This is a genomic window from Pseudomonas sp. EB271-G4-1, assembly GCF_058791355.1.
In genome coordinates this window covers 1-57,671 of record NZ_JBYTEO010000033.1, presented here as the reverse complement: position 1 = coordinate 57,671, position 57,671 = coordinate 1, and the positions used below count along the sequence as shown (strand labels likewise).

The following is a 57,671-nucleotide window of genomic DNA, read 5'->3' as shown; positions in this document are numbered from 1 at the left end:
GGCTGGGCAAGACGCTGTTGGTCAGGGCGCTGGCACGTTGTTTCGGCGGCGAATTCGCGCGTATCCAGTTCACGCCGGACCTGATGCCAAGCGATGTCACCGGGCATGCGGTGTACGACATGCAGACCGAGCAATTCAAGCTGCGCAAGGGACCGTTGTTCACCAACCTGTTGCTCGCCGACGAGATCAACCGGGCCCCGGCAAAAACCCAGGCCGCACTGCTCGAAGCCATGCAGGAACGCCAAGTGACCCTCGAAGGCCGCGCCCTGCCCATCGCGCAGCCATTCATGGTGCTCGCCACGCAAAACCCCATCGAACAGGAAGGCACTTACCCGTTGCCGGAAGCCGAACTCGATCGCTTCATGCTCAAGGTGCGCATGGACTACCCTGACGTGGAGCAGGAGTTGGACATGGTGCGCCAGGTCAGCCGCTCGACCCGGGCCGACATGCTCGATGTCCAACCGCTGCGCACGGTGCTGCAAGCCAGGGAGGTCCTGGCCTTGCAGCGCATTGCCAGCGATTTGCCGCTGGACGACCAGGTCCTCGACTACGCCGTACGCCTGGCTCGCACCACCCGCAGTTGGCCCGGCCTGACCCTCGGTGCCGGGCCTCGTGCATCCATTGCGCTGGTGCGCTGCGCAAGGGCGCGGGCGTTGTTGCGCGGTGGCGAGTTTGTGATCCCTGACGACATAAAAGGCTGCGCCCTGGCCGTTCTGCGCCATCGTGTGCGCATAGCGCCGGAACTGGATATCGAAGGGCTGGACGTCGATCAGGTGTTGCGGCAACTGCTCGACCAAGTACCGGCGCCACGGCTGTGAAACCCTCGCGCCTGCTACTGGCCTGGCTTGCGACCTTGCTGGGCATCGGTCTCATTCTGGGCACATTGCACGCATTGGACATCGCGGTTCCATCAACGCTGTTCTCGATCAACTGGGGCTTGCTCCTGGCTCTCTTGGCCCTGGCAATAATCGACGCCATCCGTCTCAACCGCCTGCCGTCGCCCCGGGTACAACGTCAACTGCCCGGCAGCCTGGCCCTCGGCCGTTGGAGTGTCGTGCGACTGCAGGTCGAGCACGATTTTCCCCTGCTACTGAACATCCAGGTCTACGACCACGTACCCGACGGCCTGAGCTTCGAAAACCTGCCGCTGTCGGTGGAACTTCAACCCGGCCAGCACAGCGACGTCGACTATCGCCTGCGCCCGCTCAAACGCGGCCACTTCAGCTTCGAGAACTGCGAAATCAGCCTGCCCAGCCCATTGGGGCTATGGCACGGCAAACGCCTGCTGAGCGTGATTGACAGCACCCGCGTCTATCCCGACTTCGCCCGACTCTACGGCGGCCAACTGTTGGCGGTGGACAACTGGCTCAGCCAACTCGGTGTTCGCCAGCGCCAACGACGTGGCCTGGGCCTGGAGTTTCATCAGCTAAGGGAATTTCGCGAAGGCGACAGCCTGCGCCAGATCGACTGGAAAGCCACTGCCCGCCAACGCACACCCATTGCCCGGGAGTACCAGGACGAGCGTGACCAACAGATCATCTTCATGCTCGATTGCGGTCGACGCATGCGCAGCCAGGACGGCGAGCTGGCGCATTTCGATCATGCGCTCAATGCCTGCCTGTTGTTGAGCTACGTCGCGCTGCGCCAAGGGGATGCGGTAGGCCTCTGCACCTTTGCCAGTGATCATCCGCGCTTCCTCGCCCCGGTGAAAGGCGCTGGCCAGCTCAACGTGGTGCTCAACTCGGTCTACGATCTGAACAGCACTCAACGTAGCGCCGATTATCAAGCCGCTGCCAGCCAACTGCTGTCCCGGCAGAAACGGCGGGCGCTGGTGCTGCTGGTCACCAACCTGCGCGATGAAGACGATGATGAACTGCTGACTGCCGTCAAGCGCTTGAGCAAGCAGCACCAGGTGTTGGTCGCAAGCTTGCGTGAGAGCGTCCTGGATACGACGCGACTATTGCCGGTGCAAACTTTGTCAGAGGCGTTGGCCTATTGCGGGACGGTCGAATACCTGAATTCGCGCGCAGCACTCCGTGAGCGCTTGATCGCCCACGGAGTACCGGTAGTGGATGGGCAACCCGAGGCGTTGGGCCCCGAGTTGGTCACCCGGTACTTGAGCTGGAAAAAAGCAGGGACGATTTAACAACGCTCCAAGCGCAACCCATGCGGCATCAGGCAGACGCCGGCAACGGCTGAAAACTGAAGTACTGCCTCAATGCCTCCACCAGTTGCCCATACTCCGGGGGTGCCCGTTGCAGGCTGAACCCGGCGTCATAGTAGTGAGGAGTTGCGTCTTCATGACACCACAGGCAACACGCCCGCAGATCGATGACCTGCATGCACCCGCCGCTCGCGGGGATTTTCAGGCGCAAATCGAAATCCACGCCGATCATCATCGGCAACTGACTGATAAGCATCAGCCCGTCTTCGGAGACGTTGCCGAGATAGCCAATCGGCTTGTCGGTAATGCGGTTGAACACTTTCAGAAAATACGGCAGTTGATGCCGCTCGATCCGGCGGTCAGTGAACATGCTGAATTCGCTTTGCCAGGCCCTTAAGCAGGGCCGCACTAATGCTTCGGAACGGGCCGGCCTGATAGACAGGCGATGGGCGCGCTCTCCCCGATCCTGGTGCGACAGTCCATGAACCGCTGCCGCTTACTCCTGCCGATCACAGGTGTTACGTCGGTTTGCAGACAAGGCTCCAAACCGATCTATTCGACTATAGCTCACCGTCGCCGGCGAGCCAGCCACCAGATGAGAAACGTAATCAGAAGCGGGTTGGACGTACCGTCGCCGAACTTCGCAGCGGGTAGTGATTGAGTGCTTGCAAGGTTTCCAGGCGAGCCTGGGCGCGATACGCGTATTCGCTTTGCGGATACGAAGCAATGATGAACTGGTAGGTTTGCGCCGCATCGACAAACAGTTTTTGCCGTTCCAGGCACAAACCGCGCAACATTGACACTTCTGGCCACACATAAGGCCGCGCCCGGCTGGCGCGTTCAACTTTGGAAAGCTCGAGCGTCACTTGCTCGCAATTACCACGGTCATAGGCGCTATAGGCAAGGTTCAAATGGTGGTTCATCGACCAACGGGTGCAGCCCACGACACTGAGGGCAAGGACGGCTATGAGCACGAATCGCATGGGAGTTCTCCTGACTTGAGCTCTGTATCGACCCGTGGACGAAAATCTTCAGGTGGCAGGTCAGCAAAAGTGTTCATTCAAAGAATCAAACGAATAAGTAGTGCACATGAACAATGACTACACCCCAAGAGCATAGTAGCCTCACTCAGCGCTTGAACTCAGGAGTCTTTGCATGTCCGTCCGTCGTACCAAAATCGTCGCCACCCTTGGCCCGGCCAGTAACTCGCCGGAAGTTCTCGAACAGCTGATCCTGGCTGGCCTGGACGTAGCCCGCCTGAACTTCTCCCACGGCACCCCCGACGAGCACAAGGCTCGCGCGAAGCTGGTGCGTGACCTCGCTGCCAAGCACGGCCGCTTCGTTGCCCTGCTGGGTGACCTGCAAGGCCCGAAAATCCGTATCGCCAAATTCGCCAACAAGAAGATCGAGCTGAAGATCGGTGATCAATTCACCTTCTCCACCAGCCATCCCCTGACCGAAGGCAACCAGCAAGTGGTCGGCATCGACTACCCGGACCTGGTCAAGGACTGCGGTGTAGGTGACGAGCTGCTGCTCGACGACGGCCGCGTGGTGATGCGCGTCGACACCGCCACCGCTACCGAATTGAACTGCACCGTGACCATCGGCGGCCCGCTGTCAGACCATAAAGGCATCAACCGTCGCGGTGGTGGCCTGACGGCACCGGCCCTGACCGAGAAAGACAAGGCAGACATCAAGCTCGCTGCCGAAATGCAGGTCGACTACCTCGCCGTGTCCTTCCCGCGCGACGCCGCCGACATGGAATACGCCCGTCAACTGCGCGACGAAGCCGGCGGTACCGCCTGGCTGGTGGCGAAGATCGAACGTGCCGAAGCCGTAGCCGACGACGAAACCCTCGACGGCCTGATCAATGCCTCCGACGCCGTAATGGTGGCCCGTGGTGACCTGGGCGTGGAAATCGGCGACGCCGAACTGGTGGGCATCCAGAAGAAAATCATTCTGCACGCGCGCCGCCACAACAAGGCCGTGATCGTGGCGACCCAGATGATGGAGTCGATGATCCAGAACCCGATGCCGACCCGCGCCGAAGTGTCCGACGTAGCCAACGCCGTGCTCGACTACACCGACGCCGTGATGCTCTCGGCCGAAAGTGCCGCCGGCCTGTACCCGCTGGAAGCTGTGCAAGCAATGGCGCGAATCTGCGTTGGCGCTGAAAAGCACCCAACCAGCAAGACCTCCAGCCACCGCATTGGCAAGGAGTTCCAGCGCTGCGACGAGAGCATCGCCCTGGCCACCATGTACACCGCCAACCACTTCCCGGGCGTGAAGGCGATCATCGCCCTGACCGAAAGTGGCTACACCCCGCTGATCATGTCGCGCATCCGTTCCTCGGTGCCGATCTATGCGTTCACTCCACACCGTGAAGCCCAGGCGCGCGCGGCGCTGTTCCGTGGCGTGTACACCATTCCATTCGATCCGGCTTCGCTGGCACCGAACGAAGTCAGCCAGAAGGCGATCGACGAACTGGTCAAGCGCGGCGTCGTACAGAAAGGCGACTGGGTCATCCTGACCAAGGGCGACAGCTACCACACCACCGGTGGCACCAACGGCATGAAGATCCTGCACGTTGGCGATCCGATGGTCTGAGTGACCGCTCGCTGAAAAACGAAAGCCCTGCCATGTGAATGGCGGGGCTTTTTTGTTTTGAAGATTAAAAGATCGCAGCCTGCGGCAGCTCCTACAGGGAACGCATTCCATTGTAGGAGCTGCCGCAGGCTGCGATCTTTTTTGGGTTCAATGCCGCCATTGCCTTGAGCTGTATCATCTCAACCACGGGGCAGGAACACGTCGGCCAGCAGTTGATTACGCGGCAGTCCTGCCAGGTACAGGCGCCGGGCGAAGGCGTCAACGCTATCGGGGGCTCCACAGACCAAGGCGAGGGTTTGCCGAGAGACAAGGCGCATTTGCGCCAATGCCGCTGGCAACCCGGCTGGGGTCCAGAGCTCGATACTGAGGTTCGGACGACTGGCTGCCATGGCTTGCAGGGGTTTGGCCAGATAATGCTCATTGGCATCATGGGCCAGGTGAATCACACGGATGGCACCCTGATGATCCTGACGCAATGCTTCGCGCAACACGCCAAACAATGGTCCCAGGCCGGTGCCGGCGGCCATTAGCCACAACGGCCGGGCATGCCAGTCCGGGTCGTAATGCAATGCCCCGCCCCGCAACTCGCCGAGGCGGACTGGATCGCCAATGCTCAGCTGACGCGCCGCGTCACTGAATTCACCTGGCAGGCGGCAATCGAGGTGGAACTCCAGGAAGCGGTCTTCCTCCGGCAGGCTGGCGAGGGAATACGGCCGCGCCACATTACCGGCCCACAACACCAGATGCTGACCTGCGCTATAGCGCAATGGACGCTGCGGGGTGAGGCGCAAGCGCAATACGCTGGCGCTCAACCAATCGACGGCCGCGACTTCGGCCGGGCTGCCATCCTGCTGCGGGTCGAAGGTGTGCACTTGCAAATCCTCGACCACCTGGCACTGGCATGCCAGCCGCCAGCCTTGCTGGCGCTGCTGCGCACTCAAGGCATCGGGCCGGCTGTCGCTCGGCAGCCCTTGCACGCATTGCACCAGGCACGCATGGCAACTGCCGGCACGACAGCTGTAAGGCACCGACACGCCGTTCTGATTCAGGGCATCAAGCAGATTACTGCCAACTGGCACCGACCATTGGCGGTCACCGACGCGCAACTCAGGCATCGACGTTTTCCCATGCTGCAGCGCAACGGTTGCGGCCGTCACGTTTGGCCCGATAAAGCGCCTGGTCAGCCCGCTGCAAGGCCTCGTCAAGATCATCACCCGGTAACAGCAGGGTCATGCCGGCGGACAGGCTGAGACTGCCGACTTTCAAGCCGATCAGCTCGACATCGATAAAGGCGAGGCGCAGCCGCTCGCAACAAGCGGTCAATCGACCGGCATCGCAATCAGGCAGCAACACCACAAACTCTTCTCCGCCGTAGCGCGCCAGGACATCACCGTCGCGCAGGCAGGCCGACGCCACGCCGGCAAATGCCTGCAATACCTGATCGCCAGCCGCATGGCCGTGAATATCGTTGATGCGCTTGAAGTGATCGAGGTCGATCAGCGCCAGGCCATGCACGACGCTGGCGTCCATGGCCTTGAGTTCGCGTGAAGCCAGGCGCAGGAAATGCCGGCGATTGAACAGTCCGGTCAACTCGTCGGTAGCGACCAGGTCCTCGAGCTGGCGCATCATCCCGCGCAACGTGTCCTGGTGCGCCTGCAAGGCGAAGCGGCGTTGACGCATGCGCAGGCGGGAGGCCTGGACGTAACGGGCGTACAGTTCAAGCCAGACCAGCACGATGAACAGTACGCATACCTGCAATGCGGCCAGCGCCGGGTCGGCCAGCTGGAAGTGGTAGCCCTCCCACAGCATGATCGCGCTGAAACTGAAAAAGACCAGCAACGCACAGCGCGCAAATGCACGGCGCGACAGATGAAACAGCCCGAACAACAGAATCAGCACGTAGAACACCAGAAACGCGCCACGAGCCTCATCCAGATTGGCAATCAGCCAGGTTTGCCAACCCAGCCCCAGCAGCACCTGCGTCTCGGTCAGGCTGGGGTCGGAAAAACGCAGGTTGCAGCCGCTGTAAAACACTACGAACAACGCCGCCTGGCTGATGACCACCAGCCCACTGCCGACGGCGACGTTGGCCAGCGACTCATCGTAGTGGCCGGTAAAAAACGCCAGCCACAGCAGTAGCAGGGCCAGGGCGTAGGTGCCGGCTGCGAGGGAAAAACGTTTGAGCAACAGGCGCTGGATGGCGTTATGGGTCAATCGTTGACTCACCCTATGAAAGGAGACTGACAGAGCGTCCTACTCTACAGACCGAATGTCACTTTAGTGGTGCGGCCGATAAATAACCATTCAATTTTCGGGTGACACAATTTCACTGTGAGCTGCCGCAGGCTGCGATCTTTTGATCTTGATCTTAAAAACAAAATCAAAAGATCGCAGCCTTCGACAGCTCCTACGGGGATCGGGCACGACAATCAGACCAAGGTTTGACCGCCGGCGCGTGTACCTGCCTTTGATGCGCGGTATACTGCCGCGCCTTTTTAGCGTCGCGCCAGCATGCCCGGCGTGCCTTGAAAGGTGCTTGCAACCGACCGAAGTACCCAAGCTGCAAGCACCTTATTGAATGTTCCCGTCTTTTAGAGGAGCGCGACTCATGACCGTGATCAAGCAAGACGACCTGATTCAGAGCGTTGCCGACGCCCTGCAGTTCATTTCCTATTACCACCCCGTGGATTTCATCCAGGCGATGCACGAAGCCTACCTGCGCGAAGAATCGCCAGCGGCCCGTGACTCCATGGCGCAGATCCTGATCAACTCGCGGATGTGCGCCACCGGCCACCGCCCGATCTGCCAGGACACCGGCATCGTCACCGTTTTCGTTCGCGTAGGCATGGACGTACGTTGGGATGGCGCCACCATGGGCCTGGACGACATGATCAACGAAGGCGTGCGCCGGGCTTACAACCTGCCGGAAAACGTCCTGCGCGCCTCGATCCTCGCCGACCCGGCGGGCGCTCGTAAAAACACCAAGGACAACACCCCGGCCGTCATCCACTACTCCATCGTTCCGGGTAACACCGTGGAAGTGGACGTGGCAGCCAAGGGTGGCGGTTCCGAGAACAAGTCGAAAATGGCCATGCTCAACCCGTCCGACTCGATCGTCGACTGGGTGCTCAAGACCGTTCCGACCATGGGTGCCGGCTGGTGCCCACCGGGCATGCTCGGCATCGGCATCGGCGGCACCGCCGAGAAAGCCGCGGTGATGGCCAAGGAAGTGTTGATGGAGTCCATCGACATTCACGAGCTTAAGGCCCGCGGCCCGCAGAACCGCATCGAAGAAATGCGCCTGGAGCTGTTCGAGAAGGTCAACCAGCTGGGCATCGGCGCCCAGGGCCTCGGCGGCCTGACCACCGTGCTCGACGTGAAGATCATGGATTACCCGACCCACGCCGCCTCGTTGCCGGTGTGCATGATCCCGAACTGCGCCGCTACCCGTCACGCGCACTTCGTGCTCGACGGTTCTGGCCCGGCATCCCTGGAAGCACCACCTTTGGACGCCTACCCGGAAATCGTCTGGGAAGCGGGTCCGTCGGCCCGTCGCGTCAACCTCGACACCCTGACCCCGGAAGAAGTGCAGAGCTGGAAGCCGGGCGAAACCGTCCTGCTCAACGGCAAGATGCTTACCGGTCGCGACGCTGCGCACAAGCGCATGGTCGAGATGCTGAACAAGGGTGAAACCCTGCCGGTGGACCTGAAGGGTCGCTTCATCTATTACGTCGGCCCGGTCGATCCGGTGCGCGAAGAAGTGGTAGGCCCGGCTGGCCCGACCACCGCCACGCGCATGGACAAGTTCACCCGTCAGATCCTCGAGCAAACCGGCCTGCTGGGCATGATCGGCAAATCCGAGCGCGGCCCGACCGCAATCGACGCGATCAAGGACCACAAGGCCGTTTACCTGATGGCAGTGGGCGGCGCGGCTTACCTGGTGGCGCAAGCGATCAAGAAATCCCGCGTGGTGGCATTCGCCGAACTGGGCATGGAAGCGATCTACGAGTTCGACGTGAAAGACATGCCAGTGACTGTCGCAGTCGACAGCAAGGGCGAGTCGGTACACATCACCGGTCCTGCCATCTGGCAGCAAAAGATCAGTGAAAGCCTGGCGGTGGAAGTGCAGTAAGCTGCACTGAAACCCCAACAAACCGGCCGGTCGGCAACGACCCGCCGGTTTTTTTTGGCTGGTAACAAACTGAAACGCCTGGGATCGACCATCAAGGTAAAACCAGCGCCAGCGCATGGGTACCGGCGAGAGATGACTGCCCTCCACATGGTATTGTGCTCCCCCTCATTTTTTCCTGTTGTCCACTGCATGCCGCTGACTTCCCGATCCCTGCGCCTGGCGCTGTACACCGTGCTGATCATCGCCGGTGCCGCCATTGCTGCCACCCTGGCCATGCGCCACACCGTGCGCCAGTCCCTGGTTGAAGATGCGGCCCGTGCCAATCAGCAATTGGCGCTGTATGCCACATCCCTGCACACCCTGATCGAACGCTACCGCGCCCTGCCCTCGGTGCTGGCGCTGGACCCGCAGCTGCGTGACGCGCTCAAAGGCCCGGTCAACCCAGAGCAACAGGACGTGCTGAACCGCAAGCTGGAAAAGATCAATGGCGCCGCCGAGTCCTCGACCCTGGAACTGCTCGATCGCACCGGTCTCGCCGTGGCAGCAAGCAACTGGCGCTTGCCCAGCAGTTACGTCGGCCACAATTATGGCTTTCGCCCTTACTTCAACCAGACCCGCACCCAGGGCACCGGGCGTTTTTATGCCGTGGGGGTGACCAGCGGGATACCGGGCTACTTCTTGTCCAGTGCCGTGACCAACGACGACGGGCAGTTTCTCGGAGCCATGGTAGTGAAGCTCGAATTTCCCGAGCTGGAACGCGAATGGCGCCAGGGCAGCGACACGCTGCTGGTCAGCGATGCGCGCGGCATCATCTTCATCGCCAATCAGCCGGGTTGGCGCTATCGCCAATTGAAACCGTTGAGCGACAGCGACCTTGCCGAGCTCAAGGCCACCCGCCAATACGACAAGCAGCCGCTGACGCGGCTCGACTATCAATCGTTGCGCCGCTTCGACGACAACAGCGAACTGGCGCGGGTCGACGGTCCGGACGGCAAGACGGATTACCTGTGGGAATCCCTGCCGCTGGCCGCCGAGGGCTGGACGCTGCACCTGCTGCGTCGTCCGCAAGTAGCATTCGAAGACAGTCGCAACGCCGCCCTCGCCGCAGCCGGCCTGTGGCTGACACTGGTGTTTCTGCTGCTGTTCCTCAATCAGCGCTGGCGCCTGGCAAAAATGCGCCAGCGTAGTCGCGAAGAGCTTGAACAGCTGGTGGAAGAGCGCACCCGCGACCTGCGCACCGCCCAGGAGGGTCTGGTGCAATCGGCCAAACTCGCGGCCCTCGGCCAGATGTCGGCGGCGCTGGCCCATGAAATCAATCAACCACTGACCGCCCAGCGCATGCAGCTGGCCACGCTGCGACTGTTGCTTGACCACGGCCGGGTCGACGACGCCTACAAGGCTCTCAAGCCGGTGGATGACATGCTGACGCGCATGGCCGCCCTCACCGGCCACCTGAAAACCTTCGCCCGCAAAAGCCCCAGCGGTTTGCGCGAACGCCTGGACCTGGCAGCGGTGGTGGACCAATCGCTTGAGCTGCTCGACACTCGCCTGCGCGACGAACAGGTCAGCACCGTGCTGCACCTGGCGCGCCCGGCATGGGTGCGCGGCGACGCAATTCGCCTGGAGCAAGTGTTGATCAATCTGCTACGCAACGCTCTGGATGCGATGCAGGACAAACCCTGCAAACGCCTGGAAATCCGCCTGGAAGCCGACGAACAACTGTGGCGCCTGAGCGTCATCGACAACGGCGGCGGCATCGCCGAAGAAAACCTGTCGAAGGTCTTCGATCCCTTTTTCACCACCAAACCGGTGGGTGATGGCCTGGGCATCGGTCTGGCCGTATCCTTTGCCATCGTTCACGAATCGGGCGGACGCCTGAGCGCCGATAATCACGACAACGGCGCGGTGTTCACACTCACCTTGCCCATCGATCCGGAGGCTCCTGGCACATGCTCAATTCAGTGATGGTGGTCGACGACGAAAGCAGCATCCGCAGCGCCGTCGAGCAGTGGTTGGGCCTGTCGGGTTTCCAGGTGCAACTGTTCAGCCGCGCCGACGAATGCCTGGCGCAACTGCCCGCGCATTACCCCGGCGTGATCCTCAGCGACGTGCGCATGCCCGGCATGTCCGGGCTGGAACTGCTGGCTGAAGTCCAGCGCCGCGATGCCGACTTGCCGGTGATTCTGCTGACCGGCCATGGCGACGTGCCGATGGCTGTCGATGCGATGCGCGATGGCGCTTACGACTTCCTGGAAAAACCCTTCAGCCCGCAAACCCTGCTTGGCAGCCTGCACCGTGCGCTGGACAAGCGCCGGCTGGTGCTGGAAAACCGCGCCTTGCACGAGCAGGCCGACAACCGCGCCAAACTCGACGCGACGCTGCTGGGTGTGTCCCGTGGCTTGCAGACGCTACGTCGCCAGGTTCTGGATTTGGCGGCGTTGCCGGTCAACGTATTGATCCGCGGTGAAACCGGTAGCGGCAAAGAACTGGTTGCTCGCTGCCTGCACGATTTCGGGCCGCGCGCCGATAAACCCTTCGTCGCCTTGAATTGTGCGGCCATTCCCGAACAGCTGTTCGAGGCCGAGCTGTTCGGTCACGAAAGCGGCGCGTTCACCGGTGCCCAGGGCAAGCGCATCGGCAAACTCGAATACGCCGATGGCGGCACGTTGTTTCTCGATGAAATCGAAAGCATGCCCCTGGCCCAGCAAGTGAAATTGCTGCGGGTGCTACAGGAGCAGAAGCTTGAGCGCTTGGGCTCGAACCAGAGTATTCGAGTGGATTTGCGCATCATCGCCGCAACCAAGCCGGACTTGCTCGACGAAGCACGGGCCGGACGTTTCCGCGAGGACCTGGCTTACCGTTTGAACGTCGCCGAATTGCGCCTGCCACCGCTGCGTGACCGTCGCGAAGACATTCCGTTGTTGTACGAGGCCTTTGCCCAAAGTGCTGCAGAGCGACTGGGGCGAACCTTTGCGCCGTTGAGCGGGCCCCAGTTGAGCCATCTGTTGAGTCACGACTGGCCAGGCAATGTGCGCGAACTGGCAAACGTAGCCGAGCGCCAGGTGTTGGGGCTTGGCGAGCCTGTGCCGGCGGGCATCGAGCCGGGACAGTCACTGGCAGCGCAGCAGGAAGCGTTTGAAGCGCAGTGCCTGCGCGCAGCATTGACCCGGCACAAGGGTGATGTGAAGGCGGTGCTTGAAGAACTGCAGCTGCCGCGCCGGACGTTCAATGAAAAGATGCAGCGGCATGGGCTTAACCGAGAGATGTTTCTCGGTGAATGATCGTTCCCACGCTCTGCGTGGGAATGCCTCGACGGACGCTCCGCGTTCGGGTTTTGGGACGCAGAGCGTCCCTGGCTGCATTCCCACGCGGAGCATGGGAACGATCAAAGCGTTAAGCGGTTTTTCGCTCACACCCTCTCCAGAATAAGCGGATTTCCGCTCACTCAAACCTCAATCCCCCTCTAAACCGGCCCTCTCCCTCTTGGCACAGCTCCTGCTATAGCCCCCGCAGGCTGCGTTTATGCGCGCTCCACATAAAATAATTAAATGAAGGATCCTTCAATGGATAACTCCAATACCCTGCCCCGTGGGTCGGTTGCCGCGCCGGCAAAAGAACGAACCACTTCCAGCCGTATCAAATCGATCTTCAGCGGTTCTGTCGGCAACATGGTCGAGTGGTATGACTGGTACGTCTACGCCGCTTTCTCGCTCTATTTCGCCAAGACCTTTTTCCCCAAAGGCGACACCACCGCACAACTGCTGAATACCGCTGCGATTTTCGCCGTGGGTTTCCTGATGCGCCCGATCGGCGGGTGGCTGATGGGCCTGTACGCTGACAAAGTCGGACGCAAGAAAGCCCTGATGGCCTCGGTGTACCTGATGTGCTTCGGTTCGCTCCTGATCGCCCTGAGCCCGGGCTATGAAATCATCGGTATCGGTGCGCCGATCCTGCTGGTGTTCGCCCGCTTGCTGCAAGGCCTGTCGGTCGGTGGCGAATACGGCACCTCCGCTACTTACCTGAGCGAGATGGCGACCAAGGAACGTCGCGGTTTCTACTCCAGCTTCCAGTACGTGACCCTGATCTCCGGTCAACTCATAGCACTGGGTGTACTGATCGTCCTGCAGAACGTACTGACCACCGAAGAGCTATACGCCTGGGGCTGGCGCATCCCGTTCGCGATCGGCGCGCTGTGTGCCGTGGTCGCGCTGTACCTGCGCCGTGGCATGGAAGAAACCGAGTCGTTCACCAAGAAAGAAAAGGCCAAGGAAAGCGCGATGCGCACCCTGATGCGCCATCCGAAAGAGCTGATGACCGTGGTTGGCCTGACCATGGGCGGGACCCTGGCGTTCTACACCTACACCACCTACATGCAGAAATACCTGGTGAACACCGTCGGCATGAGCATTTCCGACTCCACCACCATCTCTGCCGCCACGCTGTTCCTGTTCATGTGCCTGCAGCCAATCATCGGTGGCCTGTCGGACAAGATCGGCCGACGTCCGATCCTGATCGCCTTTGGCGTACTGGGCACGATTTTCACCGTGCCGATCCTCACCACCTTGCACACCATCACGACCTGGTGGGGCGCGTTCTTCCTGATCATGGCGGCACTGATCATCGTCAGCGGCTACACCTCGATCAACGCGGTGGTCAAAGCCGAGCTGTTCCCGACCGAAATCCGCGCCTTGGGCGTAGGCCTGCCGTATGCCCTGACCGTGTCGATCTTCGGCGGCACCGCTGAATACATCGCGCTGTGGTTCAAGAGCATTGGCATGGAAACCGGTTACTACTGGTATGTCACGGCGTGCATCGCCGTGTCCCTGCTGGTGTACGTCACCATGAAAGACACCCGCAAGCATTCGCGGATCGTCACTGACTGACAGTCGCATCGAGGTCGGTCATACCGGCCTCTTCGCGATCAGGCTCGCTCCCACAAGGGCTGATTCACTCGGATCCATTGTGGGAGCGAGGCTTGCCCGCGAAGGGGACGCCTCGGTATCAAGTCAACTCGACTGCCGCCCGATTCCCGTACGTGTTCTGCGCGTACGAAGCCCCCGCAATCATCACCACCAGAATCCCCGCCAGCACCAGCGTCGAACCAATGGTGCCAAAGTCCAGCCCACCCTTTTCATGTGGCTTGGTCAGGAAATCACCCAATGTCGCGCCGAACGGCCGGGTGAGCACGAACGCCACCCAGAACAACAGCACCGACGAAATCTTCGTGAAGTATTTGAGCAGCACGACCAACGCAATGGTCGAGCCGATCAATAGCGCGCCACCGGCAAAGCCAAGCCCCGAGTCATCAGCCAGGTAATCGCCAAGCGCGGTGCCCAGGGTCTTGGAAAACAGAATCGCCATCCAATGGATTAATCACGAGTTAATGCCCGGCCGCCATCCTGAGTTTGCCTGATCGGTTAAATGCGATGCGTTCACTAGTCTCTGAAAGCAGTAAAGCCTCACGGCCTTAACATCTACTTAATCGATTGTTTTTAGCATTATTTTGCGCTTTTTAATCAGTTTAATTGGCGTAGCATGAAACCCATGCCCGAGAGACAAAACGCCAAAGAACCTGGAGAAATGAAATGAAAACCAAACTGTTCCTCGCCATCGCCCTGTCCGTACTGGCCGCCAACACCTTCGCTGCCGACGGTTACGACCGCACTGGTTCCGCTGTTGCAGCAGACGGCTATGACCGCACGGGTTCCGCTACCGTCGCCGCAGATGGCTACGACCGCACCGGCGGCGCCACTGTCGCTGAAGATGGTTACGACCGCACTGGCGGTGCTTCCGTCAGCTAATCCGCAAGATTGGCACCAAAGCCCGGCTTCGGCCGGGCTTAGTCATTTCTGGAGCACAGCAAAAACATGCGCACTGTCACAACACCTGTAGGAGCTGCCGCAGGCTGCGATCTTTTGATTTCCAACGGCAAGATCAAAAGATCGCAGCCTGCGGCAGCTCCTACGAGATGTTTATTGGCTGGAAAAATAGTGCCGGTCCCAGCACCATGACCGCCTATCGAAAGCCCCAGGATTTTCTCCATGCCCGATGACATCCACTACTACGAACCCGCCAATGGCCACGGCCTGCCCCACGACCCGTTCAACGCGATCGTCGGCCCGCGCCCCATCGGCTGGATTTCTTCACAGGATGGCGAAGGCCGCTTGAACCTGGCGCCCTACAGCTTTTTCAACGCCTTCAACTACATCCCGCCGATCATTGGATTTTCCAGCGTCGGGCGCAAAGACAGCCTGAACAACATTGAACAGACGGGTGAATTCGCCTGGAACCTCGCCACCCGGCCACTGGCCGAGCAGATGAACCAGAGCAGTGCCATGGTCGGACCGCAGGTCAACGAGTTCGAACTGGCAGGCCTGACCACCGTCCCCTCGAAAGTCATTCAGGTGCCACGGGTCGCCGAAAGCCCGGTGTCTTTCGAATGCAAGGTCACCCAGATTATTCAGCTGCAGCGGGCGGACGGAAATGTGGTGCCGAGCTGGCTGATTCTCGGCGAAGTCGTCGCCGTGCATATCGCCAAGTGGCTATTGAAGGATGGGGTGTACGACACCGCCGCGGCAGAACCGATTCTGCGCGGCGGCGGGCCGGCGGATTATTTCCAGCTGGGGCCTGAGGCATTGTTCAAGATGTATCGCCCGGGGGCGGTGAAGTGATTACCAGAGCAGGTCGGTGTTTTCCTTGACGTCCTTGAGGCGAGTCAGCTCCTTCGCGGCCGCATCATCGGCCTCGTGAGCGGTCTTGAAGGTCTGGCCTTCCAACACTTTGTGAAAACGCGGGGCGCCGGAACCACCCAATGCCTTGACTGCGATTGCGGCGTGGTAGCCACCCTCGCCCGGTACTACAGCTGAAACGGCTTCGAAGTGTTCAAAGGCTTTGCGTGCCATGTCGCGCATCCTGGCTAGTTGAGAATGCTGCCATTAAACCCTCAACCGGCCAGTTTGTGTACCGCTGCCCCGGACTGTCGCAACGCCTGCGTCGCCGACACGTCCTTGAAGGTGTGAAAATCCAGGCTGTCGACCACCAGTTCCTGCACCAGCTCGGCAAAAACCTCCATGGCCGGCGTGCTGAAGTACGCGTTCATGGCCTGCTGGTTGACCCAAAAACCGGACACCAGCCACAACTGCGGATCGCATTGCGACTGCTGCAAGGCGAAGCTCAGGCAGCCTGGTGCGGCCCGCGACGGCTCGATCAGCGCGCTCAGGCGCACTCCCAGTTCTTGAGAACGCCCCGGGCGTGCCCGGACAAAGGCCATATGACTGACGGGGATCTGCTTTGACATGTTCAACCCTCCCGGGGAGTCGCGAGGCAGCCAGCGGAACGGGCTGCGACAGGATCCAAGGTTAAAGGCCGATGTGCCTGTGTCGTTAGTCGATTCCTGCCGGCGCGTTGCACAATCCTGCGAACGTGCATGAACTGGCTGTAACAACATGGAAAATCCTGTCACGGTTCTGCCATGCGAGTTTCAAGCAAGTTTTCCCGTCTGCATCCCGCATTGCCCGTGCACGGAAACAACCCCGTGCAGAATCAGGCAAGCATCTGGCAGGATGTGTCTACCGCTGTTGCTTGCACAAACATATGCTCTGCCCCATCACCCATGCCTTGCCGAGGATGCCTTGCATGTCGTCTCTCGATCACTTTTCACACCCGCCGCAAACCCCGCTGGACACCGACATGGAAAAGCAGCGCACGGAACTGGCGGCGATCATCCGTCGCAACACTGCCGAAGATGGCAGTTATGCCACTGCCATCGGCTCACTGTTCATGTCGCGCCACAGCCAGTCCCACGAGTTCGCCCCGGTACTGGCGCAACCAGCGCTGTGCATCATGGCCCAGGGACGCAAAGAAGTTCAGCTGGCTAACGAGTATTTCAATTACGACCCGCTGAACTACCTGGTGGTCTCGGTCTCGATGCCGCTGAGCGGGCGGGTGGTCAATGTCTCGACCGAGGAACCGATCCTGGCCTTGCGGCTGGACATTGACCCCGCGGAGATCACCGCGCTGATCGCCGACGCCGGTCCCCTCGGCGTACCCACCCGGCCAACCGGACGCGGGTTGTATGTCGAACGTCTCGACAGCGCAATGCTCGACGCCGTGCTGCGCCTGGCGCGATTGCTCGACACGCCGAAAGACATCACCATGCTCGCGCCGCTGATTCGTCGGGAAATTCTCTACCGGTTATTACGCAGCAAGCAGGGGCATCGGCTGTATGAAATTGCCATTGCCAACAGTCAGAGTCATCGCATCAGCCAGGCGATCAAGTGGCTCAACAGCAACTATGAGCAGCCGCTGCGTATCGATGACCTGGCCAAAGAAGTGAACTTGAGCGTGTCGACGTTGCATCACCGCTTCAAAGCGATGACGGCAATGAGTCCGTTGCAGTATCAAAAGCAGCTACGCCTGCAGGAGGCGCGGCGCTTGATGCTGGCCGAAGGGCTGGAGGCTTCGGCGGCGGGGTATCGGGTAGGCTATGAAAGCCCTTCGCAATTCAGCCGGGAGTACAGCCGGTTGTTCGGCGCGCCGCCGTTGCGGGACCTGGCGCGGTTGCGCCTGAGTGTCTAGCTGAGATTTGTGTGGGGTGTGCCGGCCCTTTCGCGAGCAGGCTCGCTCCCACATTTGATCTTTGGTGTTAACAAATGCTGTGTTCACAGAAGATCCACTGTGGGAGCGAGCCTGCTCGCGAAGAGGCCAGTACAGTCAGGCGCCGAGTACGCGGCAAGCCTCTGCCGGCAATGTCACCGACACCGGATGCCCAACGCTCAAGCCAAACCCCTGGCACGGTGTACTCAGCGCGGTAAACGACACCCCGGAACACTCCACCGTAGTCTCGATGGTCGCGCCGATATCGCGCACGAAGGTCACCTTGCCCAGCAAGCGGTTACCCGCCGTGGCTTGCGGCGCCGACAGTTGCAGGTCTTCCGGGCGAATCAGCATCTTCACTTTTTCACCGACCACAATGCTGCTGCAGATTGGCACTTGCAACGCATCGCCGCCCGGCAGGCTGACCTTGCCGTCGCCCAGCGCCGTGGCTGGGAAGATGTTGCCCGAGCCGATGAAGTCCGCGACAAACTCGTTGGCCGGGTGGCGGTAGATTTCGATCGGCGTACCCACCTGCTGCACCTTGTGCTCGCCCAGCACGACAACGATATCAGCCATGGTCATGGCCTCGCGCTGGTCGTGGGTCACCATGATGGTGGTGATGTTCAGACGCTGTTGCAACTGACGGATTTCCACCTGCATCGACTCACGCAGCTTGGCGTCCAGCGCCGACAGCGGCTCGTCGAGCAACAGGATTTTCGGGTGGTTGGCAATCGCCCGGGCAATCGCCACGCGTTGCCGTTGGCCGCCGGAGAGTTTCGCTACCGGGCGATCGATCATCGCTTGCAGCTGAATCAACTCCAGCAACTCCACCACCCGCGCCTGCTGGTCAGCCTTGCTGACCCCGCGCAGTTTCAGTGGATAGGCGATGTTTTCCCCCACGGTCATGTGCGGGAACAACGCCAGGGACTGGAACACCATGCCGAAATTACGCAGGTGCGCCGGGGTATGGCCGATGTCCTCGCCGTCCAGGCGAATCTCGCCACCGCTCAGGGTTTCCAGGCCGGCGATCATGCGCAGCAAGGTGGTTTTGCCGCAACCGGACGGGCCCAGGAAACACACCAGCTTGCCCTCGGGCAAATGCAGGTTCACATCTTTTACCGCGCAGGCCGAGCCGTAATATTTCTCGACGTTTTCCAGAATCAGACCAGACATAAGAATCACCTCAAGAAATCAGAACGAAACGCCACCTTCACCGACCAGCTTCTCCAGCGCCCAGATCAGGACGAAGTCGATCAGCACGATCAGCACGGCAAACGAAAATACGGTTGGATCGAGCGACGACACGGTGCGGCTGTACATCCAGATCGGCACGGTCATCACATCGATGGTGTAGAGGAAATAGGTCACGGTGAACTCGTTGAACGAGACGATGAACGCCAGCAACATGCCTGCCAGGATCCCCGACTTCATCAACGGCACCACCACGTCGACAATCGCCCGCAGCGGCGAAGCACCTAGCATTTGCGCGGCTTCTTCGACTTCGCTGCCGATCGAGAGCATGGCCGCCGTGCAGTTCTTCACCACGAACGGCAGTGCCAGGATCACGTGGGCGATCACCAGCCGCGAAGTGGTCATCTGGAACGGCAGGCTGTCGAACACCAGCAGCAACGCCAGGCCCAGCACCACCATCGGGAACACCAGGGGCAGCGACATCAATTGCAGCGCCACGGCCTTGCCACGGAACTCGCAACGGGTCAGGGCATAGGCCGCCGGCACGGCGATGATGGTCGCGAAGACCATGGTCAGGCACGACACCATCAGGCTGGTGGTCATGGCCTTGCCCAGGCTCAGCACATCGCTGGCGTCCGGCGACACGAAGGTCTGCCAGGCTGCCTTGTACCATTGCAGGCTATAGCTGCTGGGCGGGAAGTCGAGGTTCGACGCGCCGCTGAACGACATCACGATCATGGTCAGGATCGGCAATACCGCCAGCAGCAGGATGAAGCCCGAAAGGATGCCGGCAAACTTGCCGGTCTCGCCGGGCAACAGCCCATATCGCTTCTTGGTCAGGGTGCTCATTGGGAAGCCTCCAGCATGCGCCGACGACGGCCAGTGATGAATTCGGACAAGGTCATGATCGCCAGGGTGGTGACGATCAGCACCACGCCGGCGGCGGACGCGGCGGGCCAGTTCATCAGCGGGGCGATCTGGTCATGCACCATCACCGCCAGCATCGGCACGCGTCGACCACCGAGCAGCAGCGGCACCACGAAGCTGCTGGCGTTGTAGGCAAACACCAGCGTCGCGCCGGTGATGATCCCCGGCAGGCTCATAGGCAAGACCACTTGGCGAAACACCTGGAAACGACTGGCGCCGAGGGTGGCGGCTGCTTCTTCGTAGCTGCGGGCGACGCCGCGCATGGCGCTGGCAATCGGCAGCACGGCCAGCGGGAAGGCGGTTTGCACCAGGCCCATCAACACGCCGTTCTGGTTGTACAACAGCATGATCGGGCGCTTGATCAGGCCCAGGCCCATCAGTGCCTGGTTGAGCATGCCGCCGGGACCGAGAATCACCAGCCAGCCGTAGCTTTGCAGCAGCAGGTTGACCAGCAACGGCAACAGCACTGCGGCGAGAAAGATCCGCCGCACAAACGGCGAAGTCAGGCGCGACATGGTGTAGGCCACCGGGATCGCCAGTATCACCGCGATCACCGCGCTGATCAGCGCCAGGCGCAGGGTCAGCATCAGCGATTTAAGGTAGTAGGGTTCGAGCAATTGGGCGTAGCTGGCCAGGCTGAACCCGGACCATTCCGCGCCTTTGGTGCCCACGCTCATGCGCAGCACCAGCAGGCTGGCGGCAATCAGTACGCCAAGAAACAGCATCGACGGCGTGAGGAAAAACCAGGCACGGGCCGTCGGCGAAACACCCCGGTTCGGGCGCGGCTCGGCGACACTGACCGAATGGGTCAAAGGTTGGTGTTCCATAGCAAAGGTCTCGTCAATGGAAAGCAGCTGAAACACAGATCTTCCAGACACATCATTCCCTTGTGGGAGCGAGCCTGCTCGCGAAAGCGATTTGTCAGTCGACATCAAGGGTGAATGTCAGACCGCATTCGCGAGCAGGCTCGCTCCCACAGGGGATCTTCAGTGGTCGAAGATCAGGAAGAAAAGATTTCCGTGTAACGACGAATCCATTGGTCATGCACGGTGGCCAGGAAGGCGTTGTCGTGCATGATCGCCTTCTCGGCAATCTGCTCCGGCGTGAGGATGTACGGGCTCTTGCGCGCTTCGGCGGAGATGATCGCCTTGGCATTGACCGGGCCGTTGTAGATGTCTTCAGCCATCTTGCCCTGCACCAGCGGGTCCAGGGAGTGGTTGATGAAGGCGTAGGTCAGGTCGGTATCGCCCGGACGATTCTTCGGCATCACCGAGAGCATCAGGTCGGTGTAGAAACCTTCCTTCATGCCGAAGGTGGCGCCCAGACCGTAGTTCGGATCGCGGATCTGTTTCGGGAAAAACGCCGGGGCGTACAGGCCGCCCATGTCCAGGGAGCCAGTGCGGAACAGTTCGGCAATCTGGTTCGGGTTCTCGCCCAGGGTCACCACACGATCCTTGAGCTCGGCGAGTTTCTTGAAGCCCGGCTCGATGTTGTGCTCGTCACCACCGGCCAGTTTGGCGGCGATGATGATCAGGTCCATGGCCTCGGTCCAGTTCGGCGGCGGCAGGAAGATGTTCGGCGACAGGTCGGCGTCCCACAGGGCGGCATAGCTGTCCGGTGCCTGCTTGATGGTGCGCGTGCTGTAGACCAGGCTGTTGCACCAGAGCAGGTAGCCGATACCGTGGCCATTGGCGCCGGTGCGGTATTTCTCCGGTACGTCGACCAGGTTAGGGATGCGGTTGAGGTCGGGCTTTTCCAGCAGGTTGGCGGCGGCCAGGCCTTCGGCGCCGACGCCGGCCAGGGTGATGATGTCGTACTGCGGACGATCACCGCCGGCCTTGAGTTTGGCGACCATTTCCGAGGTACTGCCGGTGCGGTCGGCGATGACCTTGCAGCCGTACTTGTCTTCGAAGGTCGCGGCGATGTTGCGCAGTGCGGCCAGGCCGGTATCGTCGGACCAGGTCAGCAGGCGCAGGGTCTTGCCTTGAAAGCGGGTGTCGCTGGCGTTGGCCTTGACGAACGGCAGGCTCATGGCCGCCGCGGCAACCGAGGCTACGCCCACGGTCTTGATGAATTGACGTCTGTTCAGATCATGCTCGCCCATTACGGACTCCCTTTGTTTTTGTAGGTATAAGGCAGGTCGAAACTGTTGCATCCGCGCAGCCGGTTCAGCGTTTACCCCTCGTATGTTCGGGGGCTTTACTGAGCCAGCGGGTTCATCCTGAGGTCGTGTAAAACACCTGACTATCGATAAAAATTCATTGAAGCCATGACGTCGGCGCATGCCTCACTGTAGGAGCGAGCATGCTCGCTCCTACGGGAGAGGCATCAGACAGCGCGAATCACGTGCTTGATTTCCTGGAAAGCCTGCAAGCCCCATGGCCCCAATTCGCGGCCGATACTGCTCTGCTTGTAGCCACCCCAGGCGGTCTGCGGGAAGATCACTTGCGGCGCATTGATCCACACGAGCCCCGCCTGCAAAGCGTTGGCGACGCGATCCGCCGTTTCTGCGTTACGCGTAACCACGCTGGCGACCAGACCAAACTGGCTGTCGTTGGCCAGGGCAATCGCTTCAGCCTCAGAGGCGAAACGACGCACGCAAATCACCGGGCCGAAAATCTCTTCGCACCACAGCGCACTGTCCAGGGGCACATCAGTGAAAACGGTCGGCTGCAAAAAATATCCACGCGGCAGGTCTGCAGGACGATTGCCGCCGCAAACCAGTTTGGCACCAGCGCTCAAACCGCGATCGATGTGGCCGAGCACGCGCTGGTACTGCGCCTGATTGACCAGCGTGCCCATCTCCACGTTCGGGTCGAACGGGTCGGCCACACGAATGGCTTCGGCGCGGACCTTCACACGACTGAGGAACTCATCGGCCAGCACATCGGCAACCAGCACGCGGCTGGTCGCGGAGCACATCTGCCCGGCATTGAAGAAACCGCCACCGCAGGCCACTTCCACCGCCAGGTCGAGATCGGCATCGGCCAGCACCAGCAAGGAAGATTTGCCGCCCAGTTCCAGGCTCACGCCCTTGACGGTTTCCGCTGCCCGCTGCATGACCTGCACACCGACCGCGTTGCTGCCGGTGAACGACACCTTGGCGATGCGCGGGTCTGCCGACAACGGTGCGCCAACGGCCAGGCCAGTGCCGCACACCAGGTTGAACACACCAGCAGGCAAGCCGGCCTGGGCAATGATCCTCGCCAGTTCCAGCTCCGGCAGCGGCGTCACTTCCGAGGGCTTGAGCACCACGCAGCAACCGGCGGCCAGGGCCGGGGCGAGTTTCCAAGCAGTGGTGACCATCGGGAAGTTCCACGGCACGATCAGGCCGACCACACCGCAAGGTTCACGGCGCAGGCGCGCACTGAAATCGTCGGTCGGCAGCTCTACCGGGCTGTCCTGTTTCGCGTCCAGACCTTCAGCCAGGCCGGCGTAATATTCGAACGTGGCGATCACGTCATCAACATCGATGGCTGCTTCGAACAATGGCTTGCCGTTGTTGCTCGACTGCAAGTGCATCAACTGGTCGCGACCGGCCTGCACACCCGCGGCGATTTTGCGCAGGATCGCGCCACGTTCGGCGCCGGTGGTCTTCGACCAGTCGGCAAAGGCTTTGCTCGCTGCGCTGACCGCCTGATCGACGGCGCGCTCATCGCCGCCATTCACCGTGGTCAACAACGCTTCGGTCGCCGGGTTGATCACGCGCAGGTGTTCCTTGCCCGCCGACCATTTACCGTCGATGAAAAGGCCATCCAAAGTCGTCGGAAAAGTCGTGGAAAAGCTCATTTCGACACCGCCTTCGTCCACGCGGCCTGATCGATTTCAATCAGGGTCGGGCCCTGGCGATCGGTGGCAACACGCAATGCCGTACGCAATTGTTCAACACCATTGACTGCCTCGGCTGCACAACCCAATGCCTTGGCTACACCGATGAAGTCCGGGGTGTAGATGTCCACCCCCACCGGCTCGATGGCACGGTTGACCATGTACTTCTTGATCTCTTCGTAACCCTGGTTATTCCACAGCAGCACGATCACCGGGGTGCGCGCTTCAACGGCGCTGGCCAGTTCCGGCAGGGTGAACTGCAGGCCGCCGTCGCCGATCAGGCACACCACTGGAGGACGTGCGCCGCCTTCGACGGTGCCGCCCAACCAGGCGCCAATCGCCGCTGGCAAGGCGTAACCGAGGGTGCCGTAACCGGTGGAGGAGTTGAACCAGCGACGCGGGCGTTCCGGGTTGAAGGTCAGGTTGCCGGTGTACACCGGTTGGGTCGAATCACCGACGAATACCGCGTTCGGCAGTTCGTGCAGAACGGTTTCCAGGAAGCGGCTCTGGTCCAGGGTCGGCGCGTCCCAGGTGGCGGCCAGTTCTTCGCGCAAACGGGCGGCGCGCACCTGGCCCCAATCGTTGCGGCGCTCGGCCAGTGGCTTGTGCGACAGCGCGCTGAGCAAGGCTTGGGCAGCGTTGCGCGAGTCGGCGACCAAGGCCACGTGTGGCGGGTAGTTGCGTACGGTCTGGTCCGGATCGATGTCGACGCGCAGCAGCTTGCCAGGAATCTCGAAACCACCGGCGAAGGTCACGTCGTAGTCGGTCTCGGCCAGCTCGGTACCGATGGCCAGCACCACATCGGCCTCGGCGACCAGTGCGCGCGTGGCAACCAGGCTCTGGGTCGAACCGATCAGCAACGGGTGAGCAGAGCGCAGCATGCCCTTGGCATTGATGGTCAGCGCTACGGGCGCGTCCAGCAATTCGGCCAGTTCGGTCAATTCGGCGGCGGCATCGATGGCGCCACCACCGGCGAGGATCAACGGACGCCTGGCACCGGCCAGCAGCTCGGTCATGCGGCTCACGGCGGACGGTGCGGCGCCGGCGCGATCGATGTTTACCGGGACGCTGGCGAGCAGGTCGTCGGCTTCTTCAACCAGTACGTCCAACGGAATTTCGATGTGCACCGGGCGCGGGCGACCGGCCTGGAACAGCGCGAAGGCACGGGCCAGCACGTCCGGCAATTCGGACGCCGACATCAGGGTATGGGAGAACGCCGCCACGCCACCGACCAGTGCGCTCTGGTTCGGCAGTTCGTGGAGCTTGCCGCGACCGCCGCCCAGTTGGTTGCGGGTCTGTACGCTGGAGATCACCAGCATCGGGATCGAGTCGGCATAGGCCTGGCCCATTGCCGTGGTGATGTTGGTCATGCCAGGGCCGGTGATGATGAAGCACACACCCGGCTTGCCGCTGGTGCGGGCATAGCCGTCAGCCATGAAGCCGGCGCCCTGTTCGTGACGCGGGGTGACGTGGTTGATGCTCGAACGGGCCAGCCCGCGATACAGCTCCACGGTATGAACCCCGGGAATGCCGAACACCTGCTCGACTCCATAACCTTCGAGTAACTTGACCAATACTTCGCCACACGTCGCCATGTCATTGCCCTTCTTGTTCGTTTGAGACGCCGGGCCTGCGCAGTGTTTATGATGGGTTCGCAGGTCCAGGGATGGCCTCATTGGAACGGGCGACACATAGCCGCAACAATGGATAAAAAGTCATACTAGCCATGTCCTCACGTCATACCTTGGATCCCGATGAAACGACTGCCTCCCCTGCCGGCGCTGCACACATTCCTGATTACCGCGCAGTGCTGCAATTTCACCCGTGCTGCTGAACAGCTATTTATCACCCAGGGCGCGGTGAGTCGGCAGATCGCCGGGCTGGAAGATTTCCTGGGTTACGAATTGTTTATCCGTCAGGCTCGAGGCCTGGACCTGACCGCCGAAGGACGGGAATGGCTGCCACGGGTCCAGCAGATTTTCGGCTTGATCGACGAAGCGGTCGAACAGATCGGCGAGAAGCGCGAAACCCTGCAGCTAAAGGCTCCGACCTGCGTCATGCGCTGGTTGCTGCCACGCCTGTTGCAATGGCAAAGGGAACGCCCGGACGTGCCGGTAGAGCTCACCACCACGGTCAAGCACGGCGTGGATTTTCATCGCGAGCAGTTCGATGCCGCGGTGATGTATGGCGCGCCGCCGGACAGCTCACTGCTGTCGCAAAAACTCTTCGATGAGCAACTGACGCCGGTGTGTTCCCAGCCATTGCTCGAAGGTTCGGTGCCGCTCCAATCGCCAAAGGACCTGGAGCAACACATGTTGCTCCACCCGACCCGGGATGAACGGGACTGGAAGGCCTGGCTGGCCACTGCGGATATTCGCTTGAGCAACGTGAGCAAGGGCCAGCATTTCGAAACGCTGGACCTGGCCATGTCGATGGCGTCCCAGGGCACGGGGGTGGCGATCGGTGACTGGTCGTTGATTGGCGATGACCTGAGTGCCGGGAGGCTGGTCATGCCCTTTGAATTGAAGGTGAAAACAGGGCTGGCGTATTACCTGGTTTTCCCGGAAAAACCCGCACCTTCTCCGAAGTTGCGCGAGTTGATGGGTTGGCTGGTGGAACAGGCGCAATCCCGGTAATCGAAACCTGCAGGGGTGTACTCGTATGATCGTTCACACGCTCTGCGTGGGAATGCAGCCCGGGACGCTCTGCGTCCCATTGGCAGATTTACCACTTCATCTCGCCCTTGGCGACCTTGGCGCTCAGCTCCAACGAGCTTTCCTCGCCCAGTGCTGGGTAGCGCTTTTTCATCGCCGCGATCAGTGCCGCCGAATCTTTGGCCTTGGCGGTTTCCTCATCGAAGGCCTTGATGTAATCGGCGGTGAATTTAACGGCGGCCAGGGATCGGGCGCTATCGCCGAGGTAATGGCCCGGCACGACGGTGTTCGGCTTCAGGGTTTCGATCGAATGCAGCGTCGCCAACCAATCGGCATGGGACTGGGGAGACTGGGTATCGGCCATCCAGACGTGGATGTTTTCTGCCACGACCACACCACCGACCACGGCCTTGATCGACGGAACCCACACGAAGCTGCGATCCGGTTGCTTGCCTTCAAGGCCGATCACTTGCAGCTTCTGCCCTTCGAGCATCAGGCTGTCGCCCTTGAGCACATCCGGCACAACCGTTTTGGCGGGCGCGTCAGCTCCCAATTTCGGCCCCCAGAACGCCAGTTTGCCGTCGACGGTTTGCTTGATGTGATCAACGGTCGGCTGCGAAGCGAGCACTTTTGCATTGGGGAATGCAGCCGTCAGGGTATCGAGGCCGAAGTAATAATCCGGGTCGCCGTGGCTGATGTAGATAGTGGTCAGTTGCTTGCCACTGGCGCGGATTTTTTCCACCACTTGCGCCGCCTGGGATTTGCCGAACTGGGCGTCCACCAGGATTGCCTCTTTCTCGCCGCTGACCAGTACCGAGGTCACCGGGAATATCGCTTTATCGCCGGGGTTATAGACATCCAGCGTCAATGTCGACGCGGCTGCGTGGGCGGCGAAGCCGAGGACAGCGGTCGCCAGCAAAACGCGTTTAAGTGTGGTGAAACCGATCATCTGTTGCTCCGTTGTTTGCAGGCCAGGGAAGGCCGGAATGGGAACAGAGCTTAGTTGCCTGCTTCAGTACAAAAAATGCGATGCTTGGACATAGTTTGTTTCTGAAACCGGGCAAATCATGGATCGTCTACAAGCAATGCGGGTGTTCGTCACGGTGATCGATCTTGGCAGCCAGTCGGCCGCCGCCGATCATCTGGAGCTGTCACGGCCGGTGGTTTCGCGTTATCTGGCGGAACTGGAAAACTGGGTTGGCGCACGCCTGATGCACCGCACCACGCGCAAATTGAGCCTGACCACCGCCGGTAGCGAAATATTGCCCCGCTGCCGGCAGATGCTCGACCTGTCCACGGACATGCAAGCTACCGTCAGCGTGCCGGACGATACACCTCGCGGCCTACTGCGAATCAGCGTCAGCACCTCGTTCGGCCAGGCGCAATTGGCCGATGCCATGGCGGCATTCGTCAAGCGCTACCCGACTGTCAGCATTGACCTGCAGATGCTTGACCGCACGGTGAACCTGGTGGACGAGCGCATCGACCTGGCCATTCGCACCAGCAATGACCTGGACCCGAACCTGATCGCCCGTCGGTTGACGGTGTGTCGCTCGGTGATCTGCGCCGCCCCCGCCTATTTGCGCGAACACCCTGCACCCCGGCGGATCGAGGATTTGAGCCTGCACAATTGCCTGACCCACTCGTACTTCGGCAAAAACCTGTGGCACTTTGAACTCGATGGCGAACAGGTGGCGGTGCCCGTGCAAGGCAACATCAGCGCCAACGAAGCCAGCACGCTACTTCGCGCCACCCTGGCCGGCGCAGGCGTGGCCATGCTCCCCACTTATCAGGCCGGCGTGTACATCCACAGCGGTGAGCTGGTGCGCCTGCTGCCCCGGGCCGAGCCAAGGCAGATGAACGTGTACGCGGTATACGCCTCACGCAAACACATGCCATCGGCGCTGCGTTGCTTGCTGGATTTTCTGGTGGTGAGGTTTCCCGAAAAACCGGCGTGGGATATCGGCCTGTAGGAGCTGCCGCAGGCTGCGATCTTTTGATATTGATCTTCTCAACGCCGCTAAAAATCAAGATCAAAAGATCGCAGCCTCCGGCAGCTCCTACGCATCTGACCTATGCTCAAGGTAATACCGAAGGGTATTCGTTCAGAGGTCTACGCCATGAACATCAAAACAAGAAGGTACCTCGCCATCTTCATCACCTGCGCGGTCACGCTCGGGTTGTATGGCGCTGCTGCGTGGCGTGTCGAGCAGCTACGCAACTTGCCCCGGGAGGCTGCCAGTTGCAACTTCGAGCGCTGCATTCCACACAACGCCACCCTTAACGCACTGCGCTAAGGAGCGGATCAGCCTTCTTTGTCCTGATCGGCCTTCAAGCGATCGCGGAACGCCTTTGGCGAGATGCCAACGCGGCGTCGGAACAGGCGCGTGAAGTTGGTCGGATCAGAGAACCCCAACACGTCGGACATTTCATAGATGGTCATGCTGGTGTAGGTCAGCAAGCGCTTGGCCTCCAACAACTGCCGTTCGTGCATGATCTGCAATGCCGGTTGCCCCGCCAACTCGCGGCAGGTGCCATTGAGGTGAGAGACCGAAATCCCCAGCCGATGGGCCAGGTCTTCAACCTTGACGTGCTGGCGGTAGGTTTCTTCCACCAACTGGATGTAGCCATTGAGGTATTCCCGCGCCCGCTGCGGTCGTTGACCCGCTGACCGGCGCTGGATCACCTGGCGGCTGACCCACACCATGATCACGCTGACCAGCGAATGCATGAGCATTTCCCGCGCCGGTTGGTGGCCGGTGTATTCGTTCTGCAACGCGCTGAACAGACTGTTGAGGTACGCGGCGTCCTGGCCTGCCGGGTAGCTCTCGGCCTGGGCCAGGGCATTCACCGAATGCCCCAATTGCGCCTGAAGATGCGCGATAAGCGGTGCCGCGAGGGTGACCACGAACCCCTCGACGTCTTCGCTGAACCGAAAACCATGCACCGACAACGGCGGCAGGATTTGGATCGCCGGTTCAGTCAGTTGCGAACGTTTGCCTTCGATTTCAAGCTCTGCCTGACCTTTGAACACGAAGAGCAACTGACATAAATCGGCGTGGCGGTGGGGTTTGATTTCCCATTGATGTTCGCGACTGCGTTTGGAAATGGTTTCACAGTGCAGCAAGTCCGGGGTCGGCCAATCCAGGCTTTCACCGTAGAGCTTGAACACCGGAATCGAAGGCAGGTCAGGCTTGTTCATCACTTCAATCCAGGTTTCGGAATGGACGACGGGCGATAATCGCACCGAATGGCAGAATGTACAGCTACCCGCTCAGTTTTCACCTTCAATTGACCGACCCGCAAGGGAAAATTGCAAGCACTCGATCCATAAAAATCCATCACCGCCCCCCGCCGCGTGGGATCTGCAAGGGCTGACCCGTTGCAAAACGGTGATGGTCTAAGGCCAGACAGGAGTCATCCGCGACCGCATGGCCGCTCGTCAGGTCGAAGGTTTGCAAAACGATGGGCCAGGCCTTCCCTATGAGGCTATCGAATAGCCTCCTATCGACTTACACTGGCGAGCATCCCGCTCGCCTTGACTGGCGGGTCATTCACTGCCGCAGGTTTATTCGTGACCACTTTCCACCAGCCTGAATTGCCCAAACCGGCCATCCGCAGCGTGCTGATCGCGCTGATGCTGGCTATTTTCCTCGGTGCGCTGGACCAAACCATCGTTGCTGTGTCGATGCCAGCCATTTCCGCACAGTTCAAGGACGTCAGTTTGCTGGCCTGGGTGATTTCCGGCTACATGGTGGCGATGACGGTGGCGGTGCCGATCTACGGCAAGCTGGGCGATCTGTACGGCAGGCGCAAATTGATGCTGTTTGGCATGGGGTTATTCACCCTGGCGTCGCTGTTCTGTGGCATGGCCCAGAGCATGGAGCAACTGGTGCTGGCGCGAATTTTCCAGGGGATCGGAGCCGGTGGAATGATCTCCGTCAGCCAGGCAATCATCGGCGACATCGTGCCCCCCCGTGAGCGCGGCCGTTATCAGGGCTATTTCAGCAGCATGTATGCGGTGGCCAGCGTCGCCGGCCCGGTGCTGGGCGGATACATGACCGAATACCTTTCCTGGCGTTGGGTCTTCCTGATCAATTTGCCGCTGGGCGTGGGAGCATGGCTGGTGGCCAATCGCACGCTGGTCGGCTTGCCGATTCCGCAACGCAAACCGGTGATCGATTACCTCGGTACATTGTTGATGATCATCGGACTGACGGCGTTGCTGCTGGGTATCACCCAATTCGGTCAGGGGCACTCCTGGCGCAGTACCGAAGTATTGGGGTTACTGGCTTGTGCGGCAGCGGTGCTGGGCCTGTTCGTGCTGCATGAACGACGCGCATCGGAGCCATTGCTGCCGATGCACCTGTTCACCAACCGCAATGCGATCCTGTGCTGGTGCACGATTTTCTTCACCAGTTTCCAGGCCATCTCGTTGATCGTACTGATGCCCCTGCGTTTCCAGAGTGTCACCGGTGCCGGTGCCGACAGCGCTGCCCTGCACCTGCTGCCGCTGGCCATGGGCTTGCCGATTGGCGCATATTTCGCCGGCCGCCGTACCTCCGTGACCGGACGCTACAAACCGATGATCCTGACCGGCGCCCTGCTCATGCCGTTGTCGATTCTCGGTATGGCGTTCAGCCGCCACAGTCCTTTTGGCTGAGCAGCCTGTTCATGCTGTTCTGCGGTATCGCCTCGGGCATGCAGTTTCCGACCTCCCTGGTCGGCACGCAGAACTCGGTGCAACAGCGAGACATCGGCGTTGCCACCAGCACCACCAACCTGTTCCGTTCATTGGGCGGAGCGGTGGGCGTGGCACTGATGTCGGCGCTGTTGCTGGCGTTGTTGCAGGATTCGAGCTTCGCCCACCTGGCTGGCTCTTCGCTGTTGGCCGAGGGTCACTCGGGGAATGTCTTGCTGGATGGCCTGAACGCCGCACAGGGTGACGCGCAGGATGCCCTGCGCGCTGAACTGTTGCTGACGTTCAGGCATCTGTTGATGGTAAGTGCGGCGGTGTCGCTGCTGGGGTTGGCGGCGGCGATCGCCATGCCGGACAGGGTGCTCCGCGGGCGCGAGGACAAGGTCCGGTAGAGAGACCGAGTCGCCCGCATTCGCGAGCAGGCTCGCTCCCACAATGATTTCCAGAGTACACAAAATGTGTGATCACTGGAGATTCAATGCGGGAGCGGCCTGCTCGCGAATGCGGTGTATCAGGCAATACCATTCAAGGGCTGTAATACCCCACCGCCACCAGGAAATGCCCGACCTTCTTCAGATAGGCATGCTTGTTCTCGACCTTACCGGTCACCGGGTTTTTCCAGCGGTATTCATACTCGCCGTAATCCTGTTTCGCGATCAGCGCCAGCATCGGCTCCCCCACCGGCTTGCCATCCGGATCATTGATCTTGCTGAAATCGGTGTTGATCAATCGCAAGTTGGTGCCATGGGCGACATAGCGCCGGGTATCGAGGTCGACGACGAAGACATACAGGTCATCCTGCAGGTAACCGCCCTTCAGAGAGTTGATGGCTTTCAGGGTGCCCTTCTCGTCCTTGGCCAGGTCGGCCGCCGCCTTGTTCAGCAAGGCCATGGCTTGCTCCGCTGAAGCCCGTGGCAGGTAGTAACCGACCGCGAGGATTCGCTGGCCGACTCGCTGATAGTAGACATGCTTGCGCTCGACCTTGCCGTCGGACCAGTTTTGCCAACGGTACTCCGCTTGCTGGATGCCATTGCCCTCGGGCACTTTGAGCGCATCCTTGAAGGCCTTCTGCAGATCCGGCCCGAGCACATCCGACACATCCCGGCCAATCAATGCAGCCGACGGCCCACCGCTGGCGAGCATCACGCCCTTGGTATCGACCACGAAGACATACCGGTCCTGGTCGACAAACTCGCCCTGACGGCTGAAGGCGGCGAAAGCCTTGTCGCCATTGTCGTGGTAGTAGGCCAGGGCTTTTTCCAGCAAAGCAATGGCCGCCTGGCTGTCGGCCTTTTCCGTTTCGGCAGCTTGAACCTGGCCCAGGCACATCAACAGCATGCCCCCCAAACAGGCCAACTTTTGCACAACTCCCATGGCACGTCCCCCCGTTCTCTTGATGTTTCAAGAGCGTAGACGGCAATGGCGCATGCAGGGACATTCAGCGAATCGAGGCGGGGATCATTCCCGGCGAACCGGGAATGAGGCAGGGCTTACTGGCGAGTGCGCAGCTGCTGTTGCAGGTTCTGGATCTGCGCTTGCAGGCTGTTGATGGTTCGGGTGACCTGGCTGCGGAAGGCATCGAACTCAGCAGTGCTTGCGCCTTGAGAGGTGCCTGGACGGTTGTCCTGCTGGCTTTTGAGAACCACGATGTCCTGCTCCAGGCGATCGATGGCAGCGTTCGGATTGCCCTGTTTCTTCAGCGCCGTGATGTCGGCGCCCAGGCTCTTCAGTTGCGCATCGAATTTCTCGGTATCCGCCGGGGTATTTTTCAGCGTGGCCAGTTCACTGCCCAAGGCTTTGACCTGCTCCTGCACTTGCGCATTGGCCTTTTGCTGCTCGGTGTCCTGGGCGGCCATCTCGGCGAGGCGCTTTTCCAGGTCGCTGGTCTGCGCGGTCATCTGCGCCAGGCGCTTGTCCAGGTCCGAGGCCTGGCCGGCGACGCCCTGTTGTTGCTTGCCCTGATCCTGCAGCTGATTTTGCAGCTGCCGGATTTGCAGCTTCAGCGCTTCGCTGTCGGTACTGACGTTAGTCTGGCTGGCGACCACCTTGCCGGAAATATCCTGCAGGCGCCCCGCCGCTTCTTCACTGATTCGCGCAAAGCTTTCCTGGGTTGCCACCAGCTGTTGCTCCATCAGCGAAATTTGCTGGAAGCTCCACCAGGCAAGGCCTGCGAAGGCAAAGAACAGGGCGCCGACCAGTGCCCACAACGGGCCGGTACTCGCCGCCTTGACCTTGACCACTGGCGGCGTGCGCGAGTGCACGGAGGTGCGGGTGCTCTTCGGGAAATCATCATCGAGGATGTCTGCACGCAGGCTCGGTACATCGTCGAAGTCATCGTTGGCATCGTTACGCATGGACATTGAGTCAACCTTTGTGAAACACGGTGTTGGCTTGATGCGGCGCAGTATAACCCCCCACGGCCGCAACGATTGACCCCGAAGCCCAACCTCGGTTCAGTGAAGCCGATTTCAGCGAATGTCCTGGGCCTTCCACCAGGCGCAGAATTCATCGAGCGCCGTCCAGAGACTGACCTTGGGGTCGTAGTCCAGATAATGCCGGGCGCGACTGATATCCAGGGTGAAATTTTTCTTCATGACCTGCATGCCCAGTCGCGACAGGGTGGGTTCGGGACGACCCGGCCACAACTTGCAGAACCCCTCATTGAGCGCCGCGACACTGTAGCCCAGGCCGTAGGAACGGTAGCGCGTGACTTGTGGGACTTCCATTTTACGCATGACGTAATTGACCACATCCCACAACGGGATCGGCGCGCCGTTGCTGATGTTGTACACCTTGCCCAGGGCTGAACCAGTGGCCAGCAAACTGCTGAGCAACGCTTCATTGAGGTTGTGCACGCTGGTGAAGTCGACCTTGTTCAAACCGTTGCCAATGATCGCCAGGCGTCCCTTGCGCTGCATCTTGAGCAACCGCGGGAAGATGCTCATGTCACCGGCCCCGGTCACGAAACGCGGGCGCAGCGCCAGGGTTTCGAGGCCAAACTCCTGGGCGCCGAAGACTTTTTGCTCGGCCAGGTACTTGGTCGCGGCGTACGGGTGCTTGAAGCGTTTAGGCACCTGCTCTTCGGTCAATCCCAGATGATCGCGACCATCGAAATAGATCGACGGCGACGACAAGTGCACCAGGCGCCGAACCCGCTGCTTCAGGCAGGCTTCAACCACGTTTTCGGTGACCTGGACGTTGCCCAGGTGAAAATCCTGATAACGCCCCCACAGGCCAACGGCACCGGCGCAATGCACCACGGCCTCGACCTCGGAGCACAGGTCGCGTGCCAGCAGCGGATCGCACAAGTCGCCCTGGATAAACTCCGCGCCACGGCGCACCAGATGTTCGACGCTTTCGGCCCGGCGACCGTTGACCCGCACGTCCAGGCCCTGCTCCAGGGCGAAACGCGCAAAGCGCCCGCCAATGAAGCCGCTTGCGCCGGTGACCAGAATCTTCATGTAGTGCTCCGAATATTTCGTTTTTTGCGTATTGCGTGAGGTCTTGACGCTGCCTGTCAGCCCAACGGCACCAACCATTGCCGGGACACCTGCACCAATTGCTCGGTCAGCAACCCCAGCAACTGACCGCCATTGCGCCAATGATGCCAGTACAGCGGCACGTCGATCGGTTTATCTGGCAAAAGCTCCAGCAAAATGCCGCGCTCCAGTTGTTCGCGCACCTGAAGTTCCGGCACCAGGCCCCAGCCAAGCCCGGCCTCGGTGAGGCGGATAAAGCCTTCAGACGATGGGCAAAGATGGTGTTCGAAACCGCCATCGACGCCCAGGGATGCCAGGTAGCGATGCTGCAGGAAGTCGTCCGGGCCGAACACCAGCGCAGGAGTCCGGGCCAACTGATCGGCGCGCACGCCTTGGGGAAAGTGCCGCGCAATGAAGGCCGGGCTGGCCAATGCACGGTAACGCATCGCCCCGAGCAATACGCTGCGCGCACCGGCTACCGGACGCTCACTGGCACACAGGCACGCCGCGACTTCACCTGCGCGCATGCGCTTGAGGCCGACGGTCTGGTCCTCGACCACCAGATCCATCAACAGGTGGTGTTGCGCGCAAAATTCCCCCACCGCCTGGGCCCACCAGGTCGCGAGGCTGTCGGCATTCAGGGCGATTCGCAGGCGTTCCGGCAGGCCCTCTTCGTCCAGCGCCGGCACCAGCGTCTGCAAATCCCGTTCAAGCAGACGTACCTGCTGCACATGGTTGAGCAGCCGCCGGCCGATCTCGGTCGGTGACGGCGGCGTGCCCCGCACCAACACCGGTTGGCCGACCCGCGCCTCGAGCAGTTTGATGCGCTGGGAGATAGCCGATTGCGACAAACCCAACACCTGGGCTGCCCGTTCAAAACCGGCCTGCTCGACCACCGCAGCCAGGGCAGAAAGCAATTTATAGTCGAACATCAGTTTTCCTAATGAGCGATCAGCAATATTGGTTTTTCTTATACAGGTTACTACTGGAAAATGGCCAGCACGAACTCTTGCACAAGGATCCTCCTCATGGCTGGCGAAACTTCACTGGCAACGCTACTGCGCAGCATGAGCCCGCAACTCAATGCCGGCGAGTACGTGTTCTGCACCCTGGCGGACGGCCGATTGCCCGTGGGACTGGAAATCATCGGCAGCTTTCGCGAGCAGGAAGGCCTGACCGTAATTCTCGAACGCTCCCATGCAGAACAGGCTGGATACAGCTTCGACTACATCGCCGCGTGGCTCACCCTGAACGTGCATTCGGCCCTCGAAGCCGTCGGACTGACCGCCGCGTTCGCCACGGCCCTGGGCCATGCCGGGATCAGCTGCAATGTGATCGCCGGTTACTACCACGACCATTTGTTTGTCGGCCAGGCCGACGCCGAACGCGCGATGCAAGTGCTGCGCGACTTGGCAGCCAACGCGGAGTAAAAAATAATGTGGCAAAGCTATATGAACGGCCTGTTGGTGGCCTTCGGCCTGATCATGGCGATCGGCACGCAGAACGCATTCGTACTGGCGCAAAGCCTGCGACGTGAACATCACCTGCCGGTGGCGGCACTCTGCGTGGCCTGCGATGCATTACTGGTGGCCGCCGGGGTATTCGGCCTGGCCACGGTGCTGGCACAAAACCCGACCCTGCTCGCCATTGCCCGTTGGGGCGGCGCGGCGTTTCTGTTGTGGTATGGCAGCCAGGCGTTGCGTCGGGCCTGCTCCAGACAGAGTCTGCAACAAGGTGAGAACCAGACCGTTCGTTCGTTGCGCGCGGTGATGCTCAGTGCGTTGGCGGTTACCCTGCTCAACCCGCACGTTTACCTGGACACCGTTCTGTTGATTGGCTCCCTCGGCGCCCAGCAAACGGAGCCCGGCGCTTATGTAGTTGGGGCGGCCAGTGCGTCATTGCTGTGGTTCTTTACCTTGGCACTCGGTGCGGCATGGCTAGCGCCGTGGCTGGCGCGGCCAAGTACCTGGCGAATTCTTGACCTGTTGGTGGCGGTGATGATGTTCGCCGTAGCATTACAGCTGATCAGCGCCGGCTGATTTATTCCAAAAGGCTCTGGAACCTCTATTCCACACAGATGTTGCGTGGTTATGCCGCACCCCCGGTGCTATGATCCGACCCGATGCGCCGCAAAGAGTACAAACTCCCCGGCGCTTGTCTGGCCGCCCGTGATCGGCCTTGCGCTCACCGCAACTGACCTGATTAGGAGAATCATAATGGCTTTCGAATTGCCGCCGCTGCCGTACGCACACGATGCCCTGCAGCCGCACATTTCCAAGGAAACCCTGGAATTTCACCACGACAAGCACCACAACACCTATGTCGTGAACCTGAACAACCTGGTGCCTGGCACCGAGTTCGAAGGCAAGACCCTGGAAGAAATCGTCAAGACTTCCTCGGGCGGCATCTTCAACAACGCCGCTCAAGTGTGGAACCACACTTTCTACTGGAACTGCCTGGCGCCAAACGCTGGCGGTCAACCAACCGGCGCGCTGGCTGACGCCATCAACGCAGCCTTCGGTTCGTTCGACAAGTTCAAGGAAGAGTTCAGCAAGACTTCCATCGGCACTTTCGGTTCCGGTTGGGGCTGGCTGGTGAAAAAGGCTGACGGCTCCCTGGGCCTGGCCAGCACCATCGGTGCCGGCAACCCGCTGACCAACGGCGACACCCCGCTGCTGACCTGCGACGTTTGGGAACACGCTTACTACATCGACTACCGCAACCTGCGTCCGAAGTACGTTGAGGCGTTCTGGAACCTGGTTAACTGGAAGTTCGTGGCTGAGCAGTTCGAAGGCAAAACCTTCACCGCTTAAGCTCGACGCTCCTGAAAAACCCGGCTTTCATGCCGGGTTTTTTACGCCCGAAGAAAAATGCAGGCAATAAAAAACCCGCTGACGAATCAGCGGGTTTTTTATTGCCGCGACCAAAGGATCAGAAATCCTCCAACCGCCACACTTCGTATGCCGGCGTCTCGTAGGGGTGACTCTGTTTCAGAGCCGCCACCACCGAGCCAATCAACTCATCGGCCACCACAAGCTCGACCTTCCATTCCTCCACCCGCTCGACCTGCCCCACCTCGCCAATGAACGGCTGACTGCCGTCCAGTGGGCGAAACTGGCCCTGGCCCAACACCTGCCAGGCACAGTGATCGTAAGCGCCGATCCGCCCGCCACCGGCAGCGAATACGGCACTTTTGACCACTTCGACATGGCTGTCGGGAACGAAGAAAGCGAGCTTGTACACAGCTATCAGTTCACCCACACACGCGCATTACGGAACATACGCATCCAAGGCGCGTCTTCGTTCCAGTCTTCCGAACGCCACGAGTTCTGCACGGCACGGAACACACGCTCCGGGTGCGGCATCATGATGGTCACGCGACCGTCGCGGCTGGTCAAACCGGTGATCCCGCGCGGCGAGCCGTTCGGGTTGGCCGGGTAGGTTTCGGTGACCTTGCCATGGTTGTCGACGAAACGCATCGCCACGCAACCGGACAGATCAGCTTCCAGCAACGCTTCTTCGCTGGCGAACTCGGCATGGCCTTCACCGTGGGCGATGGCGATCGGCATGCGCGAACCGGCCATGCCCTGCAGGAAGATCGAGTTCGACTCCTGGATCTGCACCATCGCCACGCGCGCTTCGAACTGCTCGGAACGGTTACGCACGAAGTGCGGCCAGAACTCGCTGCCCGGGATCAGCTCGTGCAGGTTGGACATCATCTGGCAACCGTTGCACACGCCGAGGGTGAAGCTGTCGTTACGCTCGAAGAAACCCTGGAACGCATCGCGGGCGCGGCTGTTGAACAGCGCCGACTTGGCCCAGCCTTCACCGGCGCCGAGTACGTCACCGTAGGAGAAGCCGCCGCAGGCAACCAGGCCCTTGAACTCGTTCAGGTCGACACGACCAGCCAGGATGTCGCTCATGTGCACATCGATCGCGTTGAAACCGGCGCGATCGAACGCGGCAGCCATTTCCACCTGACCGTTGACGCCCTGCTCACGCAGCACGGCAACCTGTGGGCGGATGCCTTTCTTGATGTAAGGCGCGGCGATGTCCTGGTTGACGTCGTAGCTGAGCTTCACGCTCAGGCCCGGGTTGTCTTCTTCCAGCAGCACGTCGAACTCTTGATCGGCGCAGTCGGCGTTGTCACGCAGACGCTGGATCTGGTAGCTGGTCTCGGCCCACTGGCGTTGCAGCAGACGACGCTGGCCTTCGAACACGGTGTCACCGTTGAAGGTGATGTTGATCTGGCCATTGTTGATCGGCTGGCCGATCACCGACACGCACTCGCCAAGGCCGGCAGCGCTGAATTGCGCCAGGATGTCGGCGGTAGCGTCCTGGCGAACCTGGATCACGGCGCCCAGTTCTTCGTTGAACAGGATCGCGGCGATGTCAGCAGACGTTTCTGCCAGGCCGTCGAGGTTCAGGCTCAGGCCGCAATGACCGGCGAAGGCCATTTCCACCACGCTGGTCAGCAGACCACCGTCGGAACGGTCGTGGTAAGCCAGCAGGTGACCGTCGGCGTTGAGGCCCTGGATCACCGCGAAGAAGGCTTTCAGGTCTTCGGCGTCGTCGACGTCCGGAGCCTGCTTGCCGAGCTTGCCATGCACCTGGGCCAGGATCGAGGCGCCCATGCGGTTCTGGCCACGGCCCAGGTCGATCAGGATCAGGTCGGTGGTGCCCTTGTCCATGCGCAGTTGCGGGGTCAGGGTCTGACGGATGTCAGTCACTGGCGCGAAACCGGTCACGATCAGGGACATTGGCGAGGTCACGGCCTTGTCCACGCCTTCATCGTTCCAGCGAGTGGCCATGGACATCGAGTCCTTGCCCACTGGAATGGTGATGCCCAGCTCAGGGCACAATTCCATGCCGACCGCTTTCACGGTGTCGTACAGACGTGCGTCTTCACCCGGGTGACCGGCGGCGGACATCCAGTTCGCCGACAACTTGATGTCGGAGATCTTGCCGATGCGCGAAGCGGCGATGTTGGTCAGGGTTTCGCCGATGGCCATGCGGCCCGACGCCGGAGCGTCCAGCAGTGCCAGCGGAGTGCGCTCGCCCATGGCCATGGCTTCACCGGTGTAGACGTCGAAGCTGGTGGCGGTGACGGCAACGTCGGCCACCGGCACCTGCCATGGGCCGACCATTTGGTCACGGGCCACAAGGCCGGTGATGGTGCGGTCGCCGATGGTGATCAGGAAGCTCTTGCTCGCGACGGCCGGGTGATGCAGGACGCGCTCGACGCAATTGCCGATGTCGAGGGTCGACGGATCGAAATCGTCGCCCAGCTCGTTTTCACGCGCTACCGAACGGTGCATGCGCGGGGCTTTGCCCAACAGCACTTCGAGCGGCATGTCCACCGGGCTGTTGCCGAAGTGGCTGTCGGTGACGGTCAGCTGCGGCTCGGCCGTGGCTTCGCCGACGACGGCAAACGGGCAACGCTCACGTTCGCAGATCGCCTTGAAGCGATCGAAGTCGGCCGGGCCGACTGCCAGCACGTAGCGTTCCTGGGATTCGTTACTCCAGATTTCGTGCGGGGCCATGCCCGGCTCGTCGTTTGGAATGTTGCGCAGTTCGAAACGGCCACCACGGTCGCCGTCATTGACCAGTTCCGGGAAGGCGTTGGACAGGCCGCCCGCACCCACGTCGTGGATGAAGCTGATCGGGTTCTTGTCGCCCAGTTGCCAGCAACGGTCGATGACTTCCTGGCAGCGACGCTCCATCTCAGGGTTTTCACGCTGCACGGAGGCGAAGTCCAGGTCTGCCGAACTGGTGCCGGTGGCCATGGAAGAAGCCGCGCCGCCGCCCAGGCCGATCAACATCGCCGGGCCGCCGAGCACGATCAGCTTGGAGCCGACCACGATCTCGCCTTTCTTGACGTGTTCTTCACGGATGTTGCCCATGCCGCCAGCCAGCATGATCGGCTTGTGGTAACCGCGCACTTCATCACCGTGCGGGGTGCTGATCGACTGTTCGAAGGTACGGAAGTAGCCGGTCAGTGCCGGACGACCGAATTCGTTGTTGAACGCAGCGCCGCCCAGTGGGCCTTCGATCATGATGTCCAGCGCGGTAACGATGCGCTCGGGCTTACCGTACGGCACTTCCCACGGCTGTAAGAAGCCCGGGATCTGCAGGTTGGACACGGTGAAACCGGTCAGGCCAGCTTTTGGCTTGGCGCCACGACCGGTCGCGCCTTCGTCACGAATCTCGCCACCGGAACCGGTGGACGCGCCCGGGAACGGGGCAATCGCGGTCGGGTGGTTATGGGTTTCAACCTTCATCAGGATGTGCACCGGCTCCTGCACCGCGCCGTACTGGCGGGTTTCGGGGTCCGGGAAGAAACGCCCGGCCACGGAGCCGACGATCACCGAGGCGTTGTCCTTGTAAGCCGACAGAACGCCCTCGCTGTGCATCACGTAGGTGTTCTTGATCATGCCGAACAGGCTTTTTTCCTGGCTTTCGCCGTCGATGTCCCAACTGGCGTTGAAGATCTTGTGACGGCAGTGCTCGGAGTTCGCCTGGGCGAACATCATCAGTTCGATGTCGTGCGGGTTGCGCTTCAAGCCGACGAAGGCGTTGACCAGGTAGTCGATTTCGTCTTCAGCCAGGGCCAGGCCCAGCTCGGTGTTGGCTTTTTCCAGCGCGGCGCGGCCGCCACCCAACACGTCGATCGCGGTCAGGGGCTTGGGTTCGGCGTGGCTGAACAGGCCGGCAGCCTGTTCGAGGTTGCCCAGGACGATCTGGGTCATGCGGTCGTGCAGTGCGTCGGCGATCAACTGGGCTTCAGAGTCGCTGAACTGGCCAGCCACATAGAAGGCAATGCCGCGCTCGATACGCTGGATCTTGGTCAGGCCGCAGTTGCGAGCGATGTCGCTGGCCTTGCTCGACCAGGGCGAGATGGTGCCGAAACGTGGCAACACCAGGAACAGACGACCGGTCGGCTCCTGGACCGGAACGCTTGGACCGTACTTCAGAAGGCGCGCAAGCACCTGCTGTTCGTCGCCGGTCAGGTCGCCGGTAACTTCGGCGAAGTGAGCGAATTCAGCATACAGGCCACTGACAGCCGGAACCTTCTGGCTCAGTTGCTCAAGGAGCTTGCTGTGGCGAAAGGCAGAAAGGGCAGGAGCGCCGCGCAGGATCAACATCTTCGGGACAGCCTCGGGAAGGGGTGTGCTTTGAGGCCGTGCATTCTAGCCTAAACAGCCAGCGACAGCACCCGAAACGCTACGCACGGTTGCACTCGAGTGCCGATCTGTGTTTCTGCCCCGAAAGTCAGGTTAACCCGCCGGGTGACGACAGCTTATTTTTACTGTATCAAAATGCTGAAAAGGCCCGTTCCAGTGGGGTTTTGGCGGCTTTTGCGATCTCTAGCAGACTACCCTGTTGCTGTCGAGATATGGCGCTCGTGGTCCTTTGCGTATACTGCGCAAATGTTTTCCCCAACGGCTTTGCGTCCGCGGTACGCCAAATGGCTGATCGCAACCGGACTCTTCCTGATGCTCAGTGGCTGTGTTGATAAACCCAACACACTGGAGCGCGTAAAGGAGGATGGTGTGCTGCGGGTGGTTACCCGTAACAGCCCCGCCACCTACTTTCAGGATCGCAACGGTGAAACCGGCTTCGAATACGAGCTGGTGAAGCGCTTCGCCGACGATCTGGGGGTCGATCTCAAGATCGAGACGGCCGACAACCTCGACGACCTGTTCAATCAGGTGGGCAAGCCCAATGGCCCGGTCCTGGCGGCTGCCGGCCTGGTCAGCAGCGAAGCACGCAAAAAACAGGTGCGGTTCTCCCATCCCTACCTGGAAGTCACCCCACAGGTCATCTACCGCAACGGCAAGTCGCGCCCTACCGACGCGAAAGACCTGGTCGGCAAGAAGATCATGGTGCTCAAGGGCAGCACCCATGCCGAGCAGCTCGCACAGCTGAAACAGAAATTTCCCGGTATCGAATACGAAGAATCCGACGCGGTCGAGGTCGTGGATCTCCTGCGCATGGTCGACGAAGGTCAGATCGATCTGACATTGGTAGACTCCAATGAAGTCGCGATGAACCAGGTGTACTTCACCAACATCCGCGTTGCCTTCGACCTGGGTGACGCCAGCAACCAGAGCTGGGCCGTGGCGCCGGGCGACGACAACAGCCTGCTCAACGAGATCAACGAGTATCTGGACAAGGTCAAGAAAAACGGCACCCTGCAACGCCTGAAGGACCGTTATTACGGGCATGTCGATGTACTCGGCTACATGGGCGCGACCACGTTCGCCCAGCACTTGCAGCAGCGCCTGCCCAAGTACGAACCGCACTTCAAGGCCTACGCCAAGAAAGAACAGGTCGACTGGCGCCTGCTGGCGGCGATCGGTTATCAGGAGTCCCTGTGGCAACCGACCGTGACGTCCAAGACCGGTGTGCGCGGCCTGATGATGCTGACCCAGAACACCGCGCAAGCCATGGGCGTGTCCAACCGCCTCGATCCCAAGCAGAGCATCATGGGCGGCGCCAAGTACCTGGCCTACATAAAGGATCAGCTCGACGAGTCGATCCAGGAACCGGATCGCACCTGGTTTGCCCTGGCCGCCTACAACGTCGGCAGCGGTCACCTTGATGACGCCCGCAAGCTGGCGGCCAAGGAAGGGTTGAATCCCGACAAATGGCTGGACGTGAAAAAAATCCTGCCGCGCCTGTCCGAGAAGAAGTGGTACAGCAAAACCCGTTACGGCTACGCCCGTGGCGGCGAGCCCGTGCATTTCGTGGCGAACATCCGTCGCTACTACGACATCCTGACCTGGGTAACGCAGCCGCAGCTTGAAGGCGATCAGGTCGCCGAGGGCAACCTGCATGTGCCGGGCATCGACAAGACCAAGCCGGCCCAGGAACCTGCCCCGCTCTAACAAACACCTCAATCAAATGTGGGAGCCGGCTTGCTCGCGATGGTCGTCAATGATGACGCGAAAAACCTGATGCCCCGCGGCGCCCTCAGGTTTTTCGCGAGCATGCTCGCTCCTACCGGGCAGCCGCCAGAATCAGCGCCTTCATCTCCGAAACCGCCGACTTGAAGCCCACGAACAACGCATGGGCTACCAGCGCATGGCCGATGTTCAGTTCGTTGATGCCCTTGATCGCGGCCACCGCCTCGACGTTGTGATAGTGCAGACCGTGGCCGGCATTGACGATCAGGCCCTGCGCCAGGCCGAACGCTACGCCGTCGGCGACGCGCTTGAGCTCTTCAGCCACTTCGGTCGGCGTCTCGGCATCGGCATAACGACCGGTGTGCAGTTCGATGGCTGGCGCACCGACGCGACGCGATGCTTCGATTTGCCGTTCGTCGGCATCGATGAACAGCGACACTTCAGAGCCAATCCTCGACAGGCGCTCCACAGCAGCCTTGATCCGCGCCTCCTGCCCCGCCACGTCCAGCCCACCTTCGGTGGTCAGCTCCTGGCGGGTTTCCGGCACCAGGCAGATATGCGCCGGACGGATGCGCTCGGCGAATTGCATCATTTCTTCGGTGACGCCCATTTCGAAGTTCATGCGGGTTTGCAGCACGTCCTTGAGCACCAGCACGTCGCGCTCCTGGATGTGCCGGCGGTCTTCGCGCAGGTGCACGGTGATGCCATCCGCGCCCGCCTCTTCCGCATCCAGTGCCGCCTTGACCGGATCCGGGTAGCGCGTGCCCCGGGCCTGACGCAGGGTGGCAACGTGGTCGATGTTCACGCCAAGAAGAATGCGGGTGCTGGTGGTCACGGAAGCGCTCCAGAATAAGAAAAAGTTCGGTGCACAGCATACGGGGAGACTACGGCTTGCGAAACAGCTCGCGACTGACCAGTGGACGACCGCCCAAGTGAACAGCCAGTGCCTGGCGCATCAAACGCTTGGCCGCTGACAATGCACCAGGGGCACTCCAGTCAGCTTCAGCCATGGCCAGCAATTCGGCGCCGTTGAACAAACCGGGCTGCAGCAGATAGACCCGCTCCAGCCCCGCATCCACCTGCAAACGGTAGAGACCGTCTGGCGCAACGGGTTCGTCGTGGATATCGGTAGTCAATGAAAAGCCGTAGCCCAGGTCATCCAGCAAGCGCCATTCGAACGAACGCAGTAACGGCTCCAACGCCCGACCTTCGGCCAGGGCGAGCAAGGTCGCGGCGTAGTGATCGAACACCGAAGGGAAAGGGTCTTCGGCGGGTAGCAGGCGAATCAACAGCTCATTGAGATAAAGACCGCTGAACAGTGCCTCACCGTTGAGCCAGGTGGCGATGCCGGCGCTCTCCATGCGCCCAACATTTTTCAGCTCGCCACGACCGCGAAACTCGACCTCCAGCGGCACGAACGGTCGCGCCAGCGTCCCGGCCTTGCCCCGCGCACTGCGCAATACCGCCCGCAGCCGCCCTTGCGGCGTGAGGAAGTCCACCAAGGCGCTGTTTTCGCGGTAGGCACGGGAATGGAGGACGTAGGCGGGTTGGGGGATGGGTTGGGACATGGAGCTCTCAATGATGGATCGCGATTTTGCTGACAACCCAAAACCACTGTGGGAGCGAACCTGTTCGCGAAAGCGGTGGAACAGTCAACATCAATGCTGAATGTTACATCCTCTTCGCGAGCAGGCTCGCTCCCACAGTGGATCGTTATGCAGTCTTACAGGTCGCCGTAGCCCAGCGAACGCAGGGCACGCTCGTCGTCGGACCAGCCGCCCTTCACCTTGACCCACAGGTTGAGCATGATCTTGGAGTCGAACAACAGCTCCATGTCCTTGCGCGCTTCAGTGCCGATGCGCTTGATGCGCTCGCCCTTGTCGCCAATGATGATCTTTTTCTGGCCATCACGCTCGACGAGGATCAAGGCATGGATATGCAGGGTCTTGCCCTGCTGCTTGAACTCTTCGATTTCGACAGTGATCTGGTATGGCAGCTCGGCGCCCAACTGGCGCATGATTTTTTCGCGTACCAGCTCGGCGGCGAGGAAACGGCTGCTGCGGTCGGTAATCTGGTCTTCCGGGAAGAAGTGATCGTTTTCCGGCAGATGATCAGCGATGACCTTTTCCAGCGCGTCGAGGTTGTGCCCGTGCTGCGCCGAAATCGGGATGATCTGTGCGTTCGGCAACTGCTCCTGCAACCAGCTCAGGTGCGGCATCAGCTCGGCCTTGTCTTCGATGCGATCGGTCTTGTTCAGCGCAACGATCAGCGGGCCGGTGACGTATTGCACGCGCTCGAGGACCATCTGGTCTTCGTCGGTCCACTTGGTGCGATCCACCACGAAGATCACCACGTCGACGTCTTTCAATGCCGCCGAGGCAGTCTTGTTCATGTAGCGGTTCAAGGCTTTTTCGCCGCCCTTGTGCATACCGGGCGTATCGACGTAGATCGCCTGCACATCACCCTCGGTCTTGATGCCGAGCATGTTGTGACGGGTGGTTTGCGGCTTGCGCGAGGTGATCGCCAGCTTTTGGCCGAGGATGTGGTTGAGCAGCGTGGACTTGCCCACGTTCGGACGGCCGACGATGGCAACATAGCCACAGCGCGTTGCGTTTGTATCAGTCATTGCCATTCTCCACACCCAGGGCAATCAGTGCTGCGGCGGCCGCTACCTGTTCGGCAATACGACGGCTCACACCCTGACCTCGGCTTTTTTCATTCAATAGGATGATTTCACATTCGACGAAGAACGTCCGGCAATGCGGTTCACCCTGGATATCCACCACTTCGTAACGCGGCAGCTCGCAACCACGGGACTGCAGGAATTCCTGCAGGCGGGTTTTTGGATCTTTGTTGGTGTCGACCAGCGTCAGGCCTTCGAACTCCCCGGCCAGCCAGGCCAGCACGCGCTCGCGCGCCACTTCCATGCCGGCGTCCAGGTAGATCGCGCCAATCAGCGCTTCCAGGGCATCGGCCAGAATCGACTCGCGACGAAAACCGCCGCTTTTCAGTTCGCCGGAGCCCAGGCGCAGGTACTCGCCCAGATCGAAACCACGGGCCAGTACGGCCAGGGTCTCACCTTTGACCAGGCGTGCACGCAAACGCGACAACTGGCCTTCGCGGGCCAGCGGGAAGCGATCGAACAGCGCCTCGCCAGCAACGAAGTTGAGGATGGCATCACCGAGGAATTCCAGGCGTTCGTTGTTACGCCCGGCAAAACTGCGGTGAGTCAGGGCCAGGACCATCAGTTCCTGATCCTTGAAGGTGTAGCCGAGCTGACGCTCGAGACGGCTTAAGGAGACGCTCACGGTTTACCCACGCTGAGTTCGTGGTTGGATTCCACCGCCATCGCCGGGAGTCGGCGCAGGCCTGGGACAATTAACGCTGTGTTCAAAAATAACGTCCTGAATATCGTTGTTTTCATGCCTCTGTCGCCGATTGTACCGACTCCAGAAATGCATTCGGCGCTGTGTTCAACAGCGCCGTGCTTGATTACTGGATCAGGCCAACCCGCGAGAAATTCGGCAGGTGACTGAGTTTGGGTTCCGGCCAGCTCATCCAGACCGCGAAGGCCTTGCCGACGATATTCTTGTCGGGAACCATGCCCAGCAGATCCTTGGGAATGGCTGGATCATCCCAGTAGCGACTGTCGTTGGAGTTGTCGCGGTTGTCGCCCATCATGAAGTAGTGCCCGGCAGGCACTGTCCATGTACGGTCCGGTGTTGCGCGATAGCGACTCATTTCCTTGCGGATCAAGTGCTCGGCGACACCGAGTTTTTCCTTGTAGAGCTCGGCACTGCCCAGCGTGCCCGGCTCGGAGCCGACCAGCTTTTCGGCAATCGACTCACCGTTGACGAACAGACGCTTGTCAGCGGTGTACCGCACCGTATCGCCCGGCAGCCCCACTACACGCTTGATGTAGTTGACGTTCGGATCACTCGGATAGCGGAACACCATCACATCGCCACGCTGTGGCTCACCGACTTCGATGATTTTCTTGTCGATCACCGGCAAGCGAATCCCGTAGGAAAACTTGCTCACCAGAATGAAGTCGCCGACGTCCAGGGTCGGTTTCATCGAGCCCGATGGGATCTGGAACGGTTCCACCAGGAACGAACGCAGCACCAGTACGATGAACAGCACCGGGAAGAACGACTTGCCGTATTCGACCAGCAACGGTTCCTTGCCCAGTTTCTCGATCACCACCCCATCAGGCTGGCTGACGCTGCCCTGATAGGAGGCGATGGCGGCACGCCGACGCGGCGCCAGGATCAACAGATCAAGCAACGCCAACAGGCCGCAGACGAATACGGCGATGACCAGCAACAGCGGGAAATTTAGTGACATAGGACCTAACTATCCAACCTGAGCACGGCAAGGAAGGCTTCTTGTGGAATTTCCACGTTGCCGACCTGCTTCATGCGTTTTTTACCGGCCTTTTGCTTTTCCAGCAGCTTTTTCTTACGGCTGACGTCACCGCCGTAGCATTTGGCCAATACGTTCTTTCTGAGCGCCTTGACGGTTGTACGCGCCACAATCTGCCCGCCAATGGCGGCCTGGATTGCCACGTCGAACATCTGCCGCGGAATCAGTTCTTTCATCTTCTCGGTCAACTGGCGACCTTTGTAGTGCGCATTGTCACGGTGCACGATCAACGCCAGCGCGTCGACCTTGTCGCCGTTGATCAGCACGTCCAGTTTCACCAGACTAGCCGATTGGTAACGATCGAAATGGTAATCCAGCGAAGCATAGCCGCGACTGGTGGATTTCAGGCGATCGAAGAAGTCCAGGACCACTTCGTTCATCGGCAAGTCGTAGGTCACTTGTACCTGGGAGCCCAGGAACAGCATGTCGACCTGCACACCACGTTTTTCGATGCACAACGTAATGACGTTACCCAAGTGCTCTTGCGGCACAAGGATATTGGCGCGCACGATCGGCTCGCGCATGTCTTCGATGGAAGACAGGTCCGGCAACTTCGACGGGTTATCGACGTAGATCGTCTCGCCGGTCTTGAGCAGCAGCTCGAAGATTACCGTCGGTGCCGTGGTGATCAGGTCCAGGTCATACTCGCGCTCCAGGCGCTCCTGGATGATTTCCATGTGCAGCATGCCGAGGAACCCGCAACGGAAGCCGAAGCCCAGGGCGTCAGAGCTTTCCGGGGTGTACTGCAGCGACGAATCGTTCAGGGTGAGCTTTTGCAGGGCCTCACGGAAATCTTCGAAGTCGTCGGAGCTGACCGGGAACAGACCGGCGTAGACCTGCGGCTGGATGCGCTTGAAACCTGGCAGCACATCGACGTCCGGCGTCGAACTCAAGGTCAGGGTGTCGCCCACGGGGGCACCGTGAATGTCCTTGATGCTGGCGATGATGAAGCCCACTTCACCGGCCTTCAGGTCAGCGGTAGGGGTGTGTTTCGGATTGAATACACCGACGCTGTCCACCAGGTGGATCTTGCCAGTGGACTTGACCAGGATCTTGTCACCCTTCTTCACGCGGCCGTGACGCACGCGCACCAGGGACACGACGCCCAGGTAGTTGTCGAACCAGGAGTCGATGATCAACGCTTGCAGCGGATCTTCGATGTTGCCGGTGGGTGCAGGAATGGTGGTAACCAGACGCTCCAACACCTCATCGACGCCCAGGCCGGTCTTGGCAGAGCAAGTGACCGCGTCGGTGGCATCGATGCCGATGATTTTTTCGATTTCTTCTTTTACGCGGTCCGGATCAGCCTGTGGCAGGTCGATCTTGTTCAGCACCGGCATCACTTCCAGGCCCTGTTCGATCGCCGTGTAGCAGTTGGCAACCGACTGCGCCTCAACGCCTTGACCGGCATCGACCACCAGCAGCGCGCCTTCACAGGCGGCCAGCGATCGGCTCACCTCATAGGTGAAGTCAACGTGACCTGGAGTATCGATGAAATTCAGCTGGTAAGTGACGCCATCACGAGCCTTGTAGTAAAGCGTGACGCTGTGCGCCTTGATGGTGATCCCGCGCTCGCGCTCAAGATCCATGGAATCCAGTACCTGGGCTTCCATTTCACGCTCGGCCAGGCCGCCGCACATCTGGATGAAGCGATCGGCCAGCGTCGACTTGCCATGGTCAATGTGGGCGATGATGGAGAAATTGCGGATATGACTCAAATCACTCACGGATCAACACTCAAAAAGGCTGCAGGCATAGCCCGCCGAAAAATAGCCGGGAATTGTACCTGATCCACGGCGCAAGCGTCACGTTTGCAGGCCAGACGGCCCGTACAAAAACGCCCCGGTCTTGTGACAGGGGCGTTTTTTATCAGCAGCGAAGCGATGAACAAGTCGCCATCAACCGGCGCGACGCAGCAACCACAGCCCCGCCAGGGCACAGACACCGGCTGGCACGAGCACCGCAAACAGTGGCGAAAAACCGAAGACCAGGCTTGAAGGCCCCAACAAATCCTGGGCAATGCGGAAGGTGAAACCGACCAGCACACCGGTAAATACCCGCTGACCGAGGGTCACCGAGCGCAACGGACCAAAGATGAAGGAGATCGCCATCAGCACCAGGGCAGCGGTAACCAGCGGCTGCAACACCTTGACCCAAAATGCCAGCCAGTAACGGCCATTGTTCAGCCCCTGCTCAGCCAGATAGTGGATATAGCCCCACAGCCCCGAGATCGACAGCGATTCCGGCGCCATGACCACGGTGCTCAGCAACTGCGGGCTCAATGCCACATCCCAGCGCTCGACCGGGGCGCTCACCACTTCAGTGTTCCTTTCGTGGAACACCGTGGTGGTGACATCGGACAACTGCCAGTGATCCTTGTCGAACTCGGCGCGCTTGGCGAAGCTCGCCGACAGCATGTGCCGCTCCTTGTCGAAGTGGTAGCGGGTCACGCCGTACAGCAGGCCATTGGGTTGTACGGAGTTGACGTGGATGAATTCGTCACCCTGGCGATGCCACAAACCGTGTTTGGCGCTTTGCGCATCGCCACTGCCCTGGGCCAGCGAGCGGTTGGCCTGGGCGGTGCTTTCAGTCGCCGGCGCGACGTATTCGCCAATCAGCACTCCCACCACCATCAGCACCAGCATCGGCTTCATGACCGCCCAGACGATCCGCCCGATGGACACGCCAGCCGCACGCATGATGGTCAGTTCACTGTTGCTGGCCAGGCTGCCGAGACCGATCAGGCAACCGATCAAGGCTGCCATCGGCAGCATGTCGTAGAGCCGGCGTGGTGCCGTCAGCAGCACGTAGCTCATGACGTCGAGCAATGTATAGGTATCACTGGCATCGCCCATCTCGTCGATGAACGCAAACAACGTGGCCAGGCCGAGAATAATCCCCAATACCGCCAGGATCGCCATGAACACACTGCTGCCGATGTAGCGGTCGAGCTTAACCACGGGCCACCTCCAGCGCACTGCGGCGACTCGCCATCTTCAAGCGCAAAGGCTCCCAATAGAGCAGACCCAGGCCAATGGCCAGGAATATCCCATGCACCCACCATAAGCCCAGCGCTGGTGGGATCTTGCCCTTTTCAAGCGCACCGCGAGCGGCAATCAGGATAGTCAGGTAGGCCATATAAAGAAGGATTGCCGGCAACAACTTGAGGAAACGTCCCTGGCGCGGGTTGACCCGCGACAACGGCACCGCCATCAAGGTGACGATGAACACCAGCAGCGGCAGGGACAGGCGCCATTGCAGCTCGGTGCGCGAACGCAGGTCATCGCTACCCAGCAAGGAGCTCGTGGGCATCGCGTCACGGTCGGTCACTTCGTCGCTGACGTCCGGCTTGGGCAGCAACACGCCGTATTCGTCGTACTTGATCGCCCGGTAATCGGCCTGCCCCGGATTGCCGTCATAGCGGTAGCCGTTATCGAGGATCAGGTAGCGGTTACCGTCGGGGCGGATTTCCTGGCGGCCTTTTTCCGCCACCAGCACGGAGATCCCGCGATCCTTGTTGTCGGAACCGAGGTTCTTTTGCGAGATGAAGACCCCCGCCAGATGGACGCGGTCATCAGACAACTGCTCGGTATAGGTCACCCGCGTGCCATCGCGCAGGGCCTGGAAACGGCCAGGCTCCAGGGTGTCGAACTCGGTCAGGGCGTCCTGCTTGTTCAGCAGCAGCTGGAACTGATTGGCGCCTTGTGGCGCCAGGCTCAGGCTCAACCAGGCAACGACCAGCGCAACCAGGGTGGCCGGAAACAGGGTCATGCGAAACAGGCGTTGCTGGCTCATGCCCGTGGCCGACAGCACGGTCATCTCGCTCTCAAGGTACAGGCGGCCGTAGGCCAGCAGTATCCCGAGAAACAGGCCCAGCGGCAGGATCAGTTGCAGGAATCCCGGCAGGCGAAAACCCATGATGAGGAACAGTGAGCCCGGATCCAGTTGACCCGAAGCGGCCTGCGCGAGGTACTTGATGAAGCGTCCACTCATGATGATGACCAGCAGCACCGCACTGACGGCACTCAAGGTCAACAGGACTTCGCGGGATAGATAACGAAAGACGATCAAACCAGACACTCCAGGGTTGTCAGGCTATGGCGGCCAAACAAGCAAACACGTCAGACAGCCCGCAAGGCAGGGCCGCCGAAAAAAAGATTGCGCATTATCCTGTGATTGGGTGCGCCTGTCACTGCGCAATGCATGGGTACGGGATGCGTAGGAGCGAGCATGCTCGCGATGGTCGTCAACGATAACGCGGGAAGCCTGACACCCCGTGGCGCTCTCAGGTTTCTCGCTAGCAGGCTAGCTCCTACAGTGGTCCACAGTTGGCCACAAACCGCGTAGATCGTTCAGACGAGGGTTGTCAGGCGCCGCTGGCGAGGTTCAAACTGCCGCCTTCGTCGCCGGTCGATCCTGGCGCCTTTCTATTTATAAGCAAGCGCTGCCCGCACCTTGTCCAGCGCTTGCGTATTGACCATCAATTCAGGGATCCGGACATGGAACTGGTTGTAAAAAGCGTCAACCCGCAAACGTTGAAAACCGCCACGCTGGTGGTTGCCGTCGGCGAGGGCCGCAAGCTCGGCGCCGTTGCCAAACAGCTCGACGAACTCAGCGCTGGCGCCATCAGTGCCGTACTCAAGCGCGGCGACCTGGCCGGCAAGGTTGGCCAGAGCCTGTTGCTGCACAGCTTGCCGAACCTGAAAGCCGAACGCGTATTGCTGGTCGGCGTGGGCAAGGACGAAGAACTGGGTGACCGCCCTTTCCGCAAAATCGTTGCCGGCATCCTCAACACGCTCAAAGGCCTGGGTGGCAGCGACGCCGTGCTGGCCTTGGACGAAATCGTGGTCAAGGGCCGCGACAGCTATGGCAAGACCCGCCTGCTGGCCGAAACCCTGGTGGACGGCGAATACCAGTTCGACCAGTTCAAGAGCCAGAAAGCCGAGCCGCGCGCGCTGAAGAAAATCACCCTGGTGACCATCAAGGCCGCCGAGGCTGAAGTGCAACGCGCCGTGACCCACGCCACCGCCATCGCCAACGGCATGGCGTTTACCCGTGACCTGGGCAACCTGCCGCCGAACATCTGCCACCCGACCTTCCTCGGCGAGCAAGCGAAAAACCTCGGCAAGCAATTCAAGGACCTGAAAGTCGAAGTCCTCGACGAGAAAAAGATCAAGGCCCTGGGCATGGGCTCGTTCTACGCCGTCGGCCAGGGCAGCGCCCAACCGCCGCGCCTGATCGTCATGCAATATAACGGTGGCAAGAAGTCGGAGAAGCCCTACGCCCTGGTCGGTAAGGGCATCACGTTCGACACCGGCGGCATCAGCCTCAAGCCGGGGGCCGGCATGGATGAAATGAAGTACGACATGGGCGGCGCCGCCAGCGTGTTCGGCACCATGCGCGCCGTGCTCGAACTGAAACTGCCGATCAACCTGGTGTGCATCCTGGCTTGCGCCGAGAACATGCCCAGCGGCAACGCTTCGCGCCCGGGCGACATCGTTACCACCATGAGCGGCCAGACCGTGGAAATCCTCAATACCGACGCCGAAGGCCGTCTGGTGCTGTGCGACGCCCTGACCTACTCCGAGCGATTCAAGCCGCAAGCGGTGATCGACATCGCCACCCTGACCGGCGCCTGCGTGGTTGCACTGGGCTCCCATACCTCGGGCCTGCTGGGCAACAACGAGCAATTGATCGACCAACTGCTCAGCGCCGGCAAGGCTGCCGACGACCGCGCCTGGCAACTGCCGCTGTTCGATGAGTACCAGGAGCAGCTGGACAGCCCGTTCGCCGACATCGCCAACATCGGCGGTCCGAAAGCCGGCACCATCACCGCGGCTTGCTTCCTGTCGCGCTTCACCAAGAACCTGAACTGGGCGCACCTGGACATCGCCGGCACCGCCTGGACCAGCGGCGGCAAGGACAAGGGCGCCACCGGTCGTCCGGTTCCGCTGCTGACCCAATACCTGCTGGACCGTGCCAAAGCCTGAAACCAATGACCCTGGGGCGACGTCACTTTTGGGCGACGTCGACCCGGGCTCAGGAACCGCAATGACCAAAGTCGACTTTTATATCCTGCCCAGCGCCGATCCTTCGGCGCGGCTGGACTTCGCCTGCAAGCTCACCGAAAAAGCCTGGCGCATGGGCCATCGCGTCTACCTGCATTGCAGCGATGCGGCCCAGCGTGACGATCTCGATGCGCGCCTGTGGGCATTCAAGGGTGAAAGCTTCGTGCCCCACGGCCCCGCTGAAAATGAGCCCGACAGCCTGATCGTGCTGGGCGTTGGCGATGACTGCGGTTCGCATCAGGACCTGCTGGTCAATCTCGACCTGAAAGTACCGGCCTTTGCCCAGCGTTTCGCCCGCGTGGCGGAAGTGGTGGTTGAAGATCCGGTCATACGCACGGCTGCGCGGGAGAGTTTCCGTTTCTACCGCGAACAGGGCTATCCTCTGCAAGATCACCGTTTACAGCGACTCTGAGCATTCCGATGGACACTCCAAAACCGCTGCAACAATCCGCGCACCTGCTGGACGACCTCGAGTCGATCCGCCAACTGCTCGGCGATGACAACCTGCAACCACCGCTGCTGACCGACACGGTCGAGGAAGGTGACCAGGAACAGATCCCGATGTTGTTCGACACCGTCCGCGAACCCGCGCCGGCCGTCGCACCAACGACCCTCAAACCTGCTGCCGAACCCGCGCCGAGCGCCAATCAGAACGCCGACGCCCTGCTCTACCTCGACAGCGAACTGCGCGCCGCTGCGCAATTGATCATGCAAGACGTGATCGACGACTTCGCGCCGCACATCGAAACCGAAATCAAACGCCGCCTCAGCGCGCGCATGGAACGGCTTCTCAGTCAGTACAACGACTGAGCCACACACTGCCCCCCCCCCTGTGGGAGCGAGCCTGCTCGCGAAGGCGGTGTAACAGTCACCCTTTAAGTCGACTGGCACAACGCTTTCGCGAGCAGGCTCGCTCCCACATTCGCTCTGCGCCTGTCTGCACCTGCTCGCCCTATCCTTGATGCCCCGCTATACTCGTCGGCTTTTCCTGAATTAATGCCAATAGGGTCCCGCCGCGCATGGATAAGACCTACCAGCCGCACGCCATTGAAACTTCCTGGTACAACACCTGGGAGTCAGAGAATTACTTCGCCCCGCAAGGCGCGGGCGAGTCCTACACCATCATGATCCCGCCGCCGAACGTCACCGGCAGCCTGCACATGGGACACGGCTTCAACAACGCGATCATGGACGCCCTGATCCGTTTCCGCCGCATGCAGGGTCGCAACACCCTGTGGCAACCGGGTACCGACCACGCCGGTATCGCCACGCAAATGCTGGTGGAGCGTCAACTCGAAGCCCAGGGCCAGAATCGCCACGACCTGGGCCGCGACAAATTCCTCGAGAAAGTCTGGGAATGGAAGGATCAGTCCGGCGGCAATATCAGCCGTCAGATCCGTCGTCTCGGCTCGTCCGTGGACTGGAGCCGCGAGCGCTTCACCATGGACGACGGCCTCTCGGAAGCCGTGAAGGAAGCGTTCGTGCGCCTGCACGAAGATGGCCTGATCTACCGCGGCAAGCGCCTGGTCAACTGGGACACCAAGCTGCACACGGCGATTTCCGACCTTGAAGTGGAAAACCACGACGAAAAAGGTTTCCTGTGGAACCTGAAGTACCCGTTGGCCGATGGCGCCAAGACCGCTGAAGGCAACCCGTTCCTGATCGTCGCGACCACCCGCCCGGAAACCATGCTCGGCGACTCCGCCGTCGCGGTTAACCCGAACGATGAGCGCTACAAAGCCCTGATCGGTAAATTTGTCGAGCTGCCGCTGGTCGGCCGCCGCATCCCGATCATCGCCGACGATTACTGCGATCCTGAATTCGGCACCGGCTGCGTGAAAATCACCCCGGCCCACGATTTCAATGACTACGAAGTCGGCAAGCGCCACAACCTGCCGCTGCTGAACATCTTCGACAAGAACGCCCATGTCTTGCCAGCCGTCCAGGCGTTCAACCTCGATGGCACCTTGAACGAAACGATCGACGGCAAGATCCCGGCCGAGTATGCCGGCCTGGACCGTTTCGAAGCGCGCAAACAGATCGTTGCGGCGTTCGAGGCCGCGGGCCTGCTGGTCAGCGTCGACGATCACGCCCTGAAAGTACCGAAAGGCGACCGTTCCGGCACCATCATCGAGCCGTGGCTGACCGACCAGTGGTATGTGTCCACCAAGCCGTTGGCCGAACCTGCGATTGCCGCCGTCGAGGACGGTCGCATCCAGTTCGTGCCGAAACAGTACGAAAACATGTACTTCTCGTGGATGCGTGACATCCAGGACTGGTGCATCAGCCGTCAGCTGTGGTGGGGCCACCGGATTCCAGCCTGGTACGACGAGTCGGGCAAAGTCTACGTCGGTCGCGACGAAGCCGAAGTGCGCGCCAAGCACAACCTCGGCCCGGACGTCGCGCTGCAACAGGACAACGACGTACTCGACACCTGGTTCAGCTCGGGCCTGTGGACCTTCTCCACGCTCGGCTGGCCGGAACAGACCGAATTCCTGAAGAAATTCCACTCCACCGACGTCCTGGTCACCGGCTTCGACATTATTTTCTTCTGGGTTGCCCGGATGATCATGCTCACCATGCATTTGGTGAAGAACGAAGACGGCACACCGCAGGTGCCGTTCAAGACCGTGTACGTGCACGGCCTGGTGCGTGATGGCCAAGGCCAGAAGATGTCCAAGTCCAAGGGCAACGTCCTGGACCCACTGGACATCATCGACGGTATCGAGCTCGAAGAGCTGGTGCAGAAACGCACCTCCGGCATGATGCAGCCGAAACTGGCGAAGAAGATCGAGAAGCAGACCCGTGAAGAGTTCGCCGAGGGTATCGCCAGCTACGGCACCGACGCCCTGCGCTTCACCTTCTGCTCGCTGGCGTCCACCGGTCGCGACATCAAGTTCGACATGGGCCGCGTCGAAGGCTATCGCAACTTCTGCAACAAGATCTGGAACGCCGCGCGCTACGTGCTGGACAAGGGCGAAGACTGCGGCCAGAACGGCGAAGCCTACGAGCTCTCTCTGGCTGACCGCTGGATCATTTCGCAGCTGCAACGCACCGAAGCCGAAGTCACCCGCCAGCTCGACCAGTTCCGTTTCGACCTGGCCGCGCAAGCCTTGTACGAGTTCATCTGGAACCAGTATTGCGACTGGTACCTGGAACTGTCCAAGCCAGTGCTGTGGGACGAAAACGCCCCGGTCGAACGCCAGCGCGGCACCCGTCGCACCCTGGTTCGCGTGCTCGAAGTTGCCTTGCGCCTGGCGCACCCGTTCATGCCGTTCATCACCGAAGAAATCTGGCAGCGCGTCGCGCCGCTGGCCGGTATCGAAGGCAAGACGATCATGCTGCAACCTTGGCCAGTGGCCAATGAAGCGCGCATCGACCAGGCCGCCGAAGACGACATCGAATGGCTCAAGGGCCTGATGCTCGGCACGCGTAACATCCGTGGCGAGATGAACATCGGCCCGGGCAAACCGCTGCCGCTGTTCCTGAAGAACGTCAGTGCAGAAGACCAGCGTCGCCTGACCGAGAACGAAGCCCTGCTGAAGAAGCTGGCGCGCCTGGAGTCGATCACCGTGCTGGCTGCTGGCGAAGAAGCACCGCTGTCCGCCACTGCCCTGGTCGGTGAGATGGAAGTGCTGGTGCCAATGGCTGGCCTGATCGACAAAGGTGCCGAGCTTGCGCGCCTGGACAAGGAAATCCAGCGCCTGCAAGGCGAAGTGCAGCGCGTCGGTGGCAAGCTGTCCAACGCCGGGTTCGTTGACAAGGCTCCGGCCGAAGTCATCGACAAGGAACGCGCCAAACTGGCCGAAGCCGAACAGGCTCTGGGCAAGCTGGCCGAGCAGCATGCGCGGATTGCCAGTCTGTAACGGCAAATCGCAATGAAAAAGGGAGGCCCAAGTGGCCTCCCTTTTTTATGTCCACCGCAAATCCCCCTGTAGGAGCTGCCGCAGGCTGCGATCTTTTGATCTTGCTTTTAAAAAACAAGATCAAAAG

Annotated in this window: 49 protein-coding genes and 3 pseudogenes (1 of these 52 running past the window's edge); 23 read left to right on the top strand and 29 right to left on the bottom strand. The window is 60.7% G+C overall.

Translation table 11 applies throughout. The annotated features are described in order from the left end of the window. Positions 1 to 818, top strand: partial view of an AAA family ATPase gene (locus tag AC3WWR_RS17700; protein WP_020797870.1) — the 3' portion only. 184 nt of this gene lie to the left of the window's left edge; only the last 818 of its 1,002 coding nucleotides appear in the window; its start codon lies beyond the left edge, outside the window; it ends in the stop codon at positions 816 to 818. Continuing rightward, on the top strand, positions 815 to 2,146 hold the full coding sequence (locus tag AC3WWR_RS17695; protein WP_033045369.1) for a DUF58 domain-containing protein: 1,332 nt from the start codon (positions 815 to 817) through the stop codon (positions 2,144 to 2,146). Before AC3WWR_RS17700 ends, AC3WWR_RS17695 begins: the two co-directional genes overlap by 4 nt. A gap of 28 nt (positions 2,147 to 2,174) precedes the next feature. Here AC3WWR_RS17695 and AC3WWR_RS17690 read toward each other — a convergent pair whose 3' ends face one another. After that, positions 2,175 to 2,534, bottom strand: coding sequence for a PilZ domain-containing protein (locus AC3WWR_RS17690; protein WP_020797868.1), 360 nt, complete (start codon positions 2,532 to 2,534; stop codon positions 2,175 to 2,177). Positions 2,535 to 2,772: 238 nt separating this feature from the next. After that, positions 2,773 to 3,147 (bottom strand): tetratricopeptide repeat protein, encoded by a 375-nt coding sequence (locus tag AC3WWR_RS17685; protein WP_020797867.1) that lies wholly within the window; start codon positions 3,145 to 3,147, stop codon positions 2,773 to 2,775. Between the two features lie 172 nt (positions 3,148 to 3,319). Here AC3WWR_RS17685 and pyk point away from each other — a divergent pair, with 172 nt between their 5' ends. After that, positions 3,320 to 4,771 (top strand): pyruvate kinase, encoded by a 1,452-nt coding sequence (gene pyk, locus AC3WWR_RS17680; protein ID WP_020797866.1) that lies wholly within the window; start codon positions 3,320 to 3,322, stop codon positions 4,769 to 4,771. 179 nt (positions 4,772 to 4,950) lie between these two features. On the opposite strand, the gene AC3WWR_RS17675 is transcribed toward pyk, so the two are convergent. Further along, positions 4,951 to 5,886, bottom strand: coding sequence for an iron-sulfur-binding ferredoxin reductase (locus AC3WWR_RS17675; protein WP_020797865.1), 936 nt, complete (start codon positions 5,884 to 5,886; stop codon positions 4,951 to 4,953). Beyond that, complete coding sequence (locus AC3WWR_RS17670; protein WP_033044972.1) at positions 5,879 to 6,985, bottom strand: GGDEF domain-containing protein; 1,107 nt, start codon at positions 6,983 to 6,985, stop codon at positions 5,879 to 5,881. Before AC3WWR_RS17670 ends, AC3WWR_RS17675 begins: the two co-directional genes overlap by 8 nt. A 394-nt stretch (positions 6,986 to 7,379) precedes the next feature. On the opposite strand from AC3WWR_RS17670, the gene AC3WWR_RS17665 reads away from it, so the two are divergent. The 4 genes from AC3WWR_RS17665 to AC3WWR_RS17650 all read left to right on the top strand — a co-directional run bounded on the left by AC3WWR_RS17665 (position 7,380) and on the right by AC3WWR_RS17650 (position 13,786). Continuing rightward, positions 7,380 to 8,903 (top strand): fumarate hydratase, encoded by a 1,524-nt coding sequence (locus tag AC3WWR_RS17665; RefSeq protein ID WP_008061943.1) that lies wholly within the window; start codon positions 7,380 to 7,382, stop codon positions 8,901 to 8,903. Positions 8,904 to 9,092: 189 nt separating this feature from the next. After that, positions 9,093 to 10,868: a sensor histidine kinase gene (locus tag AC3WWR_RS17660; protein WP_033044970.1), complete on the top strand. Its 1,776-nt coding sequence runs from the start codon at positions 9,093 to 9,095 to the stop codon at positions 10,866 to 10,868. Further along, positions 10,853 to 12,184, top strand: coding sequence for a sigma-54-dependent transcriptional regulator (locus tag AC3WWR_RS17655; protein ID WP_033044968.1), 1,332 nt, complete (start codon positions 10,853 to 10,855; stop codon positions 12,182 to 12,184). The genes AC3WWR_RS17660 and AC3WWR_RS17655 overlap by 16 nt, the downstream gene beginning before the upstream one ends. Before the next feature lie 282 nt (positions 12,185 to 12,466). Beyond that, positions 12,467 to 13,786, top strand: coding sequence for an MFS transporter (locus AC3WWR_RS17650; protein ID WP_033044967.1), 1,320 nt, complete (start codon positions 12,467 to 12,469; stop codon positions 13,784 to 13,786). A gap of 118 nt (positions 13,787 to 13,904) precedes the next feature. On the opposite strand, the pseudogene AC3WWR_RS17645 reads toward AC3WWR_RS17650, so the two are convergent. Further along, a pseudogene (locus tag AC3WWR_RS17645) lies at positions 13,905 to 14,276 on the bottom strand (COG4705 family protein); the annotation flags it as partial. Positions 14,277 to 14,488: 212 nt separating this feature from the next. Between AC3WWR_RS17645 and AC3WWR_RS17640 the strand changes: the two are divergent. Together AC3WWR_RS17640 and AC3WWR_RS17635 are read left to right on the top strand one after the other, a co-directional pair. Then, positions 14,489 to 14,704 (top strand): hypothetical protein, encoded by a 216-nt coding sequence (locus AC3WWR_RS17640; RefSeq protein ID WP_008061934.1) that lies wholly within the window; start codon positions 14,489 to 14,491, stop codon positions 14,702 to 14,704. Between the two features lie 240 nt (positions 14,705 to 14,944). Then, on the top strand, positions 14,945 to 15,574 hold the full coding sequence (locus AC3WWR_RS17635) for a flavin reductase family protein (protein ID WP_020799488.1): 630 nt from the start codon (positions 14,945 to 14,947) through the stop codon (positions 15,572 to 15,574). Here AC3WWR_RS17635 and AC3WWR_RS17630 read toward each other — a convergent pair whose 3' ends face one another. Together AC3WWR_RS17630 and AC3WWR_RS17625 are read right to left on the bottom strand one after the other, a co-directional pair. After that, on the bottom strand, positions 15,575 to 15,805 hold the full coding sequence (locus AC3WWR_RS17630) for a hypothetical protein (RefSeq protein WP_020799486.1): 231 nt from the start codon (positions 15,803 to 15,805) through the stop codon (positions 15,575 to 15,577). Between the two features lie 41 nt (positions 15,806 to 15,846). After that, entirely contained in the window at positions 15,847 to 16,200 is a 354-nt protein-coding gene (locus tag AC3WWR_RS17625; protein WP_033041757.1) for a putative quinol monooxygenase, read from the bottom strand. Positions 16,201 to 16,538: 338 nt separating this feature from the next. On the opposite strand from AC3WWR_RS17625, the gene AC3WWR_RS17620 reads away from it, so the two are divergent. Then, entirely contained in the window at positions 16,539 to 17,480 is a 942-nt protein-coding gene (locus tag AC3WWR_RS17620) for an AraC family transcriptional regulator (protein WP_020799484.1), read from the top strand. 135 nt (positions 17,481 to 17,615) lie between these two features. Here the strand turns inward: AC3WWR_RS17620 and AC3WWR_RS17615 are convergent, their stop codons facing one another. From AC3WWR_RS17615 to AC3WWR_RS17590, 6 genes are all read right to left on the bottom strand, one after another. Beyond that, positions 17,616 to 18,671, bottom strand: a complete 1,056-nt coding sequence (locus AC3WWR_RS17615; protein ID WP_033041989.1) for an ABC transporter ATP-binding protein — start codon at positions 18,669 to 18,671, stop codon at positions 17,616 to 17,618. 18 nt (positions 18,672 to 18,689) lie between these two features. Further along, positions 18,690 to 19,538, bottom strand: coding sequence for an ABC transporter permease (locus AC3WWR_RS17610; protein WP_033041990.1), 849 nt, complete (start codon positions 19,536 to 19,538; stop codon positions 18,690 to 18,692). Further along, positions 19,535 to 20,443 (bottom strand): ABC transporter permease, encoded by a 909-nt coding sequence (locus AC3WWR_RS17605; protein ID WP_033041993.1) that lies wholly within the window; start codon positions 20,441 to 20,443, stop codon positions 19,535 to 19,537. Before AC3WWR_RS17605 ends, AC3WWR_RS17610 begins: the two co-directional genes overlap by 4 nt. Before the next feature lie 173 nt (positions 20,444 to 20,616). Continuing rightward, positions 20,617 to 21,720, bottom strand: a complete 1,104-nt coding sequence (locus AC3WWR_RS17600) for an extracellular solute-binding protein (protein WP_020799480.1) — start codon at positions 21,718 to 21,720, stop codon at positions 20,617 to 20,619. A gap of 224 nt (positions 21,721 to 21,944) precedes the next feature. Beyond that, positions 21,945 to 23,405: an aldehyde dehydrogenase family protein gene (locus AC3WWR_RS17595; protein WP_033041991.1), complete on the bottom strand. Its 1,461-nt coding sequence runs from the start codon at positions 23,403 to 23,405 to the stop codon at positions 21,945 to 21,947. After that, complete coding sequence (locus tag AC3WWR_RS17590; protein ID WP_033041992.1) at positions 23,402 to 25,039, bottom strand: 5-guanidino-2-oxopentanoate decarboxylase; 1,638 nt, start codon at positions 25,037 to 25,039, stop codon at positions 23,402 to 23,404. The genes AC3WWR_RS17595 and AC3WWR_RS17590 overlap by 4 nt, the downstream gene beginning before the upstream one ends. A 159-nt stretch (positions 25,040 to 25,198) precedes the next feature. On the opposite strand from AC3WWR_RS17590, the gene AC3WWR_RS17585 reads away from it, so the two are divergent. Further along, positions 25,199 to 26,080: a LysR substrate-binding domain-containing protein gene (locus tag AC3WWR_RS17585; protein ID WP_020799477.1), complete on the top strand. Its 882-nt coding sequence runs from the start codon at positions 25,199 to 25,201 to the stop codon at positions 26,078 to 26,080. 88 nt (positions 26,081 to 26,168) lie between these two features. Here AC3WWR_RS17585 and AC3WWR_RS17580 read toward each other — a convergent pair whose 3' ends face one another. Then, entirely contained in the window at positions 26,169 to 27,047 is an 879-nt protein-coding gene (locus AC3WWR_RS17580; protein WP_168758867.1) for an MBL fold metallo-hydrolase, read from the bottom strand. Between the two features lie 118 nt (positions 27,048 to 27,165). On the opposite strand from AC3WWR_RS17580, the gene AC3WWR_RS17575 reads away from it, so the two are divergent. Both AC3WWR_RS17575 and AC3WWR_RS17570 read left to right on the top strand, forming a co-directional pair. Continuing rightward, positions 27,166 to 28,071 (top strand): LysR family transcriptional regulator, encoded by a 906-nt coding sequence (locus AC3WWR_RS17575; RefSeq protein ID WP_492598925.1) that lies wholly within the window; start codon positions 27,166 to 27,168, stop codon positions 28,069 to 28,071. A 147-nt stretch (positions 28,072 to 28,218) separates the two neighbouring features. After that, on the top strand, positions 28,219 to 28,395 hold the full coding sequence (locus tag AC3WWR_RS17570; protein ID WP_020799474.1) for a hypothetical protein: 177 nt from the start codon (positions 28,219 to 28,221) through the stop codon (positions 28,393 to 28,395). A gap of 8 nt (positions 28,396 to 28,403) precedes the next feature. Here AC3WWR_RS17570 and AC3WWR_RS17565 read toward each other — a convergent pair whose 3' ends face one another. Then, positions 28,404 to 29,300, bottom strand: coding sequence for a helix-turn-helix domain-containing protein (locus AC3WWR_RS17565; protein WP_033043451.1), 897 nt, complete (start codon positions 29,298 to 29,300; stop codon positions 28,404 to 28,406). Between the two features lie 435 nt (positions 29,301 to 29,735). On the opposite strand from AC3WWR_RS17565, the pseudogene AC3WWR_RS17560 reads away from it, so the two are divergent. Continuing rightward, positions 29,736 to 31,189, top strand: a pseudogene (locus AC3WWR_RS17560) (MDR family MFS transporter). Between the two features lie 133 nt (positions 31,190 to 31,322). Here the strand turns inward: AC3WWR_RS17560 and AC3WWR_RS17555 are convergent. The 4 genes from AC3WWR_RS17555 to AC3WWR_RS17540 form a co-directional block, all read right to left on the bottom strand. Continuing rightward, positions 31,323 to 32,171, bottom strand: coding sequence for a cache domain-containing protein (locus tag AC3WWR_RS17555; protein ID WP_033043449.1), 849 nt, complete (start codon positions 32,169 to 32,171; stop codon positions 31,323 to 31,325). A gap of 116 nt (positions 32,172 to 32,287) precedes the next feature. Then, on the bottom strand, positions 32,288 to 33,157 hold the full coding sequence (locus AC3WWR_RS17550) for an ATPase (RefSeq protein WP_033043448.1): 870 nt from the start codon (positions 33,155 to 33,157) through the stop codon (positions 32,288 to 32,290). 108 nt (positions 33,158 to 33,265) lie between these two features. Beyond that, a complete protein-coding gene (locus AC3WWR_RS17545) occupies positions 33,266 to 34,258 on the bottom strand; it encodes an NAD-dependent epimerase/dehydratase family protein (RefSeq protein WP_033043457.1) in 993 nt (330 codons plus the stop codon). A gap of 56 nt (positions 34,259 to 34,314) precedes the next feature. Further along, entirely contained in the window at positions 34,315 to 35,208 is an 894-nt protein-coding gene (locus AC3WWR_RS17540) for a LysR family transcriptional regulator ArgP (protein ID WP_020799468.1), read from the bottom strand. A 96-nt stretch (positions 35,209 to 35,304) separates the two neighbouring features. Here AC3WWR_RS17540 and AC3WWR_RS17535 point away from each other — a divergent pair, with 96 nt between their 5' ends. The 3 genes from AC3WWR_RS17535 (at position 35,305) to AC3WWR_RS17525 (ending at position 37,089) form a co-directional block, all read left to right on the top strand. After that, positions 35,305 to 35,706, top strand: a complete 402-nt coding sequence (locus AC3WWR_RS17535) for an ACT domain-containing protein (RefSeq protein WP_492598924.1) — start codon at positions 35,305 to 35,307, stop codon at positions 35,704 to 35,706. Positions 35,707 to 35,712: 6 nt separating this feature from the next. Further along, positions 35,713 to 36,315 (top strand): LysE/ArgO family amino acid transporter, encoded by a 603-nt coding sequence (locus AC3WWR_RS17530; protein WP_020799466.1) that lies wholly within the window; start codon positions 35,713 to 35,715, stop codon positions 36,313 to 36,315. 177 nt (positions 36,316 to 36,492) lie between these two features. Further along, complete coding sequence (locus AC3WWR_RS17525) at positions 36,493 to 37,089, top strand: superoxide dismutase (RefSeq protein ID WP_033043443.1); 597 nt, start codon at positions 36,493 to 36,495, stop codon at positions 37,087 to 37,089. 118 nt (positions 37,090 to 37,207) lie between these two features. Here AC3WWR_RS17525 and AC3WWR_RS17520 read toward each other — a convergent pair whose 3' ends face one another. Together AC3WWR_RS17520 and purL are read right to left on the bottom strand one after the other, a co-directional pair. Then, a complete protein-coding gene (locus tag AC3WWR_RS17520) occupies positions 37,208 to 37,519 on the bottom strand; it encodes an NGG1p interacting factor NIF3 (RefSeq protein ID WP_492598926.1) in 312 nt (103 codons plus the stop codon). A 5-nt stretch (positions 37,520 to 37,524) separates the two neighbouring features. Continuing rightward, positions 37,525 to 41,421 (bottom strand): phosphoribosylformylglycinamidine synthase, encoded by a 3,897-nt coding sequence (gene purL / locus AC3WWR_RS17515; RefSeq protein WP_492598923.1) that lies wholly within the window; start codon positions 41,419 to 41,421, stop codon positions 37,525 to 37,527. Positions 41,422 to 41,706: 285 nt separating this feature from the next. Here purL and mltF point away from each other — a divergent pair, with 285 nt between their 5' ends. Then, the gene (mltF, locus tag AC3WWR_RS17510) at positions 41,707 to 43,167 is read left to right on the top strand and encodes a membrane-bound lytic murein transglycosylase MltF (RefSeq protein ID WP_020799461.1); all 1,461 of its coding nucleotides are present in this window, start codon (positions 41,707 to 41,709) and stop codon (positions 43,165 to 43,167) included. Positions 43,168 to 43,279: 112 nt separating this feature from the next. Here mltF and pdxJ read toward each other — a convergent pair whose 3' ends face one another. The 8 genes from pdxJ to lptF form a co-directional block, all read right to left on the bottom strand. Then, complete coding sequence (gene pdxJ, locus AC3WWR_RS17505) at positions 43,280 to 44,020, bottom strand: pyridoxine 5'-phosphate synthase (protein WP_033039429.1); 741 nt, start codon at positions 44,018 to 44,020, stop codon at positions 43,280 to 43,282. A 49-nt stretch (positions 44,021 to 44,069) separates the two neighbouring features. Continuing rightward, positions 44,070 to 44,753, bottom strand: coding sequence for a DNA repair protein RecO (gene recO, locus AC3WWR_RS17500; RefSeq protein WP_020799459.1), 684 nt, complete (start codon positions 44,751 to 44,753; stop codon positions 44,070 to 44,072). A gap of 155 nt (positions 44,754 to 44,908) precedes the next feature. Further along, positions 44,909 to 45,811, bottom strand: coding sequence for a GTPase Era (gene era, locus AC3WWR_RS17495; protein ID WP_020799458.1), 903 nt, complete (start codon positions 45,809 to 45,811; stop codon positions 44,909 to 44,911). After that, a complete protein-coding gene (gene rnc, locus AC3WWR_RS17490; RefSeq protein WP_018927089.1) occupies positions 45,804 to 46,493 on the bottom strand; it encodes a ribonuclease III in 690 nt (229 codons plus the stop codon). The genes era and rnc overlap by 8 nt, the downstream gene beginning before the upstream one ends. A gap of 184 nt (positions 46,494 to 46,677) precedes the next feature. Continuing rightward, positions 46,678 to 47,532 (bottom strand): signal peptidase I, encoded by an 855-nt coding sequence (lepB, locus tag AC3WWR_RS17485; RefSeq protein WP_020799457.1) that lies wholly within the window; start codon positions 47,530 to 47,532, stop codon positions 46,678 to 46,680. Positions 47,533 to 47,537: 5 nt separating this feature from the next. Further along, positions 47,538 to 49,337, bottom strand: a complete 1,800-nt coding sequence (gene lepA / locus AC3WWR_RS17480) for a translation elongation factor 4 (protein WP_020799456.1) — start codon at positions 49,335 to 49,337, stop codon at positions 47,538 to 47,540. Between the two features lie 171 nt (positions 49,338 to 49,508). Next, positions 49,509 to 50,570: an LPS export ABC transporter permease LptG gene (lptG, locus tag AC3WWR_RS17475; RefSeq protein ID WP_020799455.1), complete on the bottom strand. Its 1,062-nt coding sequence runs from the start codon at positions 50,568 to 50,570 to the stop codon at positions 49,509 to 49,511. Beyond that, on the bottom strand, positions 50,563 to 51,681 hold the full coding sequence (gene lptF / locus AC3WWR_RS17470) for an LPS export ABC transporter permease LptF (protein WP_020799454.1): 1,119 nt from the start codon (positions 51,679 to 51,681) through the stop codon (positions 50,563 to 50,565). Before lptF ends, lptG begins: the two co-directional genes overlap by 8 nt. Positions 51,682 to 51,813: 132 nt before the next feature. Between lptF and AC3WWR_RS17465 the strand changes: the two are divergent. From AC3WWR_RS17465 to AC3WWR_RS17445, 5 genes and pseudogenes are all read left to right on the top strand, one after another. Continuing rightward, positions 51,814 to 51,930: pseudogene (locus tag AC3WWR_RS17465) on the top strand (outer membrane lipoprotein carrier protein LolA); the annotation flags it as partial. 179 nt (positions 51,931 to 52,109) lie between these two features. After that, positions 52,110 to 53,600, top strand: coding sequence for a leucyl aminopeptidase (locus tag AC3WWR_RS17460; protein ID WP_492598922.1), 1,491 nt, complete (start codon positions 52,110 to 52,112; stop codon positions 53,598 to 53,600). A gap of 61 nt (positions 53,601 to 53,661) precedes the next feature. After that, complete coding sequence (locus AC3WWR_RS17455; protein ID WP_020799451.1) at positions 53,662 to 54,090, top strand: DNA polymerase III subunit chi; 429 nt, start codon at positions 53,662 to 53,664, stop codon at positions 54,088 to 54,090. An 8-nt stretch (positions 54,091 to 54,098) separates the two neighbouring features. Next, positions 54,099 to 54,488: a DNA polymerase III subunit chi gene (locus tag AC3WWR_RS17450; protein WP_492598921.1), complete on the top strand. Its 390-nt coding sequence runs from the start codon at positions 54,099 to 54,101 to the stop codon at positions 54,486 to 54,488. Positions 54,489 to 54,697: 209 nt separating this feature from the next. Beyond that, positions 54,698 to 57,544, top strand: a complete 2,847-nt coding sequence (locus AC3WWR_RS17445; RefSeq protein ID WP_020799449.1) for a valine--tRNA ligase — start codon at positions 54,698 to 54,700, stop codon at positions 57,542 to 57,544. The last annotated feature ends 127 nt before the right edge of the window (positions 57,545 to 57,671 follow it).

Coding starts and splice junctions, on each gene's coding strand:
- recO (WP_020799459.1), bottom strand. CDS start 44,753: ATGTCCCAACCCATCCCCCAACCCGCCTACGTCCTCCATTCCCGTGCC.
- AC3WWR_RS17630 (WP_020799486.1), bottom strand. CDS start 15,805: ATGGCACGCAAAGCCTTTGAACACTTCGAAGCCGTTTCAGCTGTAGTA.
- AC3WWR_RS17550 (WP_033043448.1), bottom strand. CDS start 33,157: ATGTCCATGCGTAACGATGCCAACGATGACTTCGACGATGTACCGAGC.
- AC3WWR_RS17650 (WP_033044967.1), top strand. CDS start 12,467: ATGGATAACTCCAATACCCTGCCCCGTGGGTCGGTTGCCGCGCCGGCA.
- AC3WWR_RS17590 (WP_033041992.1), bottom strand. CDS start 25,039: ATGGCGACGTGTGGCGAAGTATTGGTCAAGTTACTCGAAGGTTATGGA.
- AC3WWR_RS17575 (WP_492598925.1), top strand. CDS start 27,166: ATGGATCGTCTACAAGCAATGCGGGTGTTCGTCACGGTGATCGATCTT.
- AC3WWR_RS17635 (WP_020799488.1), top strand. CDS start 14,945: ATGCCCGATGACATCCACTACTACGAACCCGCCAATGGCCACGGCCTG.
- AC3WWR_RS17555 (WP_033043449.1), bottom strand. CDS start 32,171: ATGGGAGTTGTGCAAAAGTTGGCCTGTTTGGGGGGCATGCTGTTGATG.
- lepB (WP_020799457.1), bottom strand. CDS start 47,532: ATGTCACTAAATTTCCCGCTGTTGCTGGTCATCGCCGTATTCGTCTGC.
- AC3WWR_RS17610 (WP_033041990.1), bottom strand. CDS start 19,538: ATGAGCACCCTGACCAAGAAGCGATATGGGCTGTTGCCCGGCGAGACC.
- AC3WWR_RS17445 (WP_020799449.1), top strand. CDS start 54,698: ATGGATAAGACCTACCAGCCGCACGCCATTGAAACTTCCTGGTACAAC.
- AC3WWR_RS17530 (WP_020799466.1), top strand. CDS start 35,713: ATGTGGCAAAGCTATATGAACGGCCTGTTGGTGGCCTTCGGCCTGATC.
- AC3WWR_RS17675 (WP_020797865.1), bottom strand. CDS start 5,886: ATGCCTGAGTTGCGCGTCGGTGACCGCCAATGGTCGGTGCCAGTTGGC.
- AC3WWR_RS17605 (WP_033041993.1), bottom strand. CDS start 20,443: ATGGAACACCAACCTTTGACCCATTCGGTCAGTGTCGCCGAGCCGCGC.
- AC3WWR_RS17620 (WP_020799484.1), top strand. CDS start 16,539: ATGTCGTCTCTCGATCACTTTTCACACCCGCCGCAAACCCCGCTGGAC.
- AC3WWR_RS17545 (WP_033043457.1), bottom strand. CDS start 34,258: ATGAAGATTCTGGTCACCGGCGCAAGCGGCTTCATTGGCGGGCGCTTT.
- AC3WWR_RS17535 (WP_492598924.1), top strand. CDS start 35,305: ATGGCTGGCGAAACTTCACTGGCAACGCTACTGCGCAGCATGAGCCCG.
- AC3WWR_RS17615 (WP_033041989.1), bottom strand. CDS start 18,671: ATGTCTGGTCTGATTCTGGAAAACGTCGAGAAATATTACGGCTCGGCC.
- AC3WWR_RS17540 (WP_020799468.1), bottom strand. CDS start 35,208: ATGTTCGACTATAAATTGCTTTCTGCCCTGGCTGCGGTGGTCGAGCAG.
- pyk (WP_020797866.1), top strand. CDS start 3,320: ATGTCCGTCCGTCGTACCAAAATCGTCGCCACCCTTGGCCCGGCCAGT.
- AC3WWR_RS17640 (WP_008061934.1), top strand. CDS start 14,489: ATGAAAACCAAACTGTTCCTCGCCATCGCCCTGTCCGTACTGGCCGCC.
- AC3WWR_RS17570 (WP_020799474.1), top strand. CDS start 28,219: ATGAACATCAAAACAAGAAGGTACCTCGCCATCTTCATCACCTGCGCG.
- AC3WWR_RS17525 (WP_033043443.1), top strand. CDS start 36,493: ATGGCTTTCGAATTGCCGCCGCTGCCGTACGCACACGATGCCCTGCAG.
- mltF (WP_020799461.1), top strand. CDS start 41,707: ATGTTTTCCCCAACGGCTTTGCGTCCGCGGTACGCCAAATGGCTGATC.
- AC3WWR_RS17580 (WP_168758867.1), bottom strand. CDS start 27,047: ATGATCGGTTTCACCACACTTAAACGCGTTTTGCTGGCGACCGCTGTC.
- AC3WWR_RS17565 (WP_033043451.1), bottom strand. CDS start 29,300: ATGAACAAGCCTGACCTGCCTTCGATTCCGGTGTTCAAGCTCTACGGT.
- purL (WP_492598923.1), bottom strand. CDS start 41,421: ATGTTGATCCTGCGCGGCGCTCCTGCCCTTTCTGCCTTTCGCCACAGC.
- AC3WWR_RS17685 (WP_020797867.1), bottom strand. CDS start 3,147: ATGCGATTCGTGCTCATAGCCGTCCTTGCCCTCAGTGTCGTGGGCTGC.
- AC3WWR_RS17585 (WP_020799477.1), top strand. CDS start 25,199: ATGAAACGACTGCCTCCCCTGCCGGCGCTGCACACATTCCTGATTACC.
- AC3WWR_RS17625 (WP_033041757.1), bottom strand. CDS start 16,200: ATGTCAAAGCAGATCCCCGTCAGTCATATGGCCTTTGTCCGGGCACGC.
- AC3WWR_RS17660 (WP_033044970.1), top strand. CDS start 9,093: ATGCCGCTGACTTCCCGATCCCTGCGCCTGGCGCTGTACACCGTGCTG.
- AC3WWR_RS17450 (WP_492598921.1), top strand. CDS start 54,099: ATGGACACTCCAAAACCGCTGCAACAATCCGCGCACCTGCTGGACGAC.
- AC3WWR_RS17665 (WP_008061943.1), top strand. CDS start 7,380: ATGACCGTGATCAAGCAAGACGACCTGATTCAGAGCGTTGCCGACGCC.
- AC3WWR_RS17600 (WP_020799480.1), bottom strand. CDS start 21,720: ATGGGCGAGCATGATCTGAACAGACGTCAATTCATCAAGACCGTGGGC.
- AC3WWR_RS17455 (WP_020799451.1), top strand. CDS start 53,662: ATGACCAAAGTCGACTTTTATATCCTGCCCAGCGCCGATCCTTCGGCG.
- AC3WWR_RS17595 (WP_033041991.1), bottom strand. CDS start 23,405: ATGAGCTTTTCCACGACTTTTCCGACGACTTTGGATGGCCTTTTCATC.
- AC3WWR_RS17460 (WP_492598922.1), top strand. CDS start 52,110: ATGGAACTGGTTGTAAAAAGCGTCAACCCGCAAACGTTGAAAACCGCC.
- AC3WWR_RS17655 (WP_033044968.1), top strand. CDS start 10,853: ATGCTCAATTCAGTGATGGTGGTCGACGACGAAAGCAGCATCCGCAGC.
- AC3WWR_RS17690 (WP_020797868.1), bottom strand. CDS start 2,534: ATGTTCACTGACCGCCGGATCGAGCGGCATCAACTGCCGTATTTTCTG.
- era (WP_020799458.1), bottom strand. CDS start 45,811: ATGACTGATACAAACGCAACGCGCTGTGGCTATGTTGCCATCGTCGGC.